Raw genomic sequence first — 56,580 nt, 5'->3', positions numbered from 1 at the left:
AGGGGATTTCAACCTCGATGAGCCGTGCATCCCTGTTCCAAATCCCGATGCCGTTCAAATATGGCTTTGAGTTCTCGTTTGCAGCCATCGTGGGCTTCTGCCTGATGGCCTTTGTGTCCGCGATTGAAACCGTGGGCGATGTATCCGGGATCACTAAAGGTGGTGCGGGTCGCGAAGCGACTGACAAGGAAATCCAAGGCGCTACCTATGCTGACGGTGTTGGCACGGCAGTGGCGGGTATCTTTGGCGGCATGCCAAACACCTCGTTCAGCCAAAACGTCGGCTTGATCGCCATGACCGGCGTGATGAGCCGCCATGTGGTAACCATCGGCGCGCTGTTCTTGATCCTGTGTGGCCTTGTGCCAAAGGTCGGCGCAATCATCCGCACCATCCCAATCGAAGTCTTGGGCGGTGGTGTGATTGTGATGTTTGGTATGGTTGTGGCTGCGGGTATCTCGATGCTGTCGGATGTGGATTGGAACCGCCGTAATATGGTGATCTTTGCGATTGCCTTGTCGGTTGGTCTTGGTCTGCAATTGGACCCTAAAGCGGTTCAGCACTTGCCAGATGCGGCACGTATCTTGATGACATCAGGTCTGTTACCTGCGGCGGCGATTGCCATCATCTTGAACCTTATCTTGCCAGAAGAGTTGGCGGCTGAGGCGACGGAAGAAGTGGCTGGCGGCATGACAGGTCATGGTGGTGGATCACTACCGCATGACTAGGTTCGCCTTTTTGTGACAACGATGAGCCCCGGTGGAGACGCCGGGGCTTTTTTGTGAGCGGAGTGCTGCCCGTATTTATAAGAACAAAGAAAGCCTTTTGGTTTTGCGCCAGCAGCGCTATCTCTGCGGCAAATGATGTTGAGGGTATGATGCGTAAACTGACCTGTTTTAAGAGCTATGATGTGCGTGGCCGTTTGGGCGACGAATTAAACGACGAGATTTGCTATGGTATCGGGCGCGGGTTTGCGCGCTCTATTGAGCCGAAAACAGTCGTGATTGGCTATGATATCCGCCCGACATCGCAGGCTTTGGCCACGCAATTGGCGCACGGTTTGCGCGACGAGGGCGTGGACGTGATTGATCTGGGTTTGTGCGGCACTGAGGAAGTGTATTTTGCCACTTCGCATTACCAAAGCGACGGCGGCTTGATGGTCACGGCCTCGCATAACCCTATTGATTATAACGGCATTAAAATGGTGCGCGCGGAGTCTCGCCCGATATCCTCAGCCGATGGTTTGGGTGAGATACAAGCGTTGGCTGAGGCGGATGATTTCGGCCCAGCCAAGGCGCGCGGCACACTTGAGGCGCGCAATCCGCGTGATGCCTATGCGCAATGCGTGGTGAATTTCGCTGATGTATCAACGTGGCGGCCAATGAAGGTGGTGGTGAATGCGGGCAACGGTGTTGCTGGCCCCGCCTTTGATGTGATCGCGGATAAGTTGGGTGCTCCGGTGGAGTTTGTTCGCCAGCACCATGTGCCCGACAGCGCATTTCCCAATGGCATTCCGAATCCGCTGCTGGAAGAGAACCGCGCGCAGACGGCTGATTTAGTGCGCGCTGAAGGCGCCGATTTGGGCGTTGCGTGGGACGGTGATTTTGATCGGTGTTTCTTCTTTGATGAGACTGGCGCTTTTATTGATGGTGAATATGTGGTTGGTCTGCTGGCCAGCGCATTCCTTGGCAAACATGCAGGCGCGAAAATTATCCATGATCCGCGCGTCATTTGGGCCTTGCTTGATTTAGTCAAAACGGGCGGCGGCGAGGCTGTGGTGTCACAATCGGGGCATTCACATATCAAGGCCAAAATGCGCGAGGTTGATGCGGTCTATGGCGGCGAGATGTCGGCGCATCATTACTTCCGCGACTTCATGTATTGTGACAGCGGCATGGTGCCGTGGTTGTTGTTGATCGAGCATATGAGTGCGACGGGCAAGAAGCTGTCCGAGTTGGTGGCCGACATGCAAGAGCGCTTCCCGTCCTCGGGCGAGATCAATTTCAAGCTGGACGACAAGCAACCCGCGATTGATGCTTTTGAGGCGGCGTATTTGAACGGCGCAAAGGCCGTGGACCGGATGGATGGGTTGTCGCTGGATTATGGCGAGTGGCGGGTAAATTTACGCCAATCCAACACCGAGCCTGTGTTGCGATTAAATGTCGAGGCGCGCGGTGATCGGGCTTTGTTGGCGGCAAAAGTAGCGGAGATCAGTGCGGTGATTACCGAGGCCTAGATGGTGAAAAAATAGAGGGCGGGGTGTCCTCTATACATCCGCAGGCATGCCTACCTTTTTGTTTTGGCTCGCACTTTCCAGCTTCAGCATTACGTTTAATTTCCCCCAACTCCCTTTACTTTGCCAAGGCCACGCCCCCTGAATAAGCATATTCCATGCCGTTAAAATACGCGCAGCGAAAACTCTTAAAATTAACAGAAGTGCCTTTTATGATTTTCACTATTATTTAGAAACACTGCGAGGATACGCAAATGAGCCGAGCAGATATCTTGCATTTATTGACCAGCACAAAATCCAATGCGTACCTTGAGGCAACAACGCATGGGCTGCTTTTGCCATTTCTGCCAGACAATCCGCTGGTCATATCCTTTGAGGCCAGCGAGTTCGACCATGAGACGGTTGCAACTTTGGTTGCCAGCCTATGCGAGACACCCAAAGGTTTTGGTGCTCAAGCGGCTAAAGAGCTTTATGGGGCTTGTTTGCAATCATTTGAAGATTGTGGCTCCGATTTCGAGACACCTCAGCATCAACTTGATTGGGAAGCCGAGCAGTCGGGGACGTTCAATCAGCCATTGGTGCCGGGCAGCGCGGACGCGATTTGGCCGTTGGTAAAACTCAAAGAAATTTTGATTAGTTACGGCACTCGTGGTCCGGCTTACGGTAAAGTCGTCACTATCATCTCTGGGGAATGCGCTTGGGACGGCGAGCACGGTGTAGGCTTGATCTTTACAGACGGTAAAACATTCGTGGCTGTTGGCGGCGCGATGGGGTGAGCATCCCCCTACTCTGAACGCCAGCCCTAGATCACGCGAACTTGCGTCCCGATAGGGCACATTGCGAAGAGTTGCGATATTTGCTCGTTATAAAGACCAATGCAGCCAGAGGAAGACCGCCGCCCGATCTTGCGCGTATCATGCGTACCATGGATCAAATATGCCGGCCAATCTAGATACATTGCGTGGGTTCCCAGCGGGTTACCGGGACCGGGCGGCATATAGGCCAGATCGGGATCTTCGGCGACCATGGAGGCGGTGGGCGTCCAGTCCGGCCCGACTTTTTTGCGCACAATTTTGGTGTAGCCGCGTTTGGTCAGGTCTTCGCGCCGGGGCACGGAGGTGGCAAATACGCGGTAGTTTACGCCTTTTGCGTCCCAGTAATGCAGCGCGCGCGAGGTGGTATCGGCCACGATGGTGGCAACGCCTAGCGTCTCGAAGTGGTCTTGCCAGCGTTGGTATTGGAAGCTCGACGCATTGCGGTCCACCCCGATCGAGGCCTCAGGCGCGCCAACTTCCTCTAGCGGGGCTGCGATGCTTTGCGCGCGCAAAACGGCGGGTAGGCTCAACGCGGCGGAGGCTGTTGCGAGGAACAGGCGGCGGGTTTGTGGTTTGCTCATGTATCGGCCCTTTGTGGCTCATCTGGCAGTTGTCGGTGGAGTATCACTTTGGCCCGCAGGGTCAAACTCACAACTGCGTCATACGCCGCGCGAGGTCGATCATGCGGTTGGAAAAGCCCCACTCATTGTCGTACCAGCCGAACACCCGCGCCATACCGCCCGATTGGGTGACGTGGGTCTCGGGCAGCGCCATGATGATGCTCTCGGGGCGCGCGCGCAGATCTGACGAGACCAGCGGCTCGTCAGTGGTGCCGATGATGGCCCCCCTGGCCGCTTTTAAGGCCTCGTTGATTTTCGCTTCGCTGAAAGGGCGTTGCGCCTGAAAGCTCATGTCGATTGCCGAGACCGATGCCGTTGGCACCCGCACCGAGGTCGCAAAGATGCGCCCCGCCAGATCGGGCAACACCAAGTCGGTGAGCCGCCCCGCCGAGGTGGTGGTCGGCACCATAGACAACGCCGCCGCACGCGAGCGCACCAGATCACCGCGCGGGGCGTCGACTGTGGGCTGCGACCCCGTGTAGCAGTGGATCGTGGTCATATGGGCGGTCACCAGCCCGAAAGCGTCATCAATCACCCGCGCCAGTGGAGCCAGCGCATTGGTCGTGCAGGATGCGCAGGAAATGATTTCCTGCCCCCTTAGTTCCGCGTCATTGGCCCCCAACACCACCGTTTGATCGGCTGTTGGGCATGGCCCCGAAATCAACACGCGCGCAGCCCCCGCTTGCACCCCGCGCGCGGCAAATGCGCGATCATTGGCCTTGCCGGTGCATTCCAACACCAGATCAACGCCGCCCAAGGTGATGTCGGACAGGTCTGGCGCATCGGTTAACGGGTAGCGCACGCCGTTGATGCTCAGCGACATCTCGTCATGGCTGACGTCGCCGGGGAACTGGCCGAACACACTGTCGTGCTTCAACAGGTAGGCGCAGAGTTCAGGGCGCGCGATATCGTTAAGCGCGACGATCTCAAAGCCCTGCCCCGCCGGTGTCGTGGTCAAAAGCCTTAAGATAGAGCGCCCGATGCGCCCCAAGCCATTGATTGCAATTTTTGCCATCTCGCCCGCCCGATTTTCTAGCCGGTTTCGCGGGCCAGCGCGACCAACTCTTGCATTTGCTCAAGGTCAATCGCCCCCGGAACCAGCTCCTCACCAAAGATAAACGCAGGGGTGCCATTCAGCCCGAAAGCCTGTGTCAGCTGGTGGCTGGTTTGCAGGTGAGCGGCGACCTCGGGGGCCTCCATGTCGCGTTGAAGCTGGTCCACATCCATGCCCAGCTCGGCTGCTATCCGCAAAACCGAAGCCTCATTGGCGCGGCCACTGTTTTTCATCAGGGCGACGTGAAACTCTGCGTATTTCCCTTGATTGCGCGAGGCCAGTGACGCCTTTGCGGCATAGACACTTTCCTCGCCCAATATGGGCCATTCGCGCACAACAACCCGCAGGTTTTCATCCGCCTTGATCAGCTTCTCGACATCGCCGAACACGCGGCGGCAATAGCCACAATTATAGTCGAAAAATTCGATGATGGTGACGTCACCATCGGGATTGCCAAGCACCGGCGCGTTCGGGTCCTGCTCCAATGCGCCACGGTTGGCCACCAGCAAGGCTTTGGCCTGATCTGTCTCGGCCTGCTCCTTGCGCGCTTGCAGGGTCTCGATGGCTTCCATCACGATCTCGGGGTTCTCGCGGATCGTCTCCAGCACCAATTCCTGCATCTGCTCGCGTGACAGGCTCTCGGCGGGGGCACTGGTCGCGGCAAGGCAAAGTGCAAGGGCGGTCGTGGTGGTGAAACGGATCATGGCGCGGGCTCCTTGGCGGCCGGAAGTGAGTTGACGCGACCGTGATATGCCGCGAGCGGATTGTCAAACCTTTGCCCATCACGAGGCAGTGAAAACCACGCGCACCCCCTTGCTTTTATCGCCCATGCGGGGGACGAGGGGGCATGAAAATACTCACCATCCTGATCGCCTTGTTGCTCAGCGCCATTCAGCCCGTTTTTGCGGCAAGCTCGCTCGCGTTTCAAAACGAGCGGGTCACCGCACGGCTGATCACTGCTGAGAACGCGGTGACGCCGAATGCTGGCACCGTATCGGTGGCCTTGCAGTTGGAGCTGGCTGAGGGCTGGAAAACCTACTGGAAAGCCCCCGGCGCTGTGGGCTATGCGCCAGATCTGGACTGGTCCGGCTCGGCAAACATCAGCGACGCAAAGCTGCTTTACCCCGCCCCGACCCGCTTTGAAGCCTTTGATATTGAGAACTACGGCTACGCCAAAGCGGTGACGTTCCCGATCCAGTTAATGCTGACCGATCCGGGCCGCGCTGCGGTGATAAACCTATCGGCGAACATCTTGGTCTGCGCCGAGTTGTGCATCCCCGAAATGATTGATTTATCGGTGACATTACTGGCGGGCAACGGCGGCATTGATAGCGCTTCGGCCATGAAAATTGCGCAGGCGGCGGCCAAGGTCCCCACCACAGTGGGCGATGCGGGCATGAGCAACCCACGGTTCTGGTTATCGCCGGATGCCACTGAGTTGCAAGTCGCGATAGACAGCACTGACTCGTTTGGCGCTCAAGTTCAGCTCTTCCCCGATATGGGCGCGGATGCCGCCTTTGGCGCGCCTGAATTCACCTATTCCAAGGGCCGCAAATCATTTGTCGCCACCTTGCCAGTTCTGGCCGCACCCGCGAGCATCGAGCCGTTCGAGATCACGGTCAGCGACGGGGCGCGCGCCGCCAAGTTTTTGGCCATCTACCCAAGCCTGAAACCACTCGCATCTAACACGGGCGCGGGCACGGCCAGCCTGTGGTGGATCGCGCTAATTGCCCTGCTGGGCGGTTTAATTCTAAACATCATGCCCTGCGTCTTGCCCGTTCTGGCGGTGAAGTTCTCCTCGGCGCTGAAGTCCAGCGACCAATCTGCGACCCGCATCCGCACGGGCTTTCTGGTCTCGGCTTTGGGCGTCATGGCCTTCATGTGGGCGCTGGCGGGCGTGCTGCTGTCCATCCGCGCAAGTGGCGGGCAAATCGGCTGGGGCGTGCAATTCCAAAACCCGATATTCTTGGGGCTGATGATCACCCTGATCGCAGCTTTCGCCGCCAATATGGCGGGGCTGTTCGAAATCACCCTGCCCCAGCGGTTCAACACCTCGGTGTCGAATATGGAGGGCGGCACCGGCCTGCTGGGCGATTTCGCCACCGGAGCACTGGCGGCCGTGTTGGCGACGCCTTGCTCCGCCCCGTTTCTGGGCACTGCCGTGGCCTTTGCGCTGGCGGGAAGTGCAGCGAGTGCGATGGTTATTTTCACGGCCCTCGGCTTGGGGCTGGCCCTGCCTTATCTGCTTGTGGCTGCGCGCCCGTCACTGGTGCAAGCCCTGCCAAAACCCGGTGCATGGATGGTGCGGGTCAAATGGGTCATGGCCGTGTTACTTGGCATGACCGCACTTTGGCTGGGCGTGGTTTTGCTGCGCGTGGCCGGCTGGTCGGTCGTATTGGTCTTGTTTGCGCTGATCGCCGCGGGCCTTTTGGCGATGCTGGCCTCCCGTCGAAGCTCCGCCCGATCATGGGGCGCCGCAGCCTTGATGCTTGCCGCCCCGATTGTGCCAATTGTGGTGCAACCCGCCCCGCAAGCCATCCCCCAGACCGCGAATTGGGCCGCCTTGGATATCGACGCCATTGCGCCCGCCGTGGCGGCTGGCCAAGTGGTGTTTGTCGATGTGACCGCGACTTGGTGCCTGACCTGCAAAGCCAATAAGGCCCGCGTGTTGGACCGCGACGTGATCGCGGATTTACTGGCGCAGAGCAGCATTACCGCCATGCGCGGCGACTGGACCCAGCCCAATCCGCAGATCTTATCCTACCTCAAAGCCAACGGACGTTTCGGCATCCCGTTCAACATCGTCTATGGGCCGAGCGCGCCGCAAGGCATTGCTTTGCCAGAGTTTTTGACCAAAGACGCGGTGATAGAGGCGATTGCGGCGGCGCGGCTCTAGTTCCCGAGCGCCTTCAGCCCCTGCTCAACCGCCAGCCTTTGCGGGTCATCCTCGGGCAAGTTATCGGTGAGTTTTTTGGCGCTATGTAGCGCCGCCAAAGCATCCTCATCACGCCCCAGAACGCTATAGGCACGGGCCAGTTGCAGCCAGCCTTTCAGGTTGCCCGGCTCGTCTTTTAGGCGCGCCGCCAAGTTCCCGACCATGTTGCGAATGAAATCTTGGCGCTCCTCCTCGGACAAATCCGACGCGGCGGCGATGTCGCCCGAAGTTGGCCCCCGCGGCGCGTCGGGGAAGTCCGGAAGTGCGACAAGATCAAGGTTGAACCCCGCCCCCATGCGATTGGCTTCGCGCAGGAAAACCGCCATCCAAGGCACCTCTGCTTGCTCTTGTGCGATACGCGCAAGCAACATCGTGCGCGCGTCCAATGTCTGGCCCGCTTGATCCAGAGCAACCGCGCGGTAGTAGGTGCCCGCGGGGTTGTTAGGGTCAAGTTCCAACGCCTTAGAGATGGCCTCCTCGGCAAGTTTGGTGACCACGCCGTTCTCGGCAGAAATCAACACCTCGGCGTATTGCGACCATGTGGCCGAGGTGGCGTCTTCGCGGTTAACGATCTGCGAATACGCATAGGCGGCATCGCCAAAGCGGCCCATGTTCGAATAGGTCGTCGCCAGCAAGTCCCAACCGCGGGTCTCGCCGCCATCGGCTTCGCTCTCCAGTTTACTGCGCAATTGTGCGGTCAGTTTGGTGAGGTTTTGAGCCTCTTTTTGCTCGGCTTCACGGTCTTTGAAGGGCACAGATGCAACGCCCGGCGCGCCCAATTGCATATAAAGCGCGGCCCCCGCCAAAGGGGTTGCCAAGGCGAAGGCGATCAACAGGCCACGCCCCGCAGAGCCATCCTTGAATGCCGCGCTGCGCGTGCGGTCGGCCGCGATCATTCGCCGCTTAATTTCGACCCGTGCGTTGGCCGCTTCGGCCTCGGAAATCAGCCCGCGTTCCATGTCGCGATCGACCTCACCCAACTGGTCACGAAAGATGGCGATCGCGCCATCAGCACGGTCCAGTGCTCCATCCGAGTGGCGCAAAAGAGGCCACAAGAACGCCAGCGTCGTTACCCCTGCGAATACAGCGGCGAAGGCCCAAAAAATCATGTGTTAGCGTCCTCATCAGTCATGAGTTTGGCCAAGGCCACTTCCTCATCAGCGCTCAGCTGGGTGTCCTTAGTAGACGGTTTACGTCGCCCTCGTGACAGCGAGAACGCCACCGCAATTCCACCCAAAGACAGGATGGCGAAAGGCCCAAGCCATAGCGCGTAGGTGGACGGCTTGAAGGGCGGCTTGAACAGCACAAAATCACCGTAGCGCAGCACCAGAAAATCATAGATTTGCTGGTCTGTATCGCCCGCCACAAGGCGTTCGCGGATCAAGACGCGCAGGTCACGGGCAACGCCCGCATTGGAGCTATCGATCGGCTCGTTTTGGCACACCACGCAGCGCACATTGGTGGAAATAATGCGGGCGCGTTGCTCCAGTGCGACGTCGGATAACACCTCATCCGGCTCCACCGCAAACGCGGGGCTACTGGCCAACAAAATGACAGTCATGAGAGCGGCACGGATCATTGGGAAACCTCAGCTAAAGCGTCCTTGAACCGCCTCAGGCCATCACCCACAACCGGGCCTGCAAAGCGGTGGCGGATGATACCTTCCGCGTCGATGATGAATGTTTCCGGCACACCCGAGATGCCAAGATCAATACCCGCACGCCCTGAATAATCGGACCCAATGGCCAGATATGGATTACCCAATTCCGCCAGCCATTTGGCCGCTGCCTCAGGTTTGTCTTTGTAGTTGATGGCTATCAACGTCAGGCCTTGCTCTGCGGCGAGGCGCGTCAAAACCGGATGCTCTGCACGGCACGGGCCGCACCAAGAGGCGAAGACATTAAGCAGCTTGATGCCCTCGATTTTGGACAAATCAGCGGTGCTGAACCCGGGGCGATCTACCCCGGCAACAGGGGCTAAATCCAGCGCAGGCACCGGCTGCGAAATCAGCACAGACGGGATCGAGGACGGGTCGCGCCCGCCCGACAGGCCCCAGATTGAGAACCCGCCTATGATCAGAGCCACCACCAGAGGCAGCGCAAAAAGCAATCGTTTCATTGGCTTACTCCGCCGGTGTGGCGCCCACGGGGGCTTTGGGTTTCTGACGTGACTTTCTAGGTGCACCAACGCGCAGGCGCCGGTCAGAGAGCGACAAGCCCCCACCCAGAACCAGCAAAGTGACACCAATCCACAGGCAGTTCACCAGTGGCTCGTACAGGGCGCGCAGGGTCCATGATCCTTTGGCCCCTTCCGCTGCGGGTTCTGCAATCGAGACATAAAGATCCCCCGCCAGAGTTTGACGAATGGCGCTCTCGGTGGTCGAGGAACCGGCTGCCGGATAGACCCGCCGCTCCGGGTACAGCTTGGTGACAAACTGGCCGTTGCGGGTCACATTCAGGGTCGCGACTTGGGCGATGTAGTTGGGGCCGCGTTGGCGTTCCACGCCCTCGAACGTCAGATCGAAACCCGCAATTTCAATCTGTGTGCCGGGATCCGCAAACACCACGATATCTTCTTTCCAAGCTGACGATCCGGTCGCCCCCATGACCAACACTGCCAGCCCAATATGGGCCAGTGTCATGCCATGCGAGGCGCGTGGCTGGCGGCGAATGCGTGCCAGCGCGCCGGGTTGAAACAGCTTCACGCGCTTGGTCCATTCCTGCGCGGTGGCGACCAGCAACCAGACCGCGATGGCCAGCGTTACAATCGCCAAGACCGGACCTCCGGTAGACAAATACCAAACCACCAAAGCGGCGATGGCAGCCAGCGCAAACGCCAGTTTCAAGCGGGACAAAACACCGGGCAAATCGGCGCGTTTCCACGACAGAAACGGCCCGATCCCCATGACCACCAGCAACGGCAGGACAATCGGAATGAAGCCTGCGTTAAAGAACGGCGGGCCGACAGAAATTTTGTCGCCCGTGACCGCCTCTAGAAACAGCGGATAAAGGGTGCCAAACAGCACGGTGGCGGTGGCGGTGGCCAGCAACAGGTTGTTAATGAGCAGCCCCGCCTCGCGTGACACCGGTGCGAACAAGCCGCCGCCTTCCATAGCAGGCGCGCGCCATGCAAACAGCGCCAAAGAGCCGCCGATAGAGACAAAAAGCAGCCCCAAAATGTAAATGCCCCGTTCGGGATCAACGGCGAAGGCATGCACGGATGTGAGCAGGCCAGAGCGCACGATAAACGTGCCCAACAGCGACAGAGAAAACGTCAAGATGGCCAGCAAAATGGTCCAGCTTTTGAAGGTGTCGCGCTTCTCGGTCACGATGGCGGAATGCAACAGCGCAGTGCCCAGCAACCACGGCATGAACGAGACATTTTCGACCGGATCCCAGAACCACCAGCCACCCCACCCCAGCTCGTAATAGGCCCACCACGAGCCGAGCCCGATCCCTGCCGACAGCGATGTCCACGCGGCCAAAGTCCACGGGCGCACCCAACGCGCCCAAGCCGGATCTACGCGCCCCTCAATCAGGGCGGCGACGGCGAAAGAGAACACGATCGAGAAGCCCACATAGCCGACATAGAGCAGCGGGGGGTGGATCGCGAGGCCGATGTCTTGCAGCAGCGGGTTCAGGTCTTTGCCGTCCAAGGGGGGCGGAAAAACCCGTGTAAACGGGTTCGACGTAAACACCATAAAGCTGATGAACCCCACGGAAATCCACGCCTGCACCGCCAAGGTCCGCGCCTTTAAAGCCATCGGAATGTTGCGCCCGAAAAAGGCCACCGCCGCACCGAAGCCTGCAAGGATGAACACCCAGAGCAGCAAGGAGCCCTCGTGATTGCCCCAAGTTCCCGCAACTTTATAGAGCATCGGCTTGAGCGAGTGGGAGTTGTTCACCACGTTCAACACGGTGAAATCTGACACGATATAGCTGCGCATCAACGCGCTGAATGCAAAGGCAATCAGCACGAATTGCACCAAAGAGCTGGCCTGCGCCGAGCGCATCCACAACGCATTACCGCGCGCAGCCCCGAGCATGGGCAACACGCTTTGCACCAGTGCCGCAACCAATGCCAAAGAGAGAGCAAATTGTCCGAGTTCAGGGATCATGGGTCTGCCTGTTTAAAGAGTTGACCCTAGATGGGGTGAAGCCTGCACAAAGGTCAAGCGGCGGGGGCGCGACGCGTTGACCCTACTGCTTCACTATTTAGTGCGCCTCGCCCTAGGAGCGGGTGATCCGGAGCAGTGCAACCCCCAGCAAAGTCACCATGGTCGAGACAACTTTGCCAAGGCTCAGCCGCTCGCCCATAAGGAACACGCCAATCAACAGCGCAAAGATAATCGAGGTTTCGCGCAGGGCGGTGACTAGGGCAATCGGCGCTTGGGTGAAGGCCCACATGACCAAGCTATAGGCCGCAAATGATGCCGAGCCGCCGATCAGGAAGACTTTCAAGCCGCGTCGTGGCAAATCACGCAACACTTGCGGCGTGGTCACGGCCATAAACCCCGCAAAAATGACCGCATTGGCAATACCCAGCCACGCGTAATAGCCCAATGCCGTACCCGCAACCCGCGCGCCCAGCCCATCCACAAGCGAGTAGCTGGCGATGAAACACCCCGTTGTCAGGGCCATCACCGTGGCGCGGTGGTTGCGCCCCCCGTCAGCCCCGCGCACCAGTGAGATGCTTAAAATGCCCGCGGCGATCGTGCCGATTGCCAGTAATTCCCCGCCTGACAAATCCACCCCAAGGATCGCGACAGACACGGCCGCGACCAGCAAGGGCGCAACCCCGCGCGCAATCGGGTAGACTTGTGTCAGGTCGCCTATCTTGTAGCTGCCCAGCAAGAACATCTGATAGCCAAAGTGCAGCGCGATGCCCGCAAGGATATAGGGATAGCTGGCCGGGTCCGGCGCAGGCACAAACATCAACATCGGCAGCGCCAGCGGCAAATGCCCAATCACCACCCCCGCCATATTCAGCCGTTTATCCGTCCCGCTCTTTACCAGCGCATTCCACACGGCATGCAACAAGGCTGCTGTTATAACCGCAAGGAAAACAATAGATGTCATAGTGTAAGGCTAGGCAGCATTTACCCCCCCCGCAAGCGTTAACCGAATTGATCCATATCAAGGCGGGCTGGGGTAATTTTACGTTAGTGTCTAAGCGCTCATAAAGCGCGACAGTTCACACATTTAAATTGAAAGATCATATGACCACTAAAGATGCAAACCCCACCCCCCCTAAGCCCGAGAAGCCGTCTCATTCCATTACCGGTTTTGAGCAAGGGGAATACCCCTATAAGGAAAAGCTGGATCGTAAAACCTACGAGAAAGAAAAGGCTGCCCTACAGGTGGAGTTGCTGAAGGTTCAGCACTGGGTTCAAGAGACAAACCAGAAATTTGTGCTGTTGTTTGAAGGCCGCGATGCTGCCGGTAAGGGCGGCACGATCAAGCGGTTCACCGAGCATTTGAACCCACGCGCCGCGCGGGTGGTGGCTTTGAACAAACCCTCTGACGAAGAGCGCGGGCAGTGGTTTTTCCAGCGCTATATCAAGCACCTGCCCACCGAGGGCGAAATGGTTCTCTATGACCGCTCGTGGTACAATCGCGCGGGTGTTGAGCGGGTGATGAATTTCTGCGAGCCAGCCGAATACTTGGAATTCATGCGCCAAACTCCCGATTTTGAACGGATGTTGGTGCGCAGCGGCATCAAGCTGTTCAAATACTGGTTCTCCGTCACCCAAGAGGAGCAAAAGCGCCGCTTTGCCTCGCGCGAAACCGATCCTTTGAAGCGGTGGAAACTATCGCCAGTTGACCGCGCAAGTTTTGATAAATGGGACGACTATACCGAGGCCAAGGAGGCGATGTTCTTCTACACAGACACCGCTGACGCGCCTTGGACGGTGATCAAATCGAACGATAAAAAACGCGCCCGACTGACCTGCATCAAGCATTTCTTGTGGCAGCTGGACTATCCGGACAAGGACTTGGAGGCCGCGACGCCACCTGACCCGAAAATTTTCCATCAGGCCGAGTCGGTGTTGCATGACACGAGCCATATTTTGGCCGCCTCGATGCATCCCAAAGCACGTAAAACTTAAAGCACCCCGCATGAGGCCAGCCTTACGGCCTCATGCTCTGCCACCCCTTCATCACAGCCAGCCGCAAAGCTGGCCACTGTAAGCGGGGTTTCCATGTCAGGAAAATGGTAAACAGCGTTAACGCAAAACGGTCCTGCGCCGGAATGGCCAAGAGTGCGGCCAACAGAGCCAACCTCACCGATCATCAACCCCGCGCCATAGCCACAACGCGTCCAAGGCCGCCCCTCTATTGGGCCACCCAAGGGGATATCATCGCTCATCTGCGCCAATGTATCGAGATCAACGACCTGCCCCGCAAACACCGCATGTAGCAGCCGCGCCGCGTCAGCTGCGGTGCCAATCAGGCAGCCATGAAACACCCAAGCCGGATCATATCCAGCCCCCTGCGGCCAATGTATCTTGGCAAATTGCGCTTGGGTTTTAGCCATAGAAATGCTCGCGAGCCCCAAGGGTTTGCACAATATTTCGTCGATCAGCACACCAATCTCGCGCCCTGCCGCGCGCGCGATCTGTTCAGATGCAAACATGTAGCCGATGTTGGAATAGGCCCAACCTTCGCCCGGCTTAAACAGCAGATCATCAGGGCGGGCATTCTTTATCATTTTTGCACGCGACCAAGCGGGCGCACGGGCCTCGACATCACAGCCATACTGCGCCAATTGCCCGTATTCGGGCACGCCCGCACTGTGATTTAAAAGTTGACGTAAACTATAGGGCTGCTGCTCAATTTCGGCGTCCAAATCGAGCACCCCACTTTGTGCCAGCCGGTAGCCACAAAGCGCAATCGCCGTCTTCGTGAAGCTCCAATATGGGAACAGCGCATCGGGGTTTCCAAAGCTTTTCTCGCGCCCGGACGCGTCGATAACATGCGAATAAAGTATCATAAGATTGCACCCCAATCCGCTCTGCGCGAGGTGGGCATTTGCACGCCCACCTGCTTTACTTTCAAAGGCTCAGGCCTATTTCAACGCCAGATCAGTGATCTCGGACGTCCACGCGCCCACCGGTTCTTTGCTGATAACCGGGTCAGAACCGCCGCCCAGCAATGTTGCCACTGTACGCTTAAAGTCGGCCTCGTCCAGCGCCCCGTTAGAGCCTGCTGTCAGCTTGGCAATCTCTGCCATCATACGCTTTTGGTGCGCCTCGGTTTGCGCGCCGGATTCGTCGTTCTCCAGCACAATGCCAGCCGCTTCATCCGGGTTCGCCTCGGCGTATTTCCAGCCCTTCATTGAGGCACGCACGAAGCGGACCATCTTATCCTTGAAGGCCGGGTCTTTGAGGTTCTCTTCCAATGCGTAAATACCATCTTCCAGCGTGGCGACGCCTTGGTCTTCATACTTGAAAGTCACCAGCTCATCCTCGGACACGCCCGCATCTAAGACTTGGCCGTATTCGTTGTAGGTCATGGTCGAGATGCAGTCGGCTTGGCGTTGCAACAGCGGGTCTACATTGAAGCCTTGCTTCAGCACAGTGACACCATCCGCGCCGCCATCAGTGGAGATACCTTCTTGGCTCATCCAGCTCAGGAACGGGTACTCATTGCCATAGAACCACACGCCGATGGTTTTGCCCTTGAAGTCCTGCGGGCTTTTGATGCCGGTGTCTTTCCAGCAAGTCAGCATCAGGCCGGATGTCTTGAACGGCTGCGCGATATTAACCACGGCCAACCCTTTTTCGCGCGCCGCCAGCGCGGACGGCATCCAGTTCAGCATGACATCAGCACCGCCGCCAGCCAGTACTTGTGGCGGGGCAATATCGGGCCCACCTGCCAGCACGGTTACGTCAAGGTCTTCGGCCTCGTAGAAGCCTTTATCCAAGGCCACGTAATAGCCCGCAAACTGGGCTTGCGTGACCCATTGCAGTTGCAACTTCACTTCATCGGCGGCATTGGCTGCCGTCGCCATGGCAAGTGCCGCGACGCTCATAAGTAGCTGTTTCATCTTATCTTCCTCCAGGTTGGTTTATTATACGCATTGTTATTTCCGCTGTGACGGGTGCCAGAATGTGACCGACTTTTCTGCCATCGCCACCACCCCGTAAAAGGCCGAGCCCGCAAGCCCCGCCACCACGATCTCGGCCCAGACCATATCCAGCGCCAATTGCCCCACCGAAGTTGAGATGCGAAACCCCATCCCCATCGTCGGAGAGCCAAAGAACTCGGCCACAATCGCGCCGATCAGCGCCAAGGTCGTTGAAATTTTAAGCCCGTTGAATATGAACGGCATCGCCGCTGGCAGGCGTAATTTGGTTAGGCTGGGCCAGTACCCCGCCCCATAGGTGCGCATCAAATCACGCTGCATTGTGGTGGTTTCTTGCAGCCCCGCAACGGTGTTCACCAACATCGGGAAGAACACCATAACCACCACAACGGCGGCCTTGGACTGCCAGTCGAACCCGAACCACATCACCAGTATCGGGGCAGTTCCCACAATCGGCAGGGCCGCAACAAAATTGCCCACGGGCAACAAGCCTCGCTTTAGAAAATCGTAGCGATCCACCAGTATCGCCATCAAAAATGCCGCACCACAGCCGATCAAATACCCTGCCAGCGCACCTTTCAAGAAGGTCTGTTTGAAATCCAGCCAAAGCGTCGGAATCTCGCGCAGGAACGTCGCGACCACTTGGCTCGGTGCAGGCAAAATAACCAAGGGCACACCTAGGCCACGCACCAGCAGCTCCCAAACGCTCAAAAGCGTCAGGCCAAAAATAGCTGGAACCAACAGGCCTATGGCGCGGGTCTTCGCATAGGGGCCATTGGCCAGCCGGACATTGAGCGCCCACATGGACAGCCAGAAAATCAGGGCTATGACAACCAACATCATACCAACCCCATCCGTCTAAGCACCCGCTTTTGGATGAAGCCGATAAACAGCACCAAACTTGCAGCCATCAGCGCCGCCAAAACCAAGGCGGACCAGATTTGGACCATCTGCCCATAGTAGCTGCCAGTCAGCATCCGCCCGCCAAGACCGCGCGCACCGCCCGCAGGCAACTCGGCCACGATGGCCCCGACTAAGGCCGCCGCCACCCCAATTTTAAGCGAGGTAAACAGATAGGGCATAGAAGCGGGCAAGCGCAGCTTCCAGAAGCCTTGGCCTTTGGAAGCATTGTAGGTTTTGAGTAAATCCAGTTGCATCCCATCCGGCGCACGCAGCCCTTTAACCATGCCCACAACGACGGGGAAGAAGCTCAGATAGGCCGAGATAATGGCCTTGGGGATCAGGCCCTGAACGCCGATCGAGTTGAGAACCACAATGATCATCGGCGCAATGGCAAGGATCGGAATGGTCTGCGAGGCAATCGCCCAAGGCATGACGCTCATATCCATCGCGCGGCTGTGCACAATGCCCACGGCCAGCAAAATCCCGGCCCCCGTACCGATAGCAAAGCCCAACAGGGTCGCGCTTAAGGTGATCCAGCCATGATAAACCAATGACCGCTTAGAGGTGACTTTCTTCATCACCGTGGTTTCCCAAAGGTCGCGCGCTATTTGATGCGGTGCAGGCAGTCGTGGGCGGTCCTGCGCATAGGTGGCTGGAATGGAAAAGCTATTTGCAAAGACCAGGCCAAAAGCAGAAGCATCGCGCCGCTCAATCGGATTGTCTGGCGTGACCACGGCCCCCGCGCGCTCCAAGCTAGTCAGCGTTTCTTTCACGTTCATGAACGGCACTGCCGCATACCAAAACGCAAAAATCGCGGCCACGACAGTCAAGATAGGCCCTAGATTACGCATGCGCCCCCCTCCCTATCATTGTTCCACAAATATCCCCGCCGGAGGCAATCCAACGCCGACCAAGCCGAGCTGAGGCCCGCGTTGGAATTGGATATTTAAAGAACAATGATGGGATTAACGTCACGCTAACCAACCAACGGGTAGAGTTTCTTTGCGGAACAGGCTGGGAAGCCGATGGCCGTGAACGGTGATGGGGTGCGACGGCATCTACATTCCTGCGCCTCGGCTGCTTTGGTCGGGGCGCAATACGCCATGAGCATTTTTGATCACTCATCACTATGCCCTGCCCTAAGTCCTTCACGAACCCGGTGGGCGATCTCTATAAACTCGGGGCTGTCGCGAATATCTAGAGGCCGCTCTTTCGGTAACGGGCTTTCAATGACATCCGCGATACGGCCCGGTCGCGGGCTCATCACCACGATCTTGGTAGAGAGATACACGGCCTCAGGGATTGAGTGCGTCACAAAGGCAATGGTCTTTTGGGTTCGCGCCCACAGCTCCAGCAGTTGCTCGTTCAGGTGGTCACGCACGATTTCATCAAGGGCGCCGAATGGCTCGTCCATCAGCAAAATATCCGCATCAAACGCCAGCGCGCGCGCGATGGAGGCACGTTGCTGCATCCCCCCAGACAATTGCCACGGGAATTTTTTGCCAAAATCAGACAACTCTACAAGCTCCAGAACCCGTGCGACACGCTCATTCTGGTCGGCTTTCGAGTAGCCCATAATTTCCAAAGGAAGCTTAATATTGCCCGCAATAGAGCGCCATGGATACAGGCCAGCCGCCTGAAACACATAGCCATAGGCGCGCGCGCGGCGGGCCTCGTCGGCGCTCATCCCGTTAACAGTTAGAGTGCCGCCAGTGGGTGTTTCTAACCCCGCAATGCAGCGCAAAAATGTCGTCTTGCCACAGCCTGACGGGCCGATAAAGCTAACAAAATCACCTTGCTGGATGTCCAGCGATACGTCTTTCAACGCGTGGACCGGCGCATCGGCGGTTTGAAAAGTCAGATCAAGCGACTTGGCTGAAATGACAGGTGAAGCAACATTTGAGGCCATTCAGAATGGCCCCGCGATACGGGTTATGCAGGTGTTGCATCTTCCGCCAAATCGCCAGTCGCGACTGATGCCGCACTGTATTTCGACCAAACGCCGCCGATTGCGAATGCTGCAAAAATGAACATTGCGTCGGCAATCGCCACCTCGTTGATCCATGTGCCAACCGCCAAAAGCGCCAGCGCCAGAACCAATAGTACTTTCGTTAAGAGAACTTGCATGTGTAAACCCCTCTGCCTGTCCTGTCTGTGGCAAGGGTTTTCTCAATGCATTTTGGCGATTTTGTGGCCTGATCCGGGCATTTTGGACGTTATTGTTCATAAAATTAACCATTATACGCCAGACGGGATGTTCAAAGGGTTGCGCTCTATCTTGCGCGGCGTGTTCAGCGCCTTCCAACGGCTCAGCGCCTTGGAGCCGCTGGCAAAGGCCGGGCGACGCACGAATTTACCACGTCCCGGCTGCGGTTGCGAATTTTGGCCGTAAGCCCAAACCACTTCCCCACGCGACAAGGTATAGCGCGGTTGCGCCGTAACGGTCATGCCCTCGAACACATTGTAATCGATAATAGATTTTTGTGTGCTCACGGCAATTTCGCGACTGATCGTCGGATCCCAGACTACGATATCAGCGTCCCCGCCCACCGCAATACCGCCTTTTAACGGATAGATATTGAGAATTTTGGCGATATTAGTCGAAGTCACAGCGACGAATTCCTCAGGCGTTAGGCGGCCCGTCTCAACCCCCGTGGTCCAGAGCATCGCCATGCGCTCCTCCAGCCCGCCAGTGCCATTTGGAATGGTGGTGAAATTATCAAGGCCCATTTGTTTTTGCTTATCGGTAAAGGCCGCATGATCCGTGGCTACAACTTGCAATGACCCCGAAGCCAGCCCCGCCCAAAGCGACGCTTGATGATCTTTGGAGCGGAACGGCGGCGACATTACGCGGCGCGCGGCGTACTGCCAATCTTTGTTGAAATACTCGCTCTCATCCAGCGTCAGGTGCTGTATCAGCGGCTCGCCATAGACCCGCATCCCCTTTTGGCGCGCACGCCGGATCGCCTCATGGGCCTGTTCGCACGACACATGCACAATATAGAGCGGCGTGCCGGCAGCGTCAGCAATCATGATGGCGCGGTTGGCAGCTTCGCCTTCAAGTTCAGGGGGGCGTGAATAGGCGTGGCCTTCTGGCCCAGTGATGCCCTCGGCCAGATATTTTTGCTGCAACTCCTGCACGATATCGCCGTTCTCGGCATGAACCAGCGGCAAGGCGCCTAACTCCGCACAACGCCGGAATGAGGCGTATAGCTCATCATCCTCGACCATCAACGCGCCTTTATAGGCCATAAAATGCTTGAACGTGTTGATGCCGCGCTTGTTAACAACGTCGTCCATCTCGTTGAAAATAGTCTCGTTCCAGTCGGTGATTGCCATGTGGTACGAGATATCGGTGCAAATCTGGTCACGCGATTTGCGGTCCCAAGCATCAATCGCATTCAGCAAGCTGCCATCCTCACCGGGCAGACAAAAATCCACCAGCATCGTCGTGCCACCAGCAGCCGCGGCGAAGGTGCCGCTCTCGAATGTCTCGGCGGCGGTGGTGCCCATGAAGGGCATTTCCAGATGGGTATGCGGGTCAATGCCGCCGGGGATCACATACGCACCCTCGGCGTCAATCACCTCGTCACCTTTCAGGTTCTCGCCAATTTCAGCGATTTTCTCGCCCTCAATCAGCACATCCGCCTGCCAGCTTCGATCGGCCGTCACGATCGTGCCGCCTTTGATAACTTTGCTCATTTGCGATGTCCCCCTATTGGTCTGTTTGTCAGTTTTTCGAGCACGCTTTGCCGCCCGCAGTTACTTCGCGATCCTTGAGAAGCAGATGAAGACCCAACGCATTCCCTTGGTCACAAATTTTATCCCAATCCAGATTTGCCGCAGAATATTCGACCGCCAGAACATCCTTGCCCGCGTCTAAATATGGCTTTGCATCTTTGCAAAATTCATATTCAAAGCACTGTTCTAGCAGCAAAAAATCTGCGTCCTCAACCAAATCCGGTATCAACTCTGGCGCATTTTTCTGCCCGAATATCAGCCCCTTTCTATGGGCATATCTGGCCAGCTCACGCACATATTTTACCGTGTCACCCTCTGTGATCGGGAAGCCGCTCTCGCTGTCATGAAGGTCAATATTATCCCCCTCCATCCCGACAAACCCCATGGCTGCGCAGCGATCAATGCGCGCGTGCATGATCTGCATAATTTGGGGCTGCCGAATGTCGATATAGACCTCATCGGGCCAATTCCCCAAAGCCTTGCCAATAGTCTCGCTCGGAAAAGCGGCGGCATCCTCACGGTACTCCTCGCGGGTGCCAACACTGATATAACAGATCGGTTTCACGTCTCGGGCTTTGAGCTCAGCCACGTCCTCTGGGCTGACCCCATCCATGTCGGTGATCAACAATGAGACCCGCACAGACAGGTCCAACGGCTCGGTCAATTGCCAGTCCCAATGGGCCGGTTGCGCGCCGCCGATGACGAAAATCGCGAACGGTAGGGTCAGGGCTGAAGAGAGCCATGTCATCATGTTATTTCCTCCGGATTGAGAAGTTGCTGCGCTGTGCTCCGATGCCCCGCGACATCACCATGTCAATCAAGACCGCATTTTTGTCGATTGAGAAGACGGCATGGCGGGGCGACTGCTTGATCCCTTTGTTGTTTGCTTTTGGGTCAAGTTTCGTCTTGGCGTGCCAAACCCCGGCCTCTTCGGTTGTCATCGTGAGCAATGATACCGACCGACCGCTTTTGTCCGTCGATGTATGGCGGCATGCGCCCAGAACAGCAAAGCAGTCATGGGGTGCAAATTCGGTGACGTCTGAAAGGATGTTCGACTTCACGGCACGAAACCTGTTGTCAGCCGTCAGCCCGATAGGGACAAACAACTGGTTTCCCTTTACGCGCACAGGTGATTTTCCAAGGGTTTTGGCCACAACTTTAGAGATGTCTTCCAAGTTTTCCACATCAGGCAAGGTCAGGGTCATCATGCCAGTGTAGGTGTATCGGGTCGCGCTGCGCTGTCGCGATCTTAGGGACATTTCGGCGGAAAAAGGCGCGCCCTCAGTCGATAGTGCAAAGCGATATGTCACGCCCGATGGCGGCTTGGCCGCGTCCAAATCAACCTCGGATCCAACGCCGGGACGAATGGATTGCCCACTTGGGGCAACGTCACATCCCGACAGCGCAAACCCGACAAAAACGATAAAGGCGCTTAGAAATTTCAACCAACGATCTCCGCTGTTTCAACGACAGCATGGAACAAAACATTCGCCCCGGCCTCGGCCCACTCAGGGCTAATTTCTTCGGCCTCGTTATGACTTAGCCCGTCAACGCAGGGGCACATGATCATCGCCGTCGGTGCCACGCGGTTGATCCAACACGCATCATGGCCCGCCCCGGAGATCAGGTTCATGTGGGAATATCCAAGCCGCTCTGCCGCGCCACGCACGGCGCTTACGCAGCCCTCGTCAAAGGTGACAGGATCAAAGCCGCCGACTTTTTCCAGCTCCAACCCCAGCCCCATTTCGTCGCAAATTTTCTGCGCGCCAGAGGCCAGCCTCTTCTCCATATCCTCGATCACGCTCAGGTCGGGCGAGCGTAGATCGACAGTGAAAACCACCTTGCCGGGGATCACATTGCGCGAGTTCGGGAAGACGTCGATATGGCCCGCCGCCCCCACCGCATGGGGTGCGTGGGACCAGGCGATTTCATCCACCAAATCCAGCACCCGAGCCATGCCCAGCCCTGCATTTTTACGCATCGGCATCGGGGTTGAGCCGGTGTGGCTGTCTTTGCCCGTGATGGTCAATTGCGTCCAACTCAGCCCTTGGCCATGGGTCACGACGCCAATTTCAGTGTTCTCCACCTCCAAAATCGGGCCTTGCTCAATGTGCAATTCAAAGAAGGCGTGCATCTTGCGCGCGCCAACCTCTTCCTCGCCACGCCAGCCAATACGGTCCAGCTCGGCACCGAACTTTTTGCCCTCGGCATCGGTCCGATCGTAGGCCCAATCCTGCGTGTGAATACCAGCAAACACACCCGAGGACAGCATCGCAGGCGCGTATCGCGTGCCCTCCTCATTGGTAAAATTGGTCACTACAATAGGGTGTTTTGTCTTTATATTCAGGTCATTAAGGGATCGGATGATTTCCAACCCGCCAAGCACACCCAATACGCCATCGTATTTGCCGCCCGTGGGTTGCGTGTCGAGGTGAGAGCCAACATAAACCGGTAACGCCGCTGGATCAGTGCCCTCGCGCCGCGCGAACATATTGCCCATTTGGTCCAGCCCCATGGTGCAGCCAGCCGCCTCGCACCAGCGTTGAAACAGGGCGCGCCCTTCGCCATCCTCGTCGGTCAGGGTTTGGCGATTGTTGCCACCAGCCACACCGGGGCCAATCTTGGCCATCGCCATCAAGCTGTCCCACAGCCGAGCGCCATCAATCTTAAGGTTTTCGCCCGGTGCCGCTCCAGATGATGTCATTGGTGTCTCCCCCCGTATTTGACCACACGGTCAAAGGAAGGCTACCAGTGGTCCTTGGACTGTCAAGGATTCCCCTTGAATAAACCGTCGGAAGCCCCGAAAATGCAAAAGAAAAAGGCATATCTATATGGCAGACGGACAACCGCGCACCCGTATTCAGCAACGCAACCGCGACACCATCCTCGAGGCCGCGCTAGAGGTGTTCTCGAACAACGGATTTCGGGGCGCAACATTGGACCAAATTGCCACCAAGGCGGGATTATCCAAGCCGAATTTGCTGTATTATTACCCCTCCAAAGATGCCATCCACGCCGAGCTTTTGTCCGGTTTGATGGACACTTGGCTGGACCCGATGCGCGCCTTGAATGCGCAGGGCGACCCGATCCCGGAGATCCTTGCCTATGTGGAGCGGAAGCTGGAAATAAGCCGCCTTTACCCACGCGAAAGCCGCCTGTTTGCCAATGAAATCGTGCAAGGCGCACCGCGTATTTCAGGCGCCCTCGGGGGGGAATTAAAACCACTGGTGGATGAGAAGGCCGAGGTCATTCGCGGCTGGATTTCTCAGGGTAAAATTGCCGAGCTTCACCCGTATCATTTGATCTTCTCGATCTGGTCTTTGACCCAACATTACGCTGACTTTGATGTACAGGTTCGCGCGATTTTGGGGGAAGAGGAACCATTCGACGAGGCCCTGACTTATCTACGCGGTATTTTCGTAAAGATATTAACCCCTTAGAGCGATATCAAACACTCTAAGGGGGACTGAAACCCCTCTTATTCCGCCGCGCAAGCTCCGGGGTTGTTGGGGTGCATTGTCCAGTTTGCATAGTCTTTTTCCACGGTCTTCCCGGTGCGCGGATCAACCTCGCCTGGCGCCATTGGAACCATGGAAATACAATCCTCGATCGGGCAAACATCAACGCAGAGGTTGCACGCGACGCATTCGGCATCGATCACCTCAAACACCCGCGTATCCGACATCGAAATTGCCTGATGCGAGGTGTCTTCGCAGGCCGCGAAACACCGACCACAACTGATGCACGCATCTTGATCAATCACCGCTTTTGCCACGTAATTGAGGTTCAGATATTGCCAATCGGTGACGTTCGGAATCGCTTGCCCCATGAAGTCCGCAATCGAGGTGTGGCCCTTCTCGTCCATCCAGTCGGACAGGCCGGAAATCATCTCTTCGACCACTTTGAACCCGTAGGTCATCGCCGCCGTGCAGACCTGCACATTGCCACAACCCAACGTGATAAATTCCGCCGCATCGCGCCATGTGGTGATGCCGCCAATGCCCGAGATTGGCAGGCCGTGCGTGTCTGGATGACGGGCGATTTCCGACACCATGGACATGGCAATCGGCTTGACCGCCGGGCCGCAATAGCCGCCGTGCGAGCCCTTGCCGTCAATGCTTGGCTCGGGACTCATTGTGTCAAGGTTAACGGAAGTGATCGAGTTAATCGTGTTGATCAAAGACACCGCATCCGCCCCACCGCGCCGCGCCGCCGCCGCCGGTTTACGCACGTCGGTGATGTTCGGCGTCAGCTTCACGATCACGGGCTTGGAGTAGTATTGCTTGCACCAGCGCGTCACCATCTCAATGTATTCAGGCACTTGGCCGACGGCCGCGCCCATGCCGCGCTCTGACATGCCATGCGGGCAGCCGAAATTCAGCTCGATCCCGTCCGCGCCAGTCTCCTCGACCAGCGGCAGGATGTCCTTCCACGCCTGCTCTTCACAGGGCACCATCAACGACACAATGATGGCGCGATCTGGATAGTCGGCTTTGACGCGTTTGATTTCCTCGAGGTTGGTTTGCAGCGGGCGATCGGTGATCAGCTCAATATTGTTGAGCCCCAAAAGGCGGCGATCCGCGCCGTAAATAGCGCCGTATCGCGGACCATTTACATTGACCACCGGCGGGCCTTCCATGCCCAAAGTTTTCCATACGACACCGCCCCAGCCAGCCTCAAAGGCACGGCGAACGTTGTATTCTTTATCCGTCGGCGGCGCGGAGGCCAGCCAGAACGGGTTCGGGCTTTTGATGCCCAGAAAGTCGGTCGTCAGATCGGCCATGCTTATGCGCCTCCCATCAAAGTAGAGTGAATATCCTCGGCCGCATCGCGCCCTTCGGCCACGGCCGTCACGGTCAGATCATCGCCGCCCGAGGCGCAGTCGCCGCCAGCCCAAACGCCCGATTGCGAGGTGCGCCCAGCCCCGTTCACGGCAATCTTGCGCCCCTCCAAGTCCACCGTATCTGGGGCGCTATCCAAGGTCTGGCCGATGGCCTTGAACACCTGATCCGCCCGCAAGCGGAACATCTCGCCGGTGCCGTTCAACCCCTCTGCGCCAGTCGTGGTGTATTCGAACTCCACCTCTGCCGCCGCGCCGTTGCCATGCACCGCAACTGGCTGCGCGTTGGCGATAATATGCACGCCTTTAGAACTCGCCAAGTCTTGCTCGAACTTGGACGCGCCCATCTGGGCCAAGCCGCGGCGGTAGACCAGCGTGACGTTTTGCGCCCCGAGTAATTTGGCCTGTACGGCAGCGTCCACGGCGGTCATCCCGCCACCAATCACCACCACATCGCGGCCAATCGGCAGCATGTCCAAGTCCGAGGCCTGCCGCAAATCGGCGATGAAAGACACCGCATCTAAAACCCCATCCTTATCCTCGCCGGGCGCGCGTAATGCATTCACCCCGCCCAAGCCGATGGCCAAAAATACCGCGTCAAATTCACTTTGAAGCGCGGCCATATCCAGCCCTTCGCCAAGCGCTTTGCCCAACTCCAAGGTGATGCCCCCGATCGCCATCAGCCAATCGACCTCTTGAGCGGCAAAATCATCGGTGGATTTGTAGGCGGCAATGCCAAATTCGTTCAGCCCGCCCGCCTTGGGGCGCGCGTCATAGATCACCACGTCATGACCCTTCATGGCCAAACGGTGCGCGCAAGACAGGCCCGCAGGTCCCGCGCCAACGACGGCCACACGTTTGCCAGAAGTGGCGGCGCGCGTGAAAGGATGCGTGCCTTTGGCCATCAGCGTATCGGTGGCGAAGCGTTGTAGGCGACCGATCTCAACCGGTTTGCCTTCTGCGGTTTCACGTACACAAACCTCCTCGCAAAGCGTCTCGGTCGGGCAAACCCGGGCGCACATGCCGCCTAGAATATTTTGGCTCAGGATAGTCTTGGCCGCCGCATTCGGTGTGCCGGTTTGTATCTGGCGAATGAACAGTGGGATGTCGATGTCTGTCGGGCAGGCATCCATGCACGGTGCGTCATGACAAAAATAACACCGATCCGAGGCAACAGCCGCCTCATGCGGCGCATAGGCCGGATGCAGGTCGTCAAAATTCTCCGACAAGGTGTCGGCACTCAGGCGTCCCGGATTAATACCGGGGGTGTGGGGCGTGGCATCGGGCATAAGCTCTCCGGGCTGCGTTCACTTTCGTAGACACTGCCATAAATCAAAATTTTATCAACTGGTAAAATTTTGATTTTTAAAAAAATCTCGCCTCAAAAAGTTTATCGCGCAGCCTTCAAGAGCCGATCCGAGGCCGAACGGAGCCCATGAGGATCACCGCTGAATATGGCGAAATGTGCGAAACTCTTTGCTCTCGACCATCCCCTCAACCGCAGCCTGACAAACCACGTAATGAGCACTCTTCGTATGGGCGATAAACGCAGTTTCATCTGCATAGACTTCATACAAAAACACCTCTGTAGGTCGGTCTGGGTCATTTAAAACATCAAATTGAAGGCACCCCGGCTCCTCAGAGGTGGAGGATCTAGAATTGTTTAAAATCAAAGGCATAAATGCCTCAACCTGCGCAGAATTGATCTTGAAAGTAACGGCCACGGCAAACATTATTCAAACTTCCTTCTATTATTTTTCACAAATAGTGTATGTAACTACTTATAGATTAGTACATCAAACCGCGTCTATCTCGATTGCGAGAAACGACTTTATGGCACATATTTTGGATTTATCTGCGTTTGACAGAAGAGGCATTGACCCTGAGATTATGGGTCTACCTCTCGTCTTGTTTTGCGACGCCTCCCCCCTGAACCAAACCCGTTCACTGCGGTTCAATATGCCTCCCGCAGGCGCGATTTCAGGCCGAAACGGTATTATGCCAAATATCCGCAGAACTGCCAGCACCGTGGAGGCCGCACATGCTATAGCGGTGTGCCTGTTATGAAAGTTGTAGGGCTTGGGGCCGGGTATTTCTCACGGTATCACTACGATGCTTGGCGACGGATGCAGGGGATAATACTGGCCGGAGTTTGCGACACCGACCCGTCCAAAGCGACAGCCACGGGCGCACCTATTTTCGCATCTCTGACTGCCATGCTGGAGGCAACTAAACCCGATATTCTGGACATCATCACACCGCCATCCAACCACGCCGAAGCCATTGCAACCGGTCTCGCGGCAGGGGTGAAGGCAATCATTTGCCAGAAGCCTTTTTGCACGTCAATCGAGGAAGCAAGAGCCGTCTCTCTGCTGGCTAAAAATGCAGATATACCACTGATAATACATGAAAATTTTAGATTTCAACCATGGTACCGTGCTGCAAAATTTATGATCTCTGAAGGCTTGATTGGCACTCCGCAACAACTTACTTTTCGGCTTAGGACGGGGGATGGGCAAGGCCCGAATGCCTATCTGGATCGACAGCCTTACTTTCAGACGATGCCGCGGTTTTTGGTCCATGAGACTGCCATTCATTTAGTCGATACTTTCAGGTATTTATTTGGCCCCCCCATTGCTGTTTACGCAGATTTGCGGCGCCTTAATCCGGCAGTTTCAGGCGAGGATGCGGGCTATATAATGATGGAGTTCGCAGATGGGCGGCGCGCATTATTTGACGGCAATCGTCTGTTGGATCACCCCGCTGAAAACCACCGCATGACACTCGGCGAAGGCCTCTTCGAAGGTACAGAAGGCACGTTAAATTTGACTGGTGACGGGGCGCTGCATCTGCGCCAATTCGGGGCGCAGGACGCCGTGACTGTTTTGCCCGCTCACCCCTGGGAGGGATTTGCCGGCGACAGTGTTAAAGCCCTGCAACGCCATGTGGTCGAGGGCCTAAGAACCGGTCATGGCTTTGAAAACGAGGCCGCCGACTACCTGCACGTGCAAGAAATCGAGGCCGCCATTTACAAATCGGCTGAAACCCACGCCAGAGTGGTTTTATAACGGCTGAGCGCTATTCCTCATCCTCATAGTCCGACATTGGCGGGCAGGTACAGATCAAATGCCGGTCACCATAAGCGTTATCGACCCGGTTCACTGGCGCCCAATATTTATCCACCCCAAGCGCGCCCGCCGGATAGCACGCGACCTTGCGGCTATAGGGCCGGTCCCAATCATCCACGAGATCCGCCACCGTATGGGGCGCATTTTTCAGTGGGTTGTTGTCGGGGTCGATCTTACCGTCGATGATATCTTGCGCCTCGGCGCGGATCGACAACATGGCGTCAATAAAGCGGTCCAACTCGGCCTTTGGCTCGGATTCCGTCGGCTCCACCATCAAGGTGCCCGCAACGGGCCACGACATGGTTGGCGCGTGAAAGCCGCTGTCCATTAGCCGTTTGGCGATATCATCCACGTTGACATTTCCCGCCTCGGCCAGAGGGCGCGTATCAAGGATGCACTCATGCGCCACGCGGCCAGTTTTGGAGGTGTAGAGGATGTTGTAGGCCCCTTTCAGGCGCTCAGCGATGTAGTTGGCATTCAGGATTGCGACCTTCGTGGCCTGCGTCAGCCCCGCGCCGCCCATCAGCAAAACATAAGCCCAGCTTACCGGCAAAATCGAGGGCGAACCGAACGGTGCCGCCGACACTGGCCCCACTGCCGAGCCGTATTCCGGGTGGCCGGGAAGATGCTCTGTCAGATGAGACTTCACGCCAATTGGCCCCATGCCGGGACCACCGCCGCCATGCGGAATGCAGAAAGTTTTGTGCAAATTCAAGTGGCTAACATCACCGCCCACATCACCCGGACGGGCAAGGCCGACCATGGCGTTCATGTTGGCCCCATCAATATAGACCTGCCCACCGTGGCCGTGGGTGATCTGGCAAATCTCGCGCACGCTTTCCTCGAACACGCCGTGGGTCGAGGGGTAAGTGATCATGCAAGCCGCCAGATCAGCCGAGTATTTCTCGGCCTTTTCGCGAAAATCAGCAACGTCGATATTGCCGTCTTCGTCGGCTTGCACCGGGATAACCTTATAGCCCACCATCTGTGCAGAGGCCGGGTTCGTGCCATGCGCCGAGGTCGGGATCAGGCAAATGTTGCGGTGGCCTTCACCGCGTGCGGCGTGGTAATTGCGGATCGTCAAAAGCCCCGCGTACTCCCCCTGCGCGCCGGAATTGGGCTGCTGGCTGATCGCGTCATAGCCGGTGATCTGGCAGAGTTTATCGTTCAGATCGTCGATCATCTCATGGTAGCCCGCAGCCTGATCCGCTGGCACAAACGGGTGTAAATCGGCAAACTCCGACCAAGTGACGGGGATCATCTCAATCGTGGCGTTCAGCTTCATGGTGCACGAGCCAAGCGGGATCATCGAGCGGTCCAGCGCCAAATCGCGGTCCGCCAAGCGGCGCATATAGCGCACGATCTCGGCCTCGGCACGGTTTTTGTGGAAAATCGGATGGGTCAGATATTCGCTTTCGCGCAGGGCGTAATCAGGCAGGCGATATTCGCGGTTTGCCTCGCTGTCGTCCACCATATCGCCACCAAAAGAGCGCCAAACGGCCTCGATAGTTTCGGCGCGGGTATGCTCGTCCAGCGAGATACCGATCTTGCTGTCGCCCACTTTGCGCAGGTTAATCTCGTTATCCACCGCCGCGTTCAAGATCACGCCTTGCAACGCGCCAACCTCGACGGTGATGGTGTCAAAGAACACCTCTGGTTGCACGTCAAAGCCCAATTTTTCCAAACCAGTAGCAAGACGTGACGCTTTTCGGTGCACCGATTGCGCGATGGCTTTGATGCCCTCGGGGCCGTGATAAACCGCGTACATTGACGCCATGACGGCCAGCAAAGCCTGCGCAGTGCAGACGTTGGAATTGGCCTTTTCGCGACGGATATGTTGTTCCCGGGTTTGCAGTGACAAGCGGTAGGCTTTGTTGCCGCGCGCATCAATCGAGACGCCAATAATGCGCCCCGGCATGGAGCGTTTATAGGCATCTTTGGTGGCCATATAGGCGGCGTGCGGCCCGCCATACCCCATCGGCACGCCGAAGCGCTGCGTGGAGCCAATCGCGATGTCTGCGCCCATCTCACCGGGGGATTTCAACAGCGCCAGCGCCAGCGGGTCAGCGGCGACAATGGCCAAAGCACGCGCCTCGTGTAGGGCTGCGATCTCGGGGGTGAAGTCGCGCACATGGCCGTAGGTTCCGGGGTACTGGAAGATCGCGCCAAAGACCTCCGCCGCGTTCAGATCATCGGGGTTTGCGACCACAACCTCGATGCCCAAAGGCTCGGCACGGGTCTGGATCACGGCGATGTTTTGCGGGTGGCAGTTTTCGTCCACAAAGAAGATGTTGGCCTTCGATTTGGACGAGCGTTTTGCCATGGTCATCGCCTCGGCGGCGGCGGTGGATTCGTCCAGCAGCGAGGCGTTGGCGATGTCCAACCCCGTTAGATCAGACACCATGGTTTGGAAGTTCAGCAGCGCCTCAAGGCGGCCTTGGGAAATCTCGGGCTGGTAGGGCGTGTAGGCCGTGTACCATGCGGGATTTTCCAAAATGTTGCGCAGGATCGGCGCGGGCGTGGTGGTGCCGTAGTAGCCCTGCCCGATCAGCGAGGTCAGGACTTTGTTCTTGCCCGCAACCTGCTTCATGTAGTGCAGCGCGTCGCGCTCGGTCATGGCGGGCCCCCAATCCAACGCCTGTTCTTGGCGAATGGACGCGGGCACCGTCGCGTCGATCATCTGGTCTAACGTGTCAAAGCCCACCACCTTCAGCATCTCGTCCATCTCGGAGGGCGACGGGCCGATGTGGCGGCGGTTGGCAAAATCATAGGCACTGTATTTGGTCAGTTGAAAGGCCATCGGAGGTTTCCTTAGAAATGCGCGCCCACCAGTCGTGCAGGGGGCTTTGACAGGCAAGTTTTAGTCGATCAGCTTTTTGTAGGCGGTAAGGTCCATGAGTTCCTCAAGCTGACCCGCGTCCGCTATTTTCACCTTGTAGATCCACGCGTCATCCTCGGGATGCTCGTTCAAGGCTGCGGGGTTGTCGGCCAGCAATTCATTGGCCTCGATCACCACACCATCAATAGGCGCATAGATCTCGGAAGCGGCTTTGACGGATTCGATCACGCCGATCTCGTCGCCTTTCACGAAATCATCCTCGGCTTCTTTTTGCTCGACAAACACGATCTCACCCAATTGATCAGCGGCGTGTTTGGTGATGCCGATAGTGGCGATATCGCCCTCGACGGTGATCCATTCGTGCTCTTCGGAATAATATGTGGTCATGGCTGGAATGCTCCCTAGAAGTATTAGCGTTTATAGTTTTGCTGCACGAAGGGCAGCGAGGCGATTTCGGCGGGCTGGGCCTTGCCCCGGATGATCAGGTTAACCTTCTCTCCCGGCGCGCTGTGCTCTGTTTGGACATAGCCCATGGCCACAGGTGCGCCCACGGTAGGCCCAAATCCGCCCGATGTGATAGACCCGATTGTTACGCCCGCAAGGGTTTGTATTTCAACCCCTTCGCGTGCAGGTGCGCGACCGTCCGGCTTGATACCAACTAATTTGCGCGCGACACCTTCTGCCAGTTCTTTTTGGATGCGGGCCGCACCGGGGAAGCCGCCCTCTTCACGGCGGCGCTTTTGCATGGCCCACGTCAGGGATGCCTCAACCGGAGACGTGTCGTTGTCGATGTCGTTGCCATAGAGGCAAAGCCCCGCTTCAAGGCGCAGGCTGTCACGTGCGCCAAGCCCTGCTGGCGCGCAATCCTCATGGGCAAGGAAAGCGCGCGCAATCGCCTCGGCATCGCCTTCCGGGATCGAAATCTCATAGCCATCTTCGCCCGTATACCCGAGGCGCGAAATTCGACATTTCGCGCCCATAATATCGGCTGCAATGGTCTGCATGAACGTCATATCCTTGGCTGCCGGGCACAGTGCACTGACCACGGCCTCGGCGGCGGGGCCTTGCACCGCAATCAAGGCACGGTCAAAAATCTCCACGACGTCAATACCGTCCAAATGCTTGGCCATATGCGGAATATCTTGATGGCGCATCGAGGCATTCACCACCACAAACAGATAGCTCCCTGCATTTGCGACGATCAGATCATCCATGATCCCGCCCGCCTCGTTGGTGAAGAACGTATAGCGCGCTTTGCCCTCGGGCAGCGCTTTCAGCGCGGCGGGGACCAAGGCCTCCAGCTTTTCAGCCGCGCCCTCGCCTTTCAGCAAAACCTGCCCCATGTGGCTGACATCAAACAGCGCGGCCTTGGCGCGGCAGTGCTTGTGCTCGCCCATGATACCCATCGGATATTGAACCGGCATTTCCCAGCCCGCGAAGTCAACCATCTTGCCGCCAAGCTCGACATGCAGATCATAAAGCGGGGTGCGTTTAGGGGCGTCAGTCATGGCATTCATGGCATTTATCCTTCCTGAGGGGGCCTATTTCAGCCCTCGGAGACTCAAAAATATTCTATGTTTCCTATTAGGGAATTTTTCCCGCATGAGCAACATTGTTGTCGCCACGACACTTATGCCCTAGCCTACCCGCGAGCTAAACATCGGAAATTAGGGGCTTTGTTAAATGGACACCAATGCTAATGCCAATACCGATCCGCGCTCCGAGGCCCCGGATGAGGACAAGCTGGGCAAAATGATTCGTGACGCCCGCCAGCAAAAAGGTCTCACGCTAGAGGAAGTCGGCAAGGCAGCCGGCATTGGCCGCTCCACCCTCTCGAAGATTGAAAACAACCAAACGCGGCCCAGCTTTGACATCGTGCGCCGCCTCACCGCCGCATTGGATATGAACACGCCACAGTTGTTTGTCCAATCTGCACGCGAGGATATTTCGGGGCGCCGCGATGTGACGCGCGCAGGCCAAGGCGAGCCGCGCGAGACCAAGACCTACCAACATGAACTGCTGTGTAATGAGCTGAGCAGCAAGCAGATGTTGCCCTATATCAGCACCATCAAGGCCCGCGATGTGTCGGACTTTGACACATGGATCAGGCACCACGGCGAAGAGTTCATGTTCGTGATCAGCGGCTCTGTCACCCTGCACACCGAGCATTACCGCCCGCTTGATCTGGGCACCGGCGATTCCGTTTACTACGACAGCGGCATGGGGCACGGCTGCGTCTCGACCAGCGAAGAGGACGCACAAGTGTTGTGGGTCTCGCTGGAGCAATAACACGCCCCTAAGCGCCATCAAATTTTTGTGGTCGCCCCCCTTGCACTAAACCGCTCAGTCTACCAAGTTGGAGAGCAACACTCCCCGATACAAAAGAGGTGCCTGTGGAACTCAACGTGAATGGTCAACCCCATGAGATTGATGTGGAAGAGGACATGCCGCTTTTGTGGGTGTTGCGCGACGAGTTGGGAATAAAGGGGCCTAAATACGGCTGCGGCGTCGGGTCTTGCGGGGCTTGTACTGTCCATATTGACGGGGTGGCCGTGCGCTCGTGTCAGACCCTTATTGCCGATGTTGTCGGGCCGGTGACCACCATCGAGGGGCTTGGCACGCCGGAAGCGCTTCATAAAATTCAGGCCGCATGGATCGAGCATCAGGTCGCACAATGCGGCTACTGCCAGTCCGGCCAAATCATGCAGGCCGCTGACCTGCTGGCGGGAAACCCTGCCCCCTCGGATCAAGACATAGATGATGCAATGTCGGGCAATCTGTGTCGCTGCGGCACCTACCCGCGCATCCGCGCTGCGGTCAAATCCGCCGCCAAATCTTTGCAGGAGGGTTAGAATATGGGTCGCCTCAAAACCATCGCACGGCGCAGTTTTCTGATCGGCTCTGCCGCTATTGTGGGCGGCGTCGCCTTCGGGGCTTATGTTGTGCGCAAGCCGCATGATAACCCGCTGGAAGACGGGCTCTCTAAGGGGGCCACGACCTTCAACCCTTGGGTGTTGATTGACGCCGATAAGATCACCCTCATCGCGCCCCACGCCGACAAAGGCCAAGGGGTTCATTCCTCCCAAGCCGCGTTGATTGCCGAGGAACTGGATCTGGATTTCGGACAGTTTGAGGTCAGTTTCGGCCCCCCAAGCCCCGCCTATTGGAACACGGCAGCGGCGAGTGACATGGCCCCGTTTTTGTCCACAGATCACAGCTTCATGGCCGAAACCGCGCGCAGCGGCTTTGGCGCATTAACCAAGGTTTTGGGGATGCAACTGACCGGTGGCTCCAGCACTATTCCCGACAGTTTCGACAAGCTGCGCCAAGCAGGCGCCGTGGCCCGCGAGACATTAAAGCTGGCCGCGTCGCAACAAGAAGGCGTGCCAGTCGCGCAGCTTTCCACAGCCCAAGGCGCAGTTATTTTGCCCGACGGGCGCAAGCTTTCCTACACAGAACTGGCCGCCACGGCAGCACAAATTCCACCCGTAGAAAATGTCGACCTCAGGCCGCCAGAACAGTGGCGCCTAATTGGTAAACCCATGAAACGGCTCGATATTGTTGCCAAGTCCACGGGCACTATGACCTATGGCATTGATCTGGAACTTGATGGCATGCTTCACGCGACCGTCAAGACAAACCCGCGCCAAGGGGCGGCGATGATCGGCTTTGACGCAACGCAAGCCAAAACCATGCGCGGCGTCAAAAAGATCGTTCCAGTCACCAATGGCGTGGCGGTTATCGCCGACAACACATGGCGCGCGATCCAAGCCGCCGAGGCGATTGACTTTGAATGGGCCGACGCCCCCTACCCGCCCGAGCAAGACGCCCATTGGAAGGCGGTCGCGGCCTCTTTCACGCCAGATCACCTAGATAGCGAGTGGCGCAATGACGGCGATATCGCGGCGGCTTTAAGCGATGCGGAAGTGCTCCGCGCCGAGTACCGCGCGCCCTATGTGGCGCACCAACCGCTAGAGCCACTGAACGCGGTGATCCGTGTCACGGACGACAAAGTTGACCTATGGACAGGCCATCAAGCGCCGCGTTTTGCCCAACAACAAGTGGCCGCGATAACTGGTCATGAGCCGGAGCAAATCCACCTCCATAACCAGTTTATCGGCGGCAGTTTTGGTCACCGCCTAGAGATGGAGCATCTCAAACAAGCCGCCGAGATTGCCAGCCAGATGCGTGGCGAAACTGTGCAACTCACCTACTCTCGCGAGGAAGATTTCGCCCATGATTTCCCCCGCCACATTGCCATGGCACGCGGCGAAGGCACAGTAAAAGACGGCCATGTCGAGGGCATCGACCTCAACATCGCATCCGTCTCTTCAACCCGTTCACAGTTGGGTCGCTTAGGCCAGCCCGCACCGGGACCAGATGGCCAGTTGGCGGCAGGCGCGTGGAATAACCCCTATGCAATCAACACCTTCCGCCTGCGCACCTATGCCGTGCCAGAGCTTGCCCCGACCAGCTCGTGGCGCTCCGTTGGGGCCTCAACTGGCGGGTTCTTTTTTGACAGCTTCCTTGACGAGTTGATCCATGAGGCCGGCGCCGACCCGATGGAGGAGCGCATCCGACTGATGAACCACGACGTGTCGCGCAAGGTGTTGGAAGCCGTGGCCGAGATGTCGTCTTGGGGCGGCGAGATGGCCCCTAACAAAGGCCGAGGCGTGGCGTTTGTCGAGAGTTTTGGCGTGGCGACGGCCGAAGTGGTCGAGGTCACAAATACCGAGGACGGCATCCGCATAGATAAGGTCTGGGTGGCAGCAGAAGTCGGGCGCGTGGTCGATCCGGTCAACTTCGAGAACCTCGTACAAGGCGGTGTTATTTTCGGGCTGGGCCACGCGATGAATTGCGAGATCACCTATGCAGACGGCATGGCCGAGCAGGTCAATTTCTGGGATGCGGAGGCCATGCGCCTGTCGCAGTGCCCGGTCATCGAGGTGCGCGGCCTGGAGAACGGCGACGCCATTCGCGGCATCGGAGAGCCGCCCGTGCCACCCGCAGCACCGGCGTTGGCCAACGCAATTTTCGCGGCCACTGGCAAGAGGTTACGCGAAATGCCGTTCAATAAATTCATAGATTTCGCCTAATGGCAGTCAGGCGCTGAACACCTCGGCGCGCAGCCCGCCAATCTGGCAAATCAGCTCCAACGCCTCGCGCGCGCCCTCGCCGTTGCGCAGCGAGGCCATGATGAACGGTCGCCCTGCGCGCATCCGCGCAGCGTCGCGGCGCATGACGTCTAGTGAGGCGCCAACGTGAATGGCCAAGTCGGTTTTATTAATCACCAACACGTCGGATTTGGTAATTGCAGGCCCGCCCTTGCGCGGGATTTCTTCGCCAGCCGCAACGTCAATGACATAGAGCGTCAGATCCGCCAATTCGGGGCTAAATGTGGCGGACAGGTTGTCGCCACCACTCTCGATCATCACCACATCAAGGTCGGGGTGACGGGCTTCCAACTCGGCAATCGCGGCCAGATTAATGCTGGCGTCCTCGCGAATAGCAGTATGCGGGCAGCCGCCGGTCTCGACCCCTAAAATCCGGTCTTGTGGCAAGACCTGCATCCGCACCAGCGCCTCCGCATCTTCTTGCGTGTAGATGTCATTGGTGATCACCGCCACAGATATAGCCGGATACATCAGCGCCGCCAAACGCGCGGTCAAGGTCGTCTTCCCCGCCCCCACTGGGCCGCCGATACCGATGCGCAAAGGGCCGTTTGTCTTGGTCATGATTGGAAAAGCCTCGGCTGTAGGGTTTCATGCTGCATGGCCGAAATATCAGAAAGGAATGTGGTGCTGGAGAGGTCTTCCAAACTATCGCCTAGCGCCGCGTCTGCAACATCGCAGCAAGTTACAGACAGGGCCGCGATTACCTTTTGCCCCTCGGTCTGGCCCAACGGGACCAACCGCACCGCGGCCATAACGATGTTGCTGCTGAAGGCGTGCAAATACATCGCCGCAGTTTGCGCTTTTGGCAGGCCCACCTGTGCGCTGGCCCAGCCCAAAGCCACCGGCAACACCAAATCGGGAAGGTTAATATCTGAGATTTCACGCAATGTTCGGACAAAGGCACGGCCTTGGTGCACGCTTTCACGCAACCGCTCCCGACTGGCCGAGAAAGCGCGCGCAGTGGCATCAATCCGGCTCAAATCCTGTTCGCAACCGGCCCCATAGGCGGCGTAAAGCAAGGTCACATCCGCCCGCCCCGTGCCATCTCGAAGTACATCTTGCAGCCACAATTGCAATGAGGCCGCGTCATTGATCCAGCCTTGGGCGATTGCAGTTTCAACCCCGTGCGAGTAGGCGAAACTGCCTAAAGGGAAGCTGGGCGACAGCCATTGCGTCATGGTTAACAGGTCTAAGTCAGTGCTCATGCGCGCTGGCCCCGTGTTCGTGTGAATGGGTACGCCCGTGGCCATAGGCACCGCCTTCCGGTGTGAAAGGCCGCCTATCTTTCACGCAAATCGCGTTCAAATGACCCAGCATATGCGCAATAACCGGATCATCCCGGATCACCAATTTATCGGCCAATATCTGGCAAGGCGTATGGCGGTTTCCGATATGCCAGGCCAGCCGCGCAAGGTTATCTCCCGAGACCAGCAAAACCGGCTCGGGGGCGGCTATAACTTCAATCAAATCACCGTTGGAAAGCACAAACGCATCGCCCTGTTCCAGCGAAGCCGTATGGGCAAGATCAACGAGGAAAAAATCCCCCGCGTCCGTTTGCAACCGCTTCCGGCGCAAAAACCGCGCGTCATAATCGAGGGTACAGCTCCCCGCCGCACCGGACCACTCACCCGACCTTTGAAACGATTGCGCCAGAACTGGATCAGACATCGTGCCCCTCAAAACATGAAATAGCGCTGCGCCATCGGCAGCTCGGATGCAGGCTCGCAGGTGAGCAATTCCCCATCGGCACGCACCTCGTACGTTTCTGGGTTTACCTCTATTTTTGGCAGCGCATCGTTCAAAATGAGGTCCTTTTTGCCGATGTTTCGCGTATTTTTCACCGCCACTGTTTGCTTGGCCAGCCCCAACGTTTCGCGGATACCATCGGCCTGTGCGGCAGCGCTGACAAAGGTCACCGCACTTTGCTCGACCGCGCGCCCCATCGCCCCGAACATCGGGCGCGAATATACGGGCTGCGGCGTCGGGATAGAGGCGTTCGGATCCCCCATTTGCGCGCAAACAATCATACCGCCCATAAGCACCATCTCGGGCTTCACCCCAAAGAATGCTGGATTCCACAGCACCAGATCGGCGCGCTTACCCTCTTGGATGGAGCCGATTTCGGTGCTGATCCCATGGGCAATCGCGGGGTTGATCGTGTATTTCGCGATATAGCGCCGGACCCTGAAGTTATCGTTCTCGCCGCTCTCCTCAGGCAACCTGCCGCGTTGCTTTTTCATCTTATCGGCAGTCTGCCAAGTGCGCGTTAACACCTCACCAACACGCCCCATCGCCTGACTGTCAGAGGCGATGATGCTGAACGCACCCAAGTCGTGCAAAATATCCTCGGCCGCAATCGTCTCGCGACGGATACGGCTCTCGGCAAAGGCCACATCCTCGGGGATTGATTTGTCCAAATGGTGGCACACCATGAGCATGTCGAGATGTTCCTCCAGCGTGTTGACCGTGAACGGGCGCGTGGGGTTGGTGGAGGAGGGTAACACATTGGCATCACCACATATTTTGATGATGTCAGGCGCGTGCCCACCCCCTGCTCCCTCGGTGTGGAAGGCGTGGATCGTGCGGCCCTTCATGGCGTCCACCGTATGCTCGACAAAGCCGGATTCATTGAGCGTATCGGTGTGGATCATCACCTGCACATCCATATCATCGGCCACCGACAGGCAGCAGTCAATCGCCGCTGGCGTCGTGCCCCAATCCTCGTGAAGTTTCAACGCGCAGGCCCCTGCATTCACCATCTCGACCAGCGCTTCGGGCTGTGACGCATTGCCCTTGCCTGACAGCCCAATGTTCATCGGAACGGCATCAACAGACTGCAACATTCGCCCGATATGCCAAGGCCCCGGCGTGCAAGTCGTGGCCAAAGTGCCATGCGCGGGCCCCGTGCCGCCGCCCAGCATCGTGGTGACGCCCGAATGTAGCGCGTCTTCCATCTGTTGCGGGCAAATAAAGTGGATATGGCTGTCAAAACCGCCCGCCGTCAGGATGCGCCCCTCGCCTGCGATAACTTCGGTTCCGGGGCCGACGATGATATCAACGCCCGATTGCGTATCGGGGTTTCCGGCCTTGCCGATCTTGTGAATACGCCCGCCCCGCAGGCCCACGTCGGCCTTATAGATACCGCTGTGATCCACGATCAGCGCATTGGTAATGACCGTATCAACCGCACCGCCAGAGCGTGGCACCTGACTTTGGCCCATGCCGTCGCGGATCACCTTGCCGCCGCCGAATTTTACCTCCTCGCCGTAGGTGGTCAGGTCGCGCTCGACCTCAATGATCAGGTCAGTATCGGCCAGCCGAACACGGTCACCCGTGGTCGGACCAAACATTGCAGCATAGTCAGAGCGTTTGATTTGAGTAGGCATCAAAGGTCTCCCATCACGGCAGCGTTAAAGCCAAATATGCGCCGCGCCCCGCCGATCGGGATCAACGTCACCTCGCGGCGCTGCCCCGGCTCGAACCGCACCGCCGTACCGGCGGCAATATCAAGGCGCTGGCCACGCGCTACGGCGCGGTCAAATTCCAACGCGGGGTTGCTTTCGGCAAAGTGGTAATGGCTGCCAACCTGCACCGGGCGGTCGCCAGTATTGGCAACCATCAACACGGTTTGAGGGCACTCGGCGTTCAATGTCAGATGGCCGTCAGCGGGGAAAATCTCTCCGGGGATCATATGCGCCTCCTATCGAATTGGGCTGTGAACGGTGACCAGTTTGGTCCCGTCGGGAAAGGTTGCTTCGACCTGAACCTCATGGATCATTTCGGGAATTCCCTCCATGCATTGCGCACGGGTGAGGACCTGCGCCCCCGCCTCCATCATATCCGCGACCGAGCGCCCGTCACGCGCCCCCTCGACCACCGCATCGGTGATCAGCGCGATGGCTTCCGGGTGGTTCAACTTCACCCCCCGCGCCAACCGTTTTCGCGCGACCTCGGCGGCCATTGCCACCAGAAGCTTGTCTTTTTCACGAGGGGTCAGTTGCATAGGTCATAGCCTCCAGCAGGCAGGAAGGGCGTCATTCGACAGCCGCTCAATAAGAGGGATAAGGTGTTGGCGTAGAACAAAACTATCTTGTGCTACAAGGCGAATGGAAAGAACATCATCGGCCAGCAAACTCGCGCCGCCAAGTGTAGTCAGATGCGCCCTGACCGCCTCAAGGTGGCGCGGCGCATCGGGCGCGATATAGACAAGACTGGCCATCACATTGGCCCCTTGCCCCGTCGCCAATCGCGCTAAATGCTGCGCAGCATTACCGTGCAACCGCACCCCATCCAGATAGATCGGCTTCCCGTCCCGATACACCGAAATACGGTCGCGAAACTCGATGTCATGCAACGTTTCGCCCATAGCCGTGCGGCCAAAGACAAGCGGCTCAACCAGCAGAGCCTTCGCCGTTTTCTCCAGCGTAACAGCCAACCTCCGACGCAGCCTGCTGCCCTCAAACAAGATCAACTCTTGTGGCAACCAGTGAAGCTCCGCTCCGGCCTCAACTGTAATCTCGGCTTCAACCCGCCCGACCTCATGTGGTTGGGCGCGATAGGCCCGCTCAGCGGCTTGGGTGGTGATGGACATGGTGCTGCCTTGACCAACCCGCGCGCTTAGCGAGAGCCTGTCGCCCCCCGTCACCCCGCCCGCGGTATTGATCAAAACCGCATTTAAATTGGCGCGCGCGCGCGGGAACAATAGGCGCATGCACCCCGCCTGATGCAACCCGCCCAAAACACTGCGCCCTTGGTAAAGCTTGCTCGACAGCTCCGCCCGGCCAAGTGCACGAGGTTGTTTCATGTAAGTCCCATCAAGCATCGTAGTCCGGCTCGCCATTCTCGTCGTTCGCGGGGATAAAACCACTCATTTATGCTGACCGCCAGCCCCTGCCTCTTCGCCAGTTGCTGGCAGGCGCAAACCGATTAATTACTAAGCACCCGAAGCCAAACAGTGCATTAATTGAGCAACATTCCATCAGCATTGCCCTGCCCTGCTTGCACCGGAAAGCGACCCACGCGCCGCATCTGCCCGCGTTGCGAGTTTTACCTTTCCTGAAAACGCGCTTTTTAATATGTTGTAGGCTGATAGCGATCAGGCTAGCAAACGGTGATTATTCCAAAAAAGGCGACACTTCCGTGAAAATGCGCGACACCTTCATCAAGCCGATGCACCCCGAGGGGCGCAAGTTCGTCGCTATTTTTGCTGCGATAACGGCTGTTCTTTTCCTGATTTGGGCCCCGTTGGGCTGGATCGGAGTGATCCTAACCATCTGGTGTTACTACTTCTTTCGAGACCCGAAGCGCGCGACACCGATGCGCGACGGGTTAATCATCAGCCCCGCAGACGGGGTTGTCTCCCTCATCGAGAAAGCGGTCCCCCCTGCGGAATTGGGCATGTCTGATGCCCCCCTTACACGGGTTAGCGTTTTCATGAGCGTCTTCAATTGCCACGTAAACCGCGCCCCGATCGAAGGCAAAATCACCGCCATCGCCTACCGGCCGGGCAAATTTCTGAATGCGTCGCTGGATAAAGCCAGCTCTGACAACGAGCGCAACAGCCTGTGCATCGAGATGACTGACGGACGCCAAATCGCGGTTGTCCAAATCGCCGGACTTGTTGCGCGGCGCATCGTCAGCTTCGTCTCTGAGGGCGACACCCTGCGCACCGGCGAGCGTTTCGGGCTGATCCGTTTCGGCTCTCGGTTGGACGTCTATTTGCCCGATGGCGTGTCACCACTGGTAGATCTGGGGCAAACCATGATCGCCGGAGAGAGCGTGCTGGCCGACCTTACCTCCGCCGAAGCCGCACGCTCCGCGCGGACGGATTGAGCTATGCCCTTTCGCGCAAGTGACAAGAAACCCAATGTAAAAGTCATAAATTTACTTCCAAATTTGTTGACAATCTTGGCCATTTGCGCGGGAATTACGGCCATTCGGTTTGGCTACCAAGGCAACTACGAGACCGCTGTGCGGCTGATCCTTCTGGCTTGTGTTCTGGATGGGTTGGACGGGCGGCTTGCACGGCTGTTGAACTGCCCTACCCCGGTCGGAGCCGAGCTGGATTCGCTTGCGGATTTTGTCAACTTTGGCGTGGCCCCGGTATTGTTGCTCCATAGCTGGGCCTTGCAAGATTTCAGCGGTGCCGGATGGATGGCGGTTCTGAGCTATACGATTTGCTGCGTGCTCCGGCTGGCGCGCTTTAACGTGGACAGCCGACGTGATGATCCCGATGCCGACGACAGCTTTTTCACCGGCGTGCCGTCACCTGCGGGGGCAGTTTTGGTTATGCTTCCGATGTTTGTCTCGTTCCTGTTCTCCGACCTGCCAATTGCCCCCCCTGCCTTCATCACCGCCTATATTTTCGGTATTGGCCTTTTGATGATCAGCCGGGTGCCGACCTACTCGTTCAAGAACAGCTCAATCGCAGCCGGATACGCAAAATTCTTGCTGCTCGCGGCCGTGCTTCTCGCGGCGGCACTGTTCACATACCTCTGGGCGACGCTTGTCTTGATGACGGCGATCTACGTCGCCAGCCTCCTCCGGGCATTCCAACTGTCCCTGAGGTCTAAGTAGCGCCGGAGTCTTTGGCCCCTTAGGTGATTGCCGCAGATATAAATTTTCTGCCGCTTGGACCTGCCACGGTTTAGTGTCGCCTCAGGTTCTCGCTTAAGCCACCTTCCGTTCAAGGGTTGCCATTTTCCAGCCGGACGGAAGGGTGCGGATAGCTCACCACCGTCTCCGCGCCGGATTTGAAATCCCGGACCTCGATGTTGGCAAAAGTGAGCGTGGTCGCCCCGCCCTCGACCCGCTTCAACCGCGTGCCATCCGCGCCATAGGTATAGCTGGTGGCCTGCCCCTGATAGAGCACCGACAACGGCCGGTTCTCGCCGTCATAGGTCATCACCTTGCCAGCCATGCCAGCCAGCATATTGCCATTGGCGTCATAGGTCAGATTGGTCGTGCCGACCTTATGTGGCGCGTGGGGGTGGTTGGCGTTGGCCGCGTTATAGAGGTAGGCGCCAACGTCCGACTTGGCCATGATAGAGCCTGCGCGGTTATAGCTGAACCTGCGGGTGAAGCCCTCGGCCCACGTGGTCCCGGAGCAGGCATCAAGTGGTTTTCTGTGACACCTGCTGAATCAGATGAGCAACGGGAGGTGCTGATGGAACGGTTTGATCCAAACTATTGGCAAGCGGGTCGGTGGTGAATTTGTAGGTGAGTGATATGGCAGGAGTCTCGAGGATTTGGAGGAACGAGTGAGCTGTGGCGCAGCTAAAATTTAGGTGCGAGAAACCGGCTCATTTCATTCAAGGCGTTGATCTAAAGCAATTAATTTGACTGAAGCATCAAAATCACTCGAACACACACCTAAATAGTTGGCTCATCGGCGCTCCAAAAACTCAGCGTGTACTCGTCATCTACGAAGGCCACTTTAAAAACACGCTTTGGAAATGATCGGTCCAAGCTCGTTTGCAATGCGAGCAGGTGAGCTTGAGCAAACGCGTTCAACGCATCATCGCTCAATAAATCTACACTTTGGTAGCAGTCTAGTAGATGGCGGTGATTTAAAACTTTCTCTATATCAAACTTTGGAATAGACTTATTTTTTGTCCACTTAGAAACTCTATCAAAATTTGAAGATTCGCCTAATCCGTCATCATAAGTAGTTATCCCATCAATTTCTACAAATGATGGAAAAATTGATTGGCAGAACTCAAGCAACACTTGCGCCCCCACAGTTACATCCAAAAACGTAGTCCTTGAGGGCACAACCCCACTACTCTCCAAACGAAACCTCTCATACGCTTCAGATCTTCCTTTATACTCGAGCGGTGAGATAATGGGGGCTTTCATCGTGGTTTTAGTATTTCCCATGAATAGGCCCTTCTCAGGAAAACTTCCTGCATTCGCTTATAACTAACTCGACCATTGGTATGTGATGTGTAGCCAAATTTATGCACATGCGGTGTCTTCACATTACCATGAGCGGCTCCGGTCAAGTCAACTCTTTTTGCGATCCGTCCACTTCCGTCGTATTTCGCGTAGCTAGTTACCTTTCCGTTAGCGGATTTGTAGAATGTGCTATTCGGTAATTGGCCAAAATGAGGGTACTTACCCGCCCGGCCCTTGCCTTTTGTACCTCGTAGCACCCTTCAATGACCAAGACCGAGTGGGGGCTTGAAACGTAGAGTTTGGTGAATATCGTGCACCCGGCAACGCTGCCGTCGAATTGTAGTACTTGCCTCGCCCCGCAGAGAATGGACCTGGAGGGTGTCGTAATATCAAGTACGGCGCGCTGGTCACACAGTTCCCGCTGCGACACCCCTGTGTTACTTCGACATCTGAGTACCTACCAAAACTTGGCCCCCAATAGCCTCGCCCAGTCGCATTGTTGAAATCGGAATAAGCTAGCGTCCCCCCATTTTGATACGCCGCATACTGATACGCCTGCGCATCTGATTGGCCACTATTTGATCCTCCACCGGAACCACCAAAAAAACCACTAGCGTCCTCTTTGAATTCGCCCCAAGAGTAGTTCCCCCCCGGATCGCTCAAATTAACCGGATCATTCCCCGAATACGCATACCGATTGGTCCCGACACCCGCCTGCGTCACCTCGAACCAATCCGGCTGCAAAAACAGCCCCAATGCCGGGTCGTAGTAGCGCGCGTTTAGGTATTGCAGCCCGGCCCCCGCGTCGAACCGCTCGCCGATCCAGCCTTTGCTCTCGGGCAGGGCCGTGGCGCTTTCGCCGTCTAAGAACATCTCGCCGAACGGCTTATAAACCCGCCGACTTTCCTGCGCGCCAAGGGCATCCGTGATCAGCCGGATCGAGCCAATGTGGTCGCGGTGCAGGTAGCTTGGGTTGCCATTTTCCAGCCGGACCGAGGCGTGCGGATAGCTCACCACCGTCTCCGCGCCGGATTTGAAATTCCGGACCTCGATGTCGCTATTCGAAGATGTTTTCGAATTCGCTCAAGCCGACACTATGAGCCCGGATTGAGCCATGCAGAAGTGTGGCTCGGATCGTAACAATCCCAAACTTTTCCGAACTAAAATCAAACGAAAAAGTACCGACCGGTACAATGTCTTCGTAGCAAATGACGTCTAAGAGCTTATATTTATCGGCTTTTTCCCAAACCCTGAGGAACTCTTCGACTGCATGGTCATCATTCAACTCGGACAACGCAGACTGCCAAACTTCGATCCTACGAGAGCCGTCTCGCAGTAGTTCTTCCACATTCTTGACAACCTCTTGATTTGAAGCTCGTTCAGAGCATCTGTAGGGAACCCTCTCATCAACCATAGATAAATTTGGTTCAATACAACCAGCCAACAAAGGCAGCAAAGGCAGCAAAGGCAGCAAAGGCAGCAAAGGCAGCAAAGGCAAGATCTTAATACGCATACGCAATCCTATGAAAATCAATCCCTCCAAAGTTAGTTGCTGCCCTTTTCCCATAGCTCATCAAACTGTCATGTCTGATTTGGTGTCCAAGCCCCATCCAATGACCTATTTCATGGGCAATCACCCGGTTTGGCCGTCTACTGCGAAAACTTGGATCTATATGTATCTCATTTCGGTGCCTATAGCCACGAGCTGTACGTGTTCCAGTAGCTATATACTTGGCTGTGTGAGGCGAGGTAGAACTCTCAATGATAGTAAGTTCGCATATTTTGGGCTGAACACTTCACGTAATTTCAGATCTAAACAACGCGAACCCGCGCAATGCCCATTTAGTTTTTTAATTGCTCCGGGCACCAAATTTCCACAGAAACTTGCACTACCCTCGCACATGTAAGTTGCACGCACCCTAATAATAGCCCCTCCTTTGATAATTTTTATACCAGCAGATCGGTTTGGGAAAACTTCATTCCTAATATTTTAAGCAACAGAACTAGAGTCTACTTCATCGGATATCTGACGGTTGCGATATTGATTGAAGGTTTCCTCACTCCCCCGTGTCCAACCACTTCCCTCCCTCTCTATTCTCGCCGTTATGGGGTAGATTGGTCACGCCGACCGGATATCATGCTGAATTCGCAACATGATATCCTAATCCGATTTGTGCAACAAAACCGATAAGTGCCTAAATGAAACATTGCTTACCTCATTACCCTCCCCCGCGAGGTGTTGGAAAAAGGACAGAATAGTTACAACAGCCGCAGGCCCCCCCTCAATTAGGAACCTAACGCCATCCAAATTCATGGAGAAAATTAAGATGGATAAACTGGCCGCGTAAGACCATCAAAGTCATCCAAAGACACAACAAATAGTGGAGGAAACTCGGGGCGCGGCTCATCGGCAGTAAGATAGGGTGGCCCCTTGAAACCTTGCGGGCACTCCCTGAGCAGCGGGATGTCGCAGTCACATACGGGTTTAAAGCAAAGTGTGAACTATTCCTTGGTACTTAGGTGTCAGCAATGATCACGCAAGGATGGATAGAAAGAGGCTCAGGCCCCACCAGTTGGCGCTCTAAGCAATTGAAGAATAAATATAATCAATGATTTTGGTGCCCAGGAGAGGACTCGAACCTCCACGTCCATACAGACACCAGCACCTGAAGCTGGCGCGTCTACCATTCCGCCACCTGGGCAGGTGTCGTGAGCGCGGGATTAATTGGGGCGACCACGAGTGTCAACGAGATTCGGGGCCAGAATGGAATGTTTGTTACGAATTAATCGCAGACAGACCTAGAAGCGACGAAATGCGCCTTGTCTGGCGAATTCTGGCTCGGTAAACCCTATGCAGCCAGCTTTGAAGGGAAACACCATGTCGAAACTCGTTACCATCTACGGCGGATCAGGGTTTGTCGGGCGCTACATCGCGCGCCGCATGGCCAAAGAAGGCTGGAGGGTCCGCGTTGCTGTTCGGCGGCCTAATGAGGCTATATTTGTCAAACCCTATGGTGCGGTTGGGCAGGTTGAGCCGATTTTATGCAATATCCGCGATGATGCCTCGGTGCGCGCGGCGATGCATGGCGCCGATGCCGTCGTGAATTGCGTAGGTATACTGGCCCCATCCGGGAAAAACAGCTTTGATGCGGTGCATCATGAAGGCGCCGAGCGTGTTGCACGGTGCGCAACCGATGAGGGCGTTGCTCAATTGGTGCATATCTCGGCCATCGGTGCCGATGAAGACAGCGATAGCGCCTACGCACAAAGCAAAGCACTGGGGGAGAGCGCTATCCTTGAGCACTTCCCACAAGCTGTCATTTTGCGCCCCTCCGTCGTATTCGGCGTCGAGGATGCGTTCTTTAACCGCTTTGCGTTTATGTCTCGCTTTGGCCCTGTCCTTCCGGTTATCGGTGCGGATACAAAGTTTCAGCCCATCCATGTCGATGACATCGCGCAGGCTGCCGTCAAAGGGGCACTTGGGCTTGCCGATGCCGGAATTTACGAGCTGGGCGGCCCCGATGTCGCCTCCCTTCGTGACTGGGTGCAAAAAACACTGAGCATCGTGCGTCGTCGGCGCTTGATTGTGAATATCCCGTTTTTTGTTGGGCGGCTTATGGGCGGGTCCTTTGATATTGTAAAAGCGATGACTGGCGGGCTTGTTTGCGGCCCGGCAACCAAAGATCAGGTGTTAAACCTCGCCAAGGACAATATTGTATCGGATGACGCAAAGGGGCTTGCTGATTTAGGGATTAGCCCGACCTCAGTCGACGCGGTTTTGCCAGAGTATCTGTGGCGGTTCCGCTCAGGTGGCCAGTATGACGCGATTATGGAATCGGCGCAGAACTTGCGGGCAGATCACAAGTAGACATAGCCCAAAAGCGCTAGGCCCAGGAAAATACGATAGATCACGTAGGGGGTGAAGCTGACCGACGTTAGCAGCCTCATCATCAGTGAGAGCGCCAAAAGGGCCGCGCCAAATGATAACACAGCAGCGATGGCACTGTCTTTTGCCAGCGCCATATCTGCATCAGCCACAACTTCTACGCCAAGCACCAATCCGGACGCGATAATCGTCGGGATAGACATGAGCATAGCCAGTTTCGCTGCGTCTTCGCGCGCATAGCCCAGATGGCGCGCCCCTGAAATCGTCGCCCCCGAGCGAGAGGTCCCCGGTATAAGGGCTGCGGCCTGCCATAACCCCATGATCAGCGCGTCTTTCACGGTCCAGTCTTGTGCAACTTTGGATGTGGTCCCCTTTTGGTCGGCCCAATAAAGAACCAAGCCAAATATAAGCATCGTCCATCCAATCAGCGCCACGGATCGCAGCGCCTCATCCAAGCCAGTAAGCTTGAGAATGAGACCAAACAAAAGGACCGGCGCAGTAGCTATGCCAAGGTAAAGCGCTAACCTTGCCCCTTGAGTGTCAACCTTACCCTGCATCAAACGACCGGTTCCTGCGGCAGCGATTTTGACATCCTTCCAGAAGTACAAGACAACCGCAAAAAGGGTGCCCACATGGACAGCCGTATCAATGGCTTGGCCTTGGTCATCCAGCCCGGTTAAGTTGGGCAATAGTATCAAGTGCCCCGATGAGGAAACCGGCAAGAATTCTGTCAGCCCTTGGATCAAAGCGACTAGGATTAAGTGAAAGAGTGACATCGCATACCCACGTCTCGAATCAATTTTTCCCAACCTAAACTCAGGGAATTAAATGAGAAGCGGTTAAATGGGTAACTTATTCTTACCTATTTAACCGCTCACCCCCCTGAAATCCCTCAAGGTGGGCATAAAAATGTGATAATAGGTCAGTCTTTATGACTTTTATTTACTCAACAGTCCGATTAAACAAGCCATTCAAATTGGGAGACTTGAAATGGCTAAGCAGCCGATGTTGCAATTCGTGAAAATAGATCGGGACATGCCGGAGAAACGGCCACCGAACTTACGCGCTCAAGATTTCGATGAGATCTATTCAGAGTTCGCAGCTGAAAAGGCCGCGGTGCAAGCCAGCCGTTGCAGCCAATGTGGCGTGCCTTATTGCCAGTCGCATTGTCCGCTGCACAATAACATCCCCGATTGGTTGCGCATGACCGCTCAGGGCCGCTTAAAAGAAGCCTATGAGATCAGCCAAGCGACAAATACATTCCCCGAAATTTGTGGCCGCATCTGTCCCCAAGATCGCCTGTGCGAAGGCAATTGCGTGATTGAACAATCAGGCCATGGCACAGTCACTATTGGCTCGGTTGAGAAATACATCACTGATACCGCTTGGGAAAACGGGTGGGTAAAGCCCGCCTCCCCAAAGCACGAGCGCGCCGAAAGCGTTGGGATCATTGGCGGCGGCCCCGGTGGGCTGGCGGCGGCTGACATGCTGCGGCGCCAAGGCGTGCAAGTCACCGTCTACGAGCGGAACGACCGCGCCGGTGGCTTGCTGACCTACGGCATTCCCGGCTTCAAGCTGGAAAAGGACGTTGTGATGAAACGCGTCGGCCAGTTGGAGCAAGGCGGCGTCACGTTCAAGTTGAACTGTGCAATCGGAGAGGATGTCTCCTTCGCGGAGTTGCAGAAAACGCATGACGCTATCTTGATTGCGACGGGCGTCTACAAGTCCCGCGACCTGAAAGCTCCGGGATCCGGTGCCAAGGGCATTGTGCGGGCGCTCGACTTCCTGACGGCGTCAAATCGCAAAAGCTTTGGGGATGCGGTGCCAGAATTTGACAGCGGCGAGTTGAATGCTGAAGGCAAACGCGTTGTTGTCATTGGTGGCGGCGACACGGCGATGGACTGTGTTCGCACGTCTATTCGCCAAGGGGCGACTTCAGTGAAATGTCTCTACCGTCGCGATAAGGCAAACATGCCCGGCTCGCAGCGCGAAGTCGCGAACGCAGAAGAAGAAGGCGTCGAATTTGTGTGGCTCGCGGCCCCCAAAGGCTTCAAAGGCGATAGTGTTGAGGGTGTCTTGGTCTCCCAAATGCGCCTTGGTGCGCCGGATGCCTCTGGCCGCCAAAGCCCTGAAATCATTGACGGGGCCGACTATATTGAGGATGCCGATATCGTCATCATGGCCTTGGGGTTTCAACCAGAAGCCATACCAACCCTGTGGGACGTGCCCGAATTGGAAGTGACCCGCTGGGGCACAATCAAGGCCGATTTCCAGACCCATGAGACATCTTTGCCGGGGGTTTACGCCTGTGGTGATATTCAACGTGGCGCAAGCCTAGTTGTTTGGGCTATTCGTGATGGGCGCGAAGCTGCAGAGGCGATCTTGGATCAAATCAACGCAGCGGCGCAGGTAGCTGCCGAGTGATCTATGTCCGATCAAAAGAAACTGCTGGAGTTCAAACTTCTGCACGACAAACATCCGCTGCGGATCGAAGCCGCACCGGGAGAGAAGTCACGTTTGATCGTCAGCTTCACCAGCGTGGGCCAAGAGCGCGATCAATGGCCACCAAAAGAATTCGTCGGGCTGGCCTCTCAGAATGGGCGCAACCATGTGATCTGCATCACCGATATTTCACGGTGTTGGATGAACGCCAACGGAATGGCCAATCTGATCGTGACCAAGATCAGCGACTACGTGTTGGAGCACAAGATAACCAACGTCATGGCTATTGGCACCAGCATGGGCGCGTACAACGCGCTGATTTTGGGCCGAAAAATACCCTTGTCGCGGATTATATGCTTCACGCCACAGTACTCGGTTCACCCCGATGTGCTACCAGAAGAGAAGCGCTGGCGGTTTTTTCGAAAGAAGATTACCAACTGGCCGCACAAGCAAATGAACAAGCTGCCGAAGGCACCAGTGCCGATCTATATGTTCCATGGCGACACGCCAGACGAGCGGATGCATTGGGAGCGGTTCCCGACAGCCCCCAACTTGAAACATTACATCTTCGCAGGCGCGGACCACAATTTTGTTGGCAACCTAAAGGGCGCGAATACATTGCGCAAAATCGTGCTGGCCGCGATCAACAACCGGCCTGGCCGAATGAGCAAAGTGGTGCAACGCGCGGGCGGAATGCGGCGCGAGGACTACGCCGAGTTTGCTATGGCAGAGGCCCATTTCAAAAAACGCAGCAAGCCCAAGCGGCCTGCATCACTGGGCGTCTAAGACTGTTAAACAGTGAACCCGATTACACATCGGACCTCTGTTGGGCGCATCGCCCGACCCAATCAATAAAAACTTCCCCAATAAGGAGCCTATAACATGACCGAATTTGACCAAGATTGGGTAGCTCGCGAGGAAGAAAAACGCCGCTGGATGGCGGAGAACTCGCTGTACCGCGATGAGGACGAGCACGCCTCTTGTGGGGTGGGCCTTGTTGTTGCGATTGACGGCAAGAAATCCCGCAAGGTTGTGGAAAACGGCATCAACGCGCTGAAGGCCATTTGGCACCGTGGCGCGGTAGATGCAGATGGCAAAACCGGCGATGGCGCCGGCATCCATGTGCAAATTCCGGTCAAGTTTTTCTATGATCAGATCGAGCGCACGGGCCATAAGCCCAACATGGATCAGTTGATCGCCGTCGGTCAGGTGTTCTTGCCGCGCACCGATCACGGGGCGCAAGAAACCTGCCGGACCATCATTGAAACCGAAGTTTTGCGGATGGGATACTACATCTATGGGTGGCGCCATGTTCCCGTTGATACCAGCTGTCTTGGCGAAAAGGCCAACGCGACACGGCCGGAGATTGAGCAAATTCTCATCTCCAATTCCAAGGGCATGGATGAGGAAGAATTTGAGCGCGATCTCTATGTCATCCGTCGTCGCATTGAAAAAGCAGCCTTGGCCGCGCAGGTGCCACAACTGTATATTGCCTCGCTGTCTTGCCGCTCGATCATCTACAAAGGCATGATGCTGGCCGAGCAGGTCGCGGAGTTCTATCCCGACCTGATGGACGAGCGGTTCGAAAGCGCATTTGCGATTTACCATCAACGCTATTCGACCAACACCTTCCCGCAATGGTGGTTGGCCCAACCGTTTCGCATGTTGGCTCATAACGGCGAGATCAACACGCTAAAGGGCAATCTGAACTGGATGAAATCGCACGAGATCCGCATGGCTTCGGCGGCTTTTGAGGACCGTGCAGATGACATCAAGCCGATCGTGTCCGGTGGATCATCCGATTCCGCCGCATTGGACGCGGTGTTTGAGGTTCTGGTGCGCGCTGGTCGCTCTGCCCCGATGGCGAAAACCATGTTGGTGCCAGAATCATGGTCCAAGCAGGCGGTTGAGATGCCGAAACCTTGGCAGGACATGTACTCCTACTGCAACTCGGTCATCGAGCCGTGGGATGGCCCCGCCGCTTTGGCGATGACTGATGGCCGTTGGGTCTGTGCGGGTCTGGACCGCAACGGCTTGCGCCCGATGCGCTATGCGGTGACGGGTGACGGGCTGCTCATTGCTGGCTCCGAGACCGGAATGGTGCCGTTTGACGAGGCGACCGTGCGCGAGAAAGGCGCACTTGGGCCGGGTCAAATGATCGGCGTCCACATGGGCAAAGGCAAACTGTTCCACGACGAAGAGTTGAAGGACAAAATGGCCAAGGCGCTGCCGTTTGGCGAATGGGTCGGGAAAATCACCGATCTGGACGAGATCACGCGCGATGTCGAAGAACAGCCGCTGTTTACCGGCGCCGAGCTGCGTAAGCGGCAAATTGCAGCCGGGTATTCACTAGAAGAGCTTGAGCAAGTTCTGGCCCCGATGGCGGAAGATGGCAAAGAAACTCTGGCGTCGATGGGCGATGACACCCCCTCGGCGGTGTTGTCGAAAAAGTACCGCCCGTTGAGCCACTTTTTTCGCCAAAACTTCTCTCAGGTAACCAACCCGCCGATCGACAGCCTGCGTGAATTTCGTGTGATGAGCTTGAAAACCCGCTTCGGGAACCTGAAAAATGTGCTGGATGAGGATTCATCCCAGACCGAAATTTTAGTCCTCGATAGCCCCTTCATTGGCAATGCTCAGTTTGAAAAACTGGTCGACCAGTTCAACGCTGACATGGTGACAATTGATTGCACCTTCCCTGCGGACGGAGGCCAAGGCGCGCTCCATGATGCACTGGCACGTATCCGCGATGAGGTAGAAGACGCTGTTCGCTCTGGTGCCGGACACATTGTGCTGACCGATCAAAATCAGGGCGAAGATCATGTGGCCATGCCAATGATCCTTGCGACGTCTGCGGTGCACAGTTGGTTGACGCGCAAAGGGTTGCGGACGTTCTGCTCGCTCAATGTGCGCAGCGCGGAATGCATTGACCCGCATTACTTCGCGGTGTTGATCGGCTGTGGCGCGACCACGGTTAACGCCTATTTGGCCGAAGATTCACTGGCAGATCGCATCGAGCGTGGGCTGCTGGAAGGGACGCTGACGCAAATTGTTGCCAACTACCGTAAGGCGATTGATCAAGGCCTGTTGAAAATCATGGCGAAGATGGGGATCTCGGTGATCTCGTCTTATCGCGGTGGTTTGAACTTTGAGGCCGTGGGCCTCTCGCGCGCTATGGTTGCGGAATTTTTCCCCGGTATGCAGTCCCGAATTTCAGGGATTGGCGTATCTGGCATCCAAACCAAAGTCGCCGAAGTGCATACGGCTGGCTGGCGTGAGGGCACAGATATCTTGCCGATCGGGGGCTTTTACAAAGCCCGCCGCTCAGGCGAAAAGCACGCTTGGGAAGCGCAAACTATGCATATGTTGCAGGCTGCGTGCACGAACGCCAGCTATGACATGTGGAAGCAATACAGCCGCACAATGCAGGCGAACCCACCTATCCATTTGCGTGATTTGCTGGACATCAAGCCGATGGGCAAAGCCATTTCTGTGGACGAGGTTGAGTCTATCACCGCGATCCGCAAACGGTTCGTGACGCCGGGCATGTCACTGGGTGCGCTGTCACCCGAGGCACATAAAATGCTCAGTGTGGCCATGAACCGGATTGGCGCGAAGTCAGACAGTGGCGAGGGCGGCGAAGACCCCAAGCATTTCGTGCCAGAACCGAACGGTGACAACCCCTCTGCGAAAATCAAACAGGTGGCATCTGGGCGGTTTGGCGTCACGGCAGAATACCTGAACCACTGCGAGGAACTTGAAATCAAGGTGGCACAAGGGGCAAAACCTGGCGAGGGTGGGCAACTACCCGGCATGAAGGTAACCGACCTTATTGCACGGCTGCGGCTATCAACCAAAGGGGTCACGCTGATCTCGCCACCGCCCCACCACGACATCTATTCGATCGAGGATTTGGCGCAGCTGATCTACGACCTCAAGCAAATCAACCCGCGCTGCAAGGTGACGGTGAAGCTGGTCGCCGCCTCAGGCGTTGGCACGATTGCGGCTGGCGTAGCGAAAGCCAAGGCTGACATCATCTTGATTTCTGGCCATAATGGCGGCACGGCTGCATCTCCTGCGACGTCCATTAAACACGCGGGCCTTCCGTGGGAAATGGGTCTAACCGAGGCACATCAAGTCTTGGCAATGAACAACCTGCGCGAGCGGGTCACTCTGCGCACCGATGGTGGGCTGCGCACCGGACGCGACATTGTTATGGCCGCAATGATGGGGGCAGAGGAATACGGCATTGGCACTGCGGCACTGATTGCCATGGGTTGCATCATGGTGCGACAGTGCCAGTCAAATACTTGCCCTGTGGGTGTCTGCACTCAAGACGAAGATCTGCGGGCTAAATTCACCGGGACTGCGGATAAAGTGGTGAATCTGATCACCTTCTACGCACAGGAAGTCCGCGAAATTCTGGCCTCTATCGGCGCACGCTCGTTGGACGAAGTAATCGGACGCGCGGACTTGTTAACACAGGTTTCGCGTGGCTCTGCTCATCTGGATGACTTAGATTTGAACCCGCTTTTGATCACCGTCGATGGCGCAGATCGCATCGTGTACGACCGCGAAAAAGCCCGCAATCCGGTGCCTGATACGTTAGACGCGCAGATTGTGAATGACGCACAGCCGTTCTTCAAAGACGGTGAGAAAATGCAGCTGTCTTATGCGGTACAAAACACCTTGCGCTCTATCGGCACACGGGCCTCATCGCACATCGTGCAACGCTTTGGGATGCGCAATGATCTGCAACCCGACCACTTAACGGTCAAACTGTCAGGCTCTGCTGGACAATCTTTAGGGGCCTTCGCGGCACCGGGATTGAAGCTCGAAGTCTTTGGTGACGCCAACGACTACGTGGGCAAAGGATTGTCTGGCGGGCGCATCGTAGTGCGCCCTGCCCAAAATAGCCCGTTGAAGGCGGATGACAACACGATCATCGGCAATACTGTGCTTTATGGCGCAACCAATGGCTACCTGTTTGCCGCCGGGCGCGCTGGTGAGCGGTTCGGTGTGCGAAACTCTGGCGCGACAACTGTGATCGAGGGCTGCGGCACCAATGGCTGCGAATACATGACGGGTGGTGTGGCTGTTATTCTCGGCTCCATCGGAGCCAACTTTGGCGCAGGTATGACCGGCGGCATGGCTTATCTATATGATCCTGACGGCTTATCGGCACCATTGATGAACATGGAAACATTGGTGACCTGCCCGGTCACTGTTGATCACTGGGAACGGCACCTTAAGGGCCTGATCGAAGAACACCTGAGTGAGACCGGCAGCGTCAAAGCGGCTCAAATATTGCAAGATTGGGACATTGAGAAGGAAAACTTCTTGCAGATTTGCCCGAAAGAAATGCTTGTCCATATCCCTGTGCCACTAAGCCATGAAGAAGCGGCCATTCCTGCGGAGTAAAGCCACACGGGCAACCCCTAACTACCTCGGTCGTTATTGAAGCCGCGAGAACCGAACGTGAAAAGGTAATTCGTCTTCGGTGCGGCCTAAATGATGACCACATCGGAGAGGCGAACATCACTGGCTGGTTTTTAGGAGATGTATTGAACCGCCCCCTATAGAGTTCCGAGCGGTTAACGTGTGACTGGACTTGCCGCACAAAAATTTGGGTCTGTTAGCTCATGTTCGGCAGCCTTTGGTTCGAATGCCAAGGGGTTGAGAAATCCTGATCCAGCAGATTAGGCGCAATATTGAAGCGGTGATTGCTGTCAGTCGTGACTTTATGCTTGCGGGTTCGGACAACCTTGATCGCGTTCTCAGGCATCAACCGACCGACCCGACGGTGTCCGACTGGCGGGCCCAGGTCTCTCAACTTTTCCGTCATGCGTGGGCGCCCATAACTTTGTAGGCTGAGCCGATGCTGCTCACGAACATGGGCCAAAAGCACCTTACCGTCCCGTTGGGTTTGGCTGATCGGTCGCGTTCGCCAAGCACGGAAGCCACGAGTGAGGTGGCCCTAGATTTGTAG

General features: G+C 56.7%; 54 protein-coding genes, 1 tRNA gene and 1 pseudogene (1 of these 56 only partly in view). 16 read left to right on the top strand and 40 right to left on the bottom strand.

Annotated features, from left to right (window positions below):
* The 3 genes from AC3Y7R_RS15370 to AC3Y7R_RS15360 all read left to right on the top strand — a co-directional run.
* Positions 1 to 725, top strand: the 3' portion of a protein-coding gene (locus AC3Y7R_RS15370) for a uracil-xanthine permease family protein (RefSeq protein WP_490042945.1). Its footprint begins 709 nt before the window's first position; only the last 725 of its 1,434 coding nucleotides appear in the window; its start codon lies beyond the left edge, outside the window; it ends in the stop codon at positions 723 to 725.
* 149 nt (positions 726 to 874) lie between these two features.
* A complete protein-coding gene (locus AC3Y7R_RS15365; protein ID WP_490042965.1) occupies positions 875 to 2,233 on the top strand; it encodes a phosphohexomutase domain-containing protein in 1,359 nt (452 codons plus the stop codon).
* Positions 2,234 to 2,484: 251 nt separating this feature from the next.
* Positions 2,485 to 3,006, top strand: coding sequence for a DUF6985 domain-containing protein (locus AC3Y7R_RS15360; RefSeq protein WP_490042944.1), 522 nt, complete (start codon positions 2,485 to 2,487; stop codon positions 3,004 to 3,006).
* Positions 3,007 to 3,032: 26 nt separating this feature from the next.
* Here AC3Y7R_RS15360 and AC3Y7R_RS15355 read toward each other — a convergent pair whose 3' ends face one another.
* The 3 genes from AC3Y7R_RS15355 to AC3Y7R_RS15345 form a co-directional block, all read right to left on the bottom strand.
* A complete protein-coding gene (locus AC3Y7R_RS15355) occupies positions 3,033 to 3,626 on the bottom strand; it encodes a L,D-transpeptidase (protein WP_490042943.1) in 594 nt (197 codons plus the stop codon).
* Between the two features lie 67 nt (positions 3,627 to 3,693).
* Positions 3,694 to 4,680 (bottom strand): type I glyceraldehyde-3-phosphate dehydrogenase, encoded by a 987-nt coding sequence (locus AC3Y7R_RS15350; protein ID WP_490042942.1) that lies wholly within the window; start codon positions 4,678 to 4,680, stop codon positions 3,694 to 3,696.
* A gap of 17 nt (positions 4,681 to 4,697) precedes the next feature.
* Complete coding sequence (locus AC3Y7R_RS15345; RefSeq protein ID WP_490042941.1) at positions 4,698 to 5,423, bottom strand: DsbA family protein; 726 nt, start codon at positions 5,421 to 5,423, stop codon at positions 4,698 to 4,700.
* Positions 5,424 to 5,566: 143 nt separating this feature from the next.
* Between AC3Y7R_RS15345 and AC3Y7R_RS15340 the strand changes: the two genes are divergently transcribed.
* Positions 5,567 to 7,615, top strand: a complete 2,049-nt coding sequence (locus AC3Y7R_RS15340; RefSeq protein WP_490042940.1) for a protein-disulfide reductase DsbD family protein — start codon at positions 5,567 to 5,569, stop codon at positions 7,613 to 7,615.
* Here the strand turns inward: AC3Y7R_RS15340 and ccmI are convergent.
* The 5 genes from ccmI to AC3Y7R_RS15315 form a co-directional block, all read right to left on the bottom strand.
* Positions 7,612 to 8,763: a c-type cytochrome biogenesis protein CcmI gene (ccmI, locus tag AC3Y7R_RS15335; RefSeq protein WP_490042939.1), complete on the bottom strand. Its 1,152-nt coding sequence runs from the start codon at positions 8,761 to 8,763 to the stop codon at positions 7,612 to 7,614. The genes AC3Y7R_RS15340 and ccmI overlap by 4 nt on opposite strands.
* Positions 8,760 to 9,233, bottom strand: coding sequence for a cytochrome c-type biogenesis protein (locus AC3Y7R_RS15330; RefSeq protein ID WP_490042938.1), 474 nt, complete (start codon positions 9,231 to 9,233; stop codon positions 8,760 to 8,762). Before AC3Y7R_RS15330 ends, ccmI begins: the two co-directional genes overlap by 4 nt.
* Positions 9,230 to 9,772, bottom strand: coding sequence for a DsbE family thiol:disulfide interchange protein (locus AC3Y7R_RS15325; protein WP_490042937.1), 543 nt, complete (start codon positions 9,770 to 9,772; stop codon positions 9,230 to 9,232). The genes AC3Y7R_RS15330 and AC3Y7R_RS15325 overlap by 4 nt, the downstream gene beginning before the upstream one ends.
* 4 nt (positions 9,773 to 9,776) lie before the next feature.
* The gene (locus AC3Y7R_RS15320) at positions 9,777 to 11,771 is read right to left on the bottom strand and encodes a heme lyase CcmF/NrfE family subunit (RefSeq protein WP_490042936.1); all 1,995 of its coding nucleotides are present in this window, start codon (positions 11,769 to 11,771) and stop codon (positions 9,777 to 9,779) included.
* 112 nt (positions 11,772 to 11,883) lie between these two features.
* Entirely contained in the window at positions 11,884 to 12,732 is an 849-nt protein-coding gene (locus AC3Y7R_RS15315; protein WP_490042935.1) for an EamA family transporter, read from the bottom strand.
* Positions 12,733 to 12,872: 140 nt separating this feature from the next.
* Here AC3Y7R_RS15315 and ppk2 point away from each other — a divergent pair, with 140 nt between their 5' ends.
* Positions 12,873 to 13,763: a polyphosphate kinase 2 gene (gene ppk2 / locus AC3Y7R_RS15310; protein WP_490042934.1), complete on the top strand. Its 891-nt coding sequence runs from the start codon at positions 12,873 to 12,875 to the stop codon at positions 13,761 to 13,763.
* Here ppk2 and AC3Y7R_RS15305 read toward each other — a convergent pair.
* The 10 genes from AC3Y7R_RS15305 to AC3Y7R_RS15260 all read right to left on the bottom strand — a co-directional run bounded on the left by AC3Y7R_RS15305 (position 13,760) and on the right by AC3Y7R_RS15260 (position 23,090).
* A complete protein-coding gene (locus AC3Y7R_RS15305) occupies positions 13,760 to 14,647 on the bottom strand; it encodes a serine hydrolase domain-containing protein (protein ID WP_490042933.1) in 888 nt (295 codons plus the stop codon). The two genes, ppk2 and AC3Y7R_RS15305, sit on opposite strands and share 4 nt — an antisense overlap.
* A 75-nt stretch (positions 14,648 to 14,722) precedes the next feature.
* Complete coding sequence (locus tag AC3Y7R_RS15300) at positions 14,723 to 15,703, bottom strand: ABC transporter substrate-binding protein (protein WP_490042932.1); 981 nt, start codon at positions 15,701 to 15,703, stop codon at positions 14,723 to 14,725.
* A gap of 36 nt (positions 15,704 to 15,739) precedes the next feature.
* Entirely contained in the window at positions 15,740 to 16,585 is an 846-nt protein-coding gene (locus AC3Y7R_RS15295; protein WP_490042931.1) for an ABC transporter permease, read from the bottom strand.
* The gene (locus AC3Y7R_RS15290; RefSeq protein ID WP_490042930.1) at positions 16,582 to 17,496 is read right to left on the bottom strand and encodes an ABC transporter permease; all 915 of its coding nucleotides are present in this window, start codon (positions 17,494 to 17,496) and stop codon (positions 16,582 to 16,584) included. The genes AC3Y7R_RS15295 and AC3Y7R_RS15290 overlap by 4 nt, the downstream gene beginning before the upstream one ends.
* Positions 17,497 to 17,762: 266 nt before the next feature.
* Positions 17,763 to 18,554, bottom strand: a complete 792-nt coding sequence (locus AC3Y7R_RS15285; RefSeq protein ID WP_490042929.1) for an ABC transporter ATP-binding protein — start codon at positions 18,552 to 18,554, stop codon at positions 17,763 to 17,765.
* A gap of 23 nt (positions 18,555 to 18,577) precedes the next feature.
* Complete coding sequence (locus tag AC3Y7R_RS15280; RefSeq protein ID WP_490042928.1) at positions 18,578 to 18,772, bottom strand: hypothetical protein; 195 nt, start codon at positions 18,770 to 18,772, stop codon at positions 18,578 to 18,580.
* 111 nt (positions 18,773 to 18,883) lie between these two features.
* Positions 18,884 to 20,347, bottom strand: coding sequence for a dihydropyrimidinase (gene hydA, locus AC3Y7R_RS15275; protein WP_490042927.1), 1,464 nt, complete (start codon positions 20,345 to 20,347; stop codon positions 18,884 to 18,886).
* Between the two features lie 28 nt (positions 20,348 to 20,375).
* Positions 20,376 to 21,137 (bottom strand): endo alpha-1,4 polygalactosaminidase, encoded by a 762-nt coding sequence (locus AC3Y7R_RS15270; RefSeq protein ID WP_490042926.1) that lies wholly within the window; start codon positions 21,135 to 21,137, stop codon positions 20,376 to 20,378.
* A 1-nt stretch (position 21,138) separates the two neighbouring features.
* Entirely contained in the window at positions 21,139 to 21,831 is a 693-nt protein-coding gene (locus AC3Y7R_RS15265; RefSeq protein ID WP_490042925.1) for a hypothetical protein, read from the bottom strand.
* Complete coding sequence (locus AC3Y7R_RS15260) at positions 21,828 to 23,090, bottom strand: Zn-dependent hydrolase (protein WP_490042924.1); 1,263 nt, start codon at positions 23,088 to 23,090, stop codon at positions 21,828 to 21,830. The genes AC3Y7R_RS15265 and AC3Y7R_RS15260 overlap by 4 nt, the downstream gene beginning before the upstream one ends.
* A gap of 127 nt (positions 23,091 to 23,217) precedes the next feature.
* On the opposite strand from AC3Y7R_RS15260, the gene AC3Y7R_RS15255 reads away from it, so the two are divergent.
* Positions 23,218 to 23,826: a TetR family transcriptional regulator C-terminal domain-containing protein gene (locus AC3Y7R_RS15255; RefSeq protein WP_490042923.1), complete on the top strand. Its 609-nt coding sequence runs from the start codon at positions 23,218 to 23,220 to the stop codon at positions 23,824 to 23,826.
* 38 nt (positions 23,827 to 23,864) lie between these two features.
* Here AC3Y7R_RS15255 and preA read toward each other — a convergent pair whose 3' ends face one another.
* From preA to AC3Y7R_RS15240, 3 genes are all read right to left on the bottom strand, one after another.
* The gene (preA, locus tag AC3Y7R_RS15250) at positions 23,865 to 25,169 is read right to left on the bottom strand and encodes an NAD-dependent dihydropyrimidine dehydrogenase subunit PreA (RefSeq protein ID WP_490042922.1); all 1,305 of its coding nucleotides are present in this window, start codon (positions 25,167 to 25,169) and stop codon (positions 23,865 to 23,867) included.
* Positions 25,170 to 25,171: 2 nt separating this feature from the next.
* Positions 25,172 to 26,515, bottom strand: a complete 1,344-nt coding sequence (locus tag AC3Y7R_RS15245; protein WP_490042921.1) for an NAD(P)-dependent oxidoreductase — start codon at positions 26,513 to 26,515, stop codon at positions 25,172 to 25,174.
* A gap of 153 nt (positions 26,516 to 26,668) precedes the next feature.
* Positions 26,669 to 26,959, bottom strand: coding sequence for an antibiotic biosynthesis monooxygenase (locus AC3Y7R_RS15240; RefSeq protein ID WP_490042920.1), 291 nt, complete (start codon positions 26,957 to 26,959; stop codon positions 26,669 to 26,671).
* A gap of 330 nt (positions 26,960 to 27,289) precedes the next feature.
* Between AC3Y7R_RS15240 and AC3Y7R_RS15235 the strand changes: the two genes are divergently transcribed.
* Complete coding sequence (locus tag AC3Y7R_RS15235; RefSeq protein ID WP_490042919.1) at positions 27,290 to 28,294, top strand: Gfo/Idh/MocA family protein; 1,005 nt, start codon at positions 27,290 to 27,292, stop codon at positions 28,292 to 28,294.
* A gap of 10 nt (positions 28,295 to 28,304) precedes the next feature.
* On the opposite strand, the gene gcvP is transcribed toward AC3Y7R_RS15235, so the two are convergent.
* The 3 genes from gcvP to gcvT are packed head-to-tail and all read right to left on the bottom strand — an operon-like array spanning position 28,305 to position 32,701.
* Positions 28,305 to 31,154 carry an aminomethyl-transferring glycine dehydrogenase gene (gcvP, locus tag AC3Y7R_RS15230; RefSeq protein ID WP_490042918.1) on the bottom strand — a complete coding sequence of 950 codons (2,850 nt, stop codon included), beginning with the start codon at positions 31,152 to 31,154 and terminating at the stop codon, positions 28,305 to 28,307.
* Between the two features lie 60 nt (positions 31,155 to 31,214).
* A complete protein-coding gene (gcvH, locus tag AC3Y7R_RS15225; protein WP_490042917.1) occupies positions 31,215 to 31,580 on the bottom strand; it encodes a glycine cleavage system protein GcvH in 366 nt (121 codons plus the stop codon).
* Positions 31,581 to 31,603: 23 nt separating this feature from the next.
* The gene (gene gcvT, locus AC3Y7R_RS15220) at positions 31,604 to 32,701 is read right to left on the bottom strand and encodes a glycine cleavage system aminomethyltransferase GcvT (protein ID WP_490042916.1); all 1,098 of its coding nucleotides are present in this window, start codon (positions 32,699 to 32,701) and stop codon (positions 31,604 to 31,606) included.
* Between the two features lie 175 nt (positions 32,702 to 32,876).
* Between gcvT and AC3Y7R_RS15215 the strand changes: the two genes are divergently transcribed.
* The 3 genes from AC3Y7R_RS15215 to AC3Y7R_RS15205 all read left to right on the top strand — a co-directional run bounded on the left by AC3Y7R_RS15215 (position 32,877) and on the right by AC3Y7R_RS15205 (position 36,289).
* Positions 32,877 to 33,482, top strand: coding sequence for a helix-turn-helix domain-containing protein (locus AC3Y7R_RS15215; protein WP_490042915.1), 606 nt, complete (start codon positions 32,877 to 32,879; stop codon positions 33,480 to 33,482).
* A gap of 104 nt (positions 33,483 to 33,586) precedes the next feature.
* Positions 33,587 to 34,045, top strand: coding sequence for a (2Fe-2S)-binding protein (locus AC3Y7R_RS15210; RefSeq protein WP_490042914.1), 459 nt, complete (start codon positions 33,587 to 33,589; stop codon positions 34,043 to 34,045).
* 3 nt (positions 34,046 to 34,048) lie between these two features.
* Positions 34,049 to 36,289, top strand: coding sequence for a xanthine dehydrogenase family protein molybdopterin-binding subunit (locus AC3Y7R_RS15205; protein WP_490042913.1), 2,241 nt, complete (start codon positions 34,049 to 34,051; stop codon positions 36,287 to 36,289).
* Between the two features lie 6 nt (positions 36,290 to 36,295).
* Here the strand turns inward: AC3Y7R_RS15205 and ureG are convergent, their stop codons facing one another.
* From ureG to AC3Y7R_RS15170, 7 genes are read right to left on the bottom strand one after another with little or no spacing between them, the layout of a single operon-like run.
* A complete protein-coding gene (gene ureG / locus AC3Y7R_RS15200; protein WP_490042912.1) occupies positions 36,296 to 36,928 on the bottom strand; it encodes an urease accessory protein UreG in 633 nt (210 codons plus the stop codon).
* Positions 36,925 to 37,572, bottom strand: coding sequence for an urease accessory protein UreF (locus AC3Y7R_RS15195; protein WP_490042911.1), 648 nt, complete (start codon positions 37,570 to 37,572; stop codon positions 36,925 to 36,927). Before AC3Y7R_RS15195 ends, ureG begins: the two co-directional genes overlap by 4 nt.
* Positions 37,562 to 38,035, bottom strand: a complete 474-nt coding sequence (locus tag AC3Y7R_RS15190) for an urease accessory protein UreE (RefSeq protein ID WP_490042910.1) — start codon at positions 38,033 to 38,035, stop codon at positions 37,562 to 37,564. The genes AC3Y7R_RS15195 and AC3Y7R_RS15190 overlap by 11 nt, the downstream gene beginning before the upstream one ends.
* Before the next feature lie 8 nt (positions 38,036 to 38,043).
* On the bottom strand, positions 38,044 to 39,753 hold the full coding sequence (gene ureC, locus AC3Y7R_RS15185) for an urease subunit alpha (protein ID WP_490042909.1): 1,710 nt from the start codon (positions 39,751 to 39,753) through the stop codon (positions 38,044 to 38,046).
* The gene (locus AC3Y7R_RS15180) at positions 39,753 to 40,058 is read right to left on the bottom strand and encodes an urease subunit beta (protein WP_490042908.1); all 306 of its coding nucleotides are present in this window, start codon (positions 40,056 to 40,058) and stop codon (positions 39,753 to 39,755) included. Before AC3Y7R_RS15180 ends, ureC begins: the two co-directional genes overlap by 1 nt.
* Before the next feature lie 9 nt (positions 40,059 to 40,067).
* Positions 40,068 to 40,370 (bottom strand): urease subunit gamma, encoded by a 303-nt coding sequence (locus tag AC3Y7R_RS15175; protein ID WP_490042907.1) that lies wholly within the window; start codon positions 40,368 to 40,370, stop codon positions 40,068 to 40,070.
* Positions 40,371 to 40,373: 3 nt separating this feature from the next.
* Entirely contained in the window at positions 40,374 to 41,171 is a 798-nt protein-coding gene (locus AC3Y7R_RS15170) for an urease accessory protein UreD (protein WP_490042906.1), read from the bottom strand.
* 341 nt (positions 41,172 to 41,512) lie between these two features.
* Between AC3Y7R_RS15170 and AC3Y7R_RS15165 the strand changes: the two genes are divergently transcribed.
* The gene (locus tag AC3Y7R_RS15165; RefSeq protein ID WP_490042964.1) at positions 41,513 to 42,199 is read left to right on the top strand and encodes a phosphatidylserine decarboxylase; all 687 of its coding nucleotides are present in this window, start codon (positions 41,513 to 41,515) and stop codon (positions 42,197 to 42,199) included.
* 3 nt (positions 42,200 to 42,202) lie between these two features.
* A complete protein-coding gene (pssA, locus tag AC3Y7R_RS15160) occupies positions 42,203 to 42,943 on the top strand; it encodes a CDP-diacylglycerol--serine O-phosphatidyltransferase (protein ID WP_490042905.1) in 741 nt (246 codons plus the stop codon).
* Between the two features lie 109 nt (positions 42,944 to 43,052).
* Here the strand turns inward: pssA and AC3Y7R_RS15155 are convergent, their stop codons facing one another.
* The 7 genes from AC3Y7R_RS15155 to AC3Y7R_RS15125 form a co-directional block, all read right to left on the bottom strand.
* Complete coding sequence (locus AC3Y7R_RS15155; protein WP_490042904.1) at positions 43,053 to 43,409, bottom strand: hypothetical protein; 357 nt, start codon at positions 43,407 to 43,409, stop codon at positions 43,053 to 43,055.
* A gap of 329 nt (positions 43,410 to 43,738) precedes the next feature.
* Entirely contained in the window at positions 43,739 to 44,245 is a 507-nt protein-coding gene (locus AC3Y7R_RS15150; RefSeq protein WP_490042903.1) for a hypothetical protein, read from the bottom strand.
* A complete protein-coding gene (locus tag AC3Y7R_RS15145; protein ID WP_490042902.1) occupies positions 44,221 to 44,520 on the bottom strand; it encodes a polymorphic toxin type 24 domain-containing protein in 300 nt (99 codons plus the stop codon). Before AC3Y7R_RS15145 ends, AC3Y7R_RS15150 begins: the two co-directional genes overlap by 25 nt.
* On the bottom strand, positions 44,483 to 45,277 hold the full coding sequence (locus AC3Y7R_RS15140; RefSeq protein WP_490042901.1) for an RHS repeat-associated core domain-containing protein: 795 nt from the start codon (positions 45,275 to 45,277) through the stop codon (positions 44,483 to 44,485). The genes AC3Y7R_RS15145 and AC3Y7R_RS15140 overlap by 38 nt, the downstream gene beginning before the upstream one ends.
* A gap of 43 nt (positions 45,278 to 45,320) precedes the next feature.
* Positions 45,321 to 45,776, bottom strand: coding sequence for a hypothetical protein (locus tag AC3Y7R_RS15135; RefSeq protein ID WP_490042900.1), 456 nt, complete (start codon positions 45,774 to 45,776; stop codon positions 45,321 to 45,323).
* On the bottom strand, positions 45,766 to 45,900 hold the full coding sequence (locus AC3Y7R_RS15130) for a hypothetical protein (protein WP_490042899.1): 135 nt from the start codon (positions 45,898 to 45,900) through the stop codon (positions 45,766 to 45,768). The genes AC3Y7R_RS15135 and AC3Y7R_RS15130 overlap by 11 nt, the downstream gene beginning before the upstream one ends.
* Before the next feature lie 979 nt (positions 45,901 to 46,879).
* A tRNA-Leu gene (locus tag AC3Y7R_RS15125) sits at positions 46,880 to 46,965 on the bottom strand.
* Positions 46,966 to 47,141: 176 nt separating this feature from the next.
* Between AC3Y7R_RS15125 and AC3Y7R_RS15120 the strand changes: the two genes are divergently transcribed.
* Complete coding sequence (locus tag AC3Y7R_RS15120) at positions 47,142 to 48,131, top strand: complex I NDUFA9 subunit family protein (protein WP_490042898.1); 990 nt, start codon at positions 47,142 to 47,144, stop codon at positions 48,129 to 48,131.
* On the opposite strand, the gene AC3Y7R_RS15115 is transcribed toward AC3Y7R_RS15120, so the two are convergent.
* Positions 48,122 to 48,925: an undecaprenyl-diphosphate phosphatase gene (locus tag AC3Y7R_RS15115; RefSeq protein WP_490042897.1), complete on the bottom strand. Its 804-nt coding sequence runs from the start codon at positions 48,923 to 48,925 to the stop codon at positions 48,122 to 48,124. The genes AC3Y7R_RS15120 and AC3Y7R_RS15115 overlap by 10 nt on opposite strands.
* 214 nt (positions 48,926 to 49,139) lie before the next feature.
* Here AC3Y7R_RS15115 and AC3Y7R_RS15110 point away from each other — a divergent pair, with 214 nt between their 5' ends.
* From AC3Y7R_RS15110 to gltB, 3 genes are all read left to right on the top strand, one after another.
* Positions 49,140 to 50,573 carry an NAD(P)-dependent oxidoreductase gene (locus AC3Y7R_RS15110; protein ID WP_490042896.1) on the top strand — a complete coding sequence of 478 codons (1,434 nt, stop codon included), beginning with the start codon at positions 49,140 to 49,142 and terminating at the stop codon, positions 50,571 to 50,573.
* 3 nt (positions 50,574 to 50,576) lie between these two features.
* A complete protein-coding gene (locus AC3Y7R_RS15105; protein WP_490042895.1) occupies positions 50,577 to 51,377 on the top strand; it encodes an alpha/beta hydrolase in 801 nt (266 codons plus the stop codon).
* Positions 51,378 to 51,473: 96 nt separating this feature from the next.
* A complete protein-coding gene (gene gltB, locus AC3Y7R_RS15100; RefSeq protein WP_490042894.1) occupies positions 51,474 to 56,012 on the top strand; it encodes a glutamate synthase large subunit in 4,539 nt (1,512 codons plus the stop codon).
* Positions 56,013 to 56,268: 256 nt separating this feature from the next.
* On the opposite strand, the pseudogene AC3Y7R_RS15095 reads toward gltB, so the two are convergent.
* Positions 56,269 to 56,568 (bottom strand): annotated as a pseudogene (locus AC3Y7R_RS15095) (IS3 family transposase); the annotation flags it as partial.
* Between the last annotated feature and the right edge of the window lie 12 nt (positions 56,569 to 56,580).

This window comes from Litoreibacter sp. (genome assembly GCF_058136045.1).
Note: the sequence above shows the minus strand (reverse complement) of the source record. Positions and strands in the feature narration are given on the sequence as shown.

Coding starts and splice junctions, on each gene's coding strand:
- AC3Y7R_RS15365 (WP_490042965.1), top strand. CDS start 875: ATGCGTAAACTGACCTGTTTTAAGAGCTATGATGTGCGTGGCCGTTTG.
- AC3Y7R_RS15360 (WP_490042944.1), top strand. CDS start 2,485: ATGAGCCGAGCAGATATCTTGCATTTATTGACCAGCACAAAATCCAAT.
- AC3Y7R_RS15355 (WP_490042943.1), bottom strand. CDS start 3,626: ATGAGCAAACCACAAACCCGCCGCCTGTTCCTCGCAACAGCCTCCGCC.
- AC3Y7R_RS15350 (WP_490042942.1), bottom strand. CDS start 4,680: ATGGCAAAAATTGCAATCAATGGCTTGGGGCGCATCGGGCGCTCTATC.
- AC3Y7R_RS15345 (WP_490042941.1), bottom strand. CDS start 5,423: ATGATCCGTTTCACCACCACGACCGCCCTTGCACTTTGCCTTGCCGCG.
- AC3Y7R_RS15340 (WP_490042940.1), top strand. CDS start 5,567: ATGAAAATACTCACCATCCTGATCGCCTTGTTGCTCAGCGCCATTCAG.
- ccmI (WP_490042939.1), bottom strand. CDS start 8,763: ATGATTTTTTGGGCCTTCGCCGCTGTATTCGCAGGGGTAACGACGCTG.
- AC3Y7R_RS15330 (WP_490042938.1), bottom strand. CDS start 9,233: ATGATCCGTGCCGCTCTCATGACTGTCATTTTGTTGGCCAGTAGCCCC.
- AC3Y7R_RS15325 (WP_490042937.1), bottom strand. CDS start 9,772: ATGAAACGATTGCTTTTTGCGCTGCCTCTGGTGGTGGCTCTGATCATA.
- AC3Y7R_RS15320 (WP_490042936.1), bottom strand. CDS start 11,771: ATGATCCCTGAACTCGGACAATTTGCTCTCTCTTTGGCATTGGTTGCG.
- AC3Y7R_RS15315 (WP_490042935.1), bottom strand. CDS start 12,732: ATGACATCTATTGTTTTCCTTGCGGTTATAACAGCAGCCTTGTTGCAT.
- ppk2 (WP_490042934.1), top strand. CDS start 12,873: ATGACCACTAAAGATGCAAACCCCACCCCCCCTAAGCCCGAGAAGCCG.
- AC3Y7R_RS15305 (WP_490042933.1), bottom strand. CDS start 14,647: ATGATACTTTATTCGCATGTTATCGACGCGTCCGGGCGCGAGAAAAGC.
- AC3Y7R_RS15300 (WP_490042932.1), bottom strand. CDS start 15,703: ATGAAACAGCTACTTATGAGCGTCGCGGCACTTGCCATGGCGACGGCA.
- AC3Y7R_RS15295 (WP_490042931.1), bottom strand. CDS start 16,585: ATGATGTTGGTTGTCATAGCCCTGATTTTCTGGCTGTCCATGTGGGCG.
- AC3Y7R_RS15290 (WP_490042930.1), bottom strand. CDS start 17,496: ATGCGTAATCTAGGGCCTATCTTGACTGTCGTGGCCGCGATTTTTGCG.
- AC3Y7R_RS15285 (WP_490042929.1), bottom strand. CDS start 18,554: ATGGCCTCAAATGTTGCTTCACCTGTCATTTCAGCCAAGTCGCTTGAT.
- AC3Y7R_RS15280 (WP_490042928.1), bottom strand. CDS start 18,772: ATGCAAGTTCTCTTAACGAAAGTACTATTGGTTCTGGCGCTGGCGCTT.
- hydA (WP_490042927.1), bottom strand. CDS start 20,347: ATGAGCAAAGTTATCAAAGGCGGCACGATCGTGACGGCCGATCGAAGC.
- AC3Y7R_RS15270 (WP_490042926.1), bottom strand. CDS start 21,137: ATGATGACATGGCTCTCTTCAGCCCTGACCCTACCGTTCGCGATTTTC.
- AC3Y7R_RS15260 (WP_490042924.1), bottom strand. CDS start 23,090: ATGACATCATCTGGAGCGGCACCGGGCGAAAACCTTAAGATTGATGGC.
- AC3Y7R_RS15255 (WP_490042923.1), top strand. CDS start 23,218: ATGGCAGACGGACAACCGCGCACCCGTATTCAGCAACGCAACCGCGAC.
- preA (WP_490042922.1), bottom strand. CDS start 25,169: ATGGCCGATCTGACGACCGACTTTCTGGGCATCAAAAGCCCGAACCCG.
- AC3Y7R_RS15245 (WP_490042921.1), bottom strand. CDS start 26,515: ATGCCCGATGCCACGCCCCACACCCCCGGTATTAATCCGGGACGCCTG.
- AC3Y7R_RS15240 (WP_490042920.1), bottom strand. CDS start 26,959: ATGTTTGCCGTGGCCGTTACTTTCAAGATCAATTCTGCGCAGGTTGAG.
- AC3Y7R_RS15235 (WP_490042919.1), top strand. CDS start 27,290: ATGAAAGTTGTAGGGCTTGGGGCCGGGTATTTCTCACGGTATCACTAC.
- gcvP (WP_490042918.1), bottom strand. CDS start 31,154: ATGGCCTTTCAACTGACCAAATACAGTGCCTATGATTTTGCCAACCGC.
- gcvH (WP_490042917.1), bottom strand. CDS start 31,580: ATGACCACATATTATTCCGAAGAGCACGAATGGATCACCGTCGAGGGC.
- gcvT (WP_490042916.1), bottom strand. CDS start 32,701: ATGACTGACGCCCCTAAACGCACCCCGCTTTATGATCTGCATGTCGAG.
- AC3Y7R_RS15215 (WP_490042915.1), top strand. CDS start 32,877: ATGGACACCAATGCTAATGCCAATACCGATCCGCGCTCCGAGGCCCCG.
- AC3Y7R_RS15205 (WP_490042913.1), top strand. CDS start 34,049: ATGGGTCGCCTCAAAACCATCGCACGGCGCAGTTTTCTGATCGGCTCT.
- ureG (WP_490042912.1), bottom strand. CDS start 36,928: ATGACCAAGACAAACGGCCCTTTGCGCATCGGTATCGGCGGCCCAGTG.
- AC3Y7R_RS15195 (WP_490042911.1), bottom strand. CDS start 37,572: ATGAGCACTGACTTAGACCTGTTAACCATGACGCAATGGCTGTCGCCC.
- AC3Y7R_RS15190 (WP_490042910.1), bottom strand. CDS start 38,035: ATGTCTGATCCAGTTCTGGCGCAATCGTTTCAAAGGTCGGGTGAGTGG.
- ureC (WP_490042909.1), bottom strand. CDS start 39,753: ATGCCTACTCAAATCAAACGCTCTGACTATGCTGCAATGTTTGGTCCG.
- AC3Y7R_RS15180 (WP_490042908.1), bottom strand. CDS start 40,058: ATGATCCCCGGAGAGATTTTCCCCGCTGACGGCCATCTGACATTGAAC.
- AC3Y7R_RS15175 (WP_490042907.1), bottom strand. CDS start 40,370: ATGCAACTGACCCCTCGTGAAAAAGACAAGCTTCTGGTGGCAATGGCC.
- AC3Y7R_RS15170 (WP_490042906.1), bottom strand. CDS start 41,171: ATGAAACAACCTCGTGCACTTGGCCGGGCGGAGCTGTCGAGCAAGCTT.
- AC3Y7R_RS15165 (WP_490042964.1), top strand. CDS start 41,513: ATGCGCGACACCTTCATCAAGCCGATGCACCCCGAGGGGCGCAAGTTC.
- pssA (WP_490042905.1), top strand. CDS start 42,203: ATGCCCTTTCGCGCAAGTGACAAGAAACCCAATGTAAAAGTCATAAAT.
- AC3Y7R_RS15155 (WP_490042904.1), bottom strand. CDS start 43,409: ATGGCCAAGTCGGACGTTGGCGCCTACCTCTATAACGCGGCCAACGCC.
- AC3Y7R_RS15150 (WP_490042903.1), bottom strand. CDS start 44,245: ATGGGAAATACTAAAACCACGATGAAAGCCCCCATTATCTCACCGCTC.
- AC3Y7R_RS15135 (WP_490042900.1), bottom strand. CDS start 45,776: ATGCGTATTAAGATCTTGCCTTTGCTGCCTTTGCTGCCTTTGCTGCCT.
- AC3Y7R_RS15120 (WP_490042898.1), top strand. CDS start 47,142: ATGTCGAAACTCGTTACCATCTACGGCGGATCAGGGTTTGTCGGGCGC.
- AC3Y7R_RS15115 (WP_490042897.1), bottom strand. CDS start 48,925: ATGTCACTCTTTCACTTAATCCTAGTCGCTTTGATCCAAGGGCTGACA.
- AC3Y7R_RS15110 (WP_490042896.1), top strand. CDS start 49,140: ATGGCTAAGCAGCCGATGTTGCAATTCGTGAAAATAGATCGGGACATG.
- AC3Y7R_RS15105 (WP_490042895.1), top strand. CDS start 50,577: ATGTCCGATCAAAAGAAACTGCTGGAGTTCAAACTTCTGCACGACAAA.
- gltB (WP_490042894.1), top strand. CDS start 51,474: ATGACCGAATTTGACCAAGATTGGGTAGCTCGCGAGGAAGAAAAACGC.